This window comes from Brevibacillus borstelensis, assembly GCF_037834415.1.
GTDB classification, from domain to species: Bacteria; Bacillota; Bacilli; order Brevibacillales; family Brevibacillaceae; genus Brevibacillus; species Brevibacillus borstelensis_A.
Map to the genome: position 1 here is coordinate 1 of NZ_JAUMSJ010000039.1, position 48,392 is coordinate 48,392.

Annotated in this window: 50 protein-coding genes; 5 read left to right on the forward strand and 45 right to left on the reverse strand. The window is 52.4% G+C overall.

The window, feature by feature from the left end:
- The first annotated feature begins 284 nt into the window (after positions 1–284).
- Entirely contained in the window at positions 285–965 is a 681-nt protein-coding gene (locus Q3F21_RS22280; protein WP_340257986.1) for an endonuclease/exonuclease/phosphatase family protein, read from the forward strand.
- Here Q3F21_RS22280 and Q3F21_RS22285 read toward each other — a convergent pair.
- The 31 genes from Q3F21_RS22285 to Q3F21_RS22435 form a co-directional block, all read right to left on the reverse strand.
- Positions 925–2,403, reverse strand: a complete 1,479-nt coding sequence (locus Q3F21_RS22285; RefSeq protein ID WP_340257988.1) for an alkaline phosphatase family protein — start codon at positions 2,401–2,403, stop codon at positions 925–927. The two genes, Q3F21_RS22280 and Q3F21_RS22285, sit on opposite strands and share 41 nt — an antisense overlap.
- Before the next feature lie 126 nt (positions 2,404–2,529).
- Positions 2,530–4,035, reverse strand: a complete 1,506-nt coding sequence (locus tag Q3F21_RS22290; RefSeq protein ID WP_340257990.1) for a S41 family peptidase — start codon at positions 4,033–4,035, stop codon at positions 2,530–2,532.
- Complete coding sequence (locus Q3F21_RS22295) at positions 4,032–6,035, reverse strand: S-layer homology domain-containing protein (protein WP_340257992.1); 2,004 nt, start codon at positions 6,033–6,035, stop codon at positions 4,032–4,034. The genes Q3F21_RS22290 and Q3F21_RS22295 overlap by 4 nt, the downstream gene beginning before the upstream one ends.
- A gap of 126 nt (positions 6,036–6,161) precedes the next feature.
- The gene (locus tag Q3F21_RS22300; protein ID WP_340257994.1) at positions 6,162–7,277 is read right to left on the reverse strand and encodes a Nif3-like dinuclear metal center hexameric protein; all 1,116 of its coding nucleotides are present in this window, start codon (positions 7,275–7,277) and stop codon (positions 6,162–6,164) included.
- Positions 7,253–7,987: a tRNA (adenine(22)-N(1))-methyltransferase gene (locus Q3F21_RS22305; RefSeq protein ID WP_340257996.1), complete on the reverse strand. Its 735-nt coding sequence runs from the start codon at positions 7,985–7,987 to the stop codon at positions 7,253–7,255. Before Q3F21_RS22305 ends, Q3F21_RS22300 begins: the two co-directional genes overlap by 25 nt.
- 113 nt (positions 7,988–8,100) lie before the next feature.
- Positions 8,101–9,240, reverse strand: coding sequence for an acyl-CoA dehydrogenase (locus tag Q3F21_RS22310; protein WP_340257998.1), 1,140 nt, complete (start codon positions 9,238–9,240; stop codon positions 8,101–8,103).
- Positions 9,241–9,402: 162 nt separating this feature from the next.
- Positions 9,403–9,567, reverse strand: a complete 165-nt coding sequence (locus Q3F21_RS22315; protein ID WP_340258081.1) for a hypothetical protein — start codon at positions 9,565–9,567, stop codon at positions 9,403–9,405.
- Positions 9,568–9,656: 89 nt separating this feature from the next.
- A complete protein-coding gene (locus Q3F21_RS22320; RefSeq protein ID WP_340258000.1) occupies positions 9,657–10,586 on the reverse strand; it encodes a hypothetical protein in 930 nt (309 codons plus the stop codon).
- 93 nt (positions 10,587–10,679) lie between these two features.
- Positions 10,680–11,804 carry an RNA polymerase sigma factor RpoD gene (gene rpoD / locus Q3F21_RS22325; RefSeq protein ID WP_003390594.1) on the reverse strand — a complete coding sequence of 375 codons (1,125 nt, stop codon included), beginning with the start codon at positions 11,802–11,804 and terminating at the stop codon, positions 10,680–10,682.
- 34 nt (positions 11,805–11,838) lie between these two features.
- On the reverse strand, positions 11,839–13,695 hold the full coding sequence (gene dnaG, locus Q3F21_RS22330) for a DNA primase (protein WP_340258002.1): 1,857 nt from the start codon (positions 13,693–13,695) through the stop codon (positions 11,839–11,841).
- Between the two features lie 191 nt (positions 13,696–13,886).
- Positions 13,887–14,720 carry a pyruvate, phosphate dikinase/phosphoenolpyruvate synthase regulator gene (locus Q3F21_RS22335; protein WP_340258004.1) on the reverse strand — a complete coding sequence of 278 codons (834 nt, stop codon included), beginning with the start codon at positions 14,718–14,720 and terminating at the stop codon, positions 13,887–13,889.
- Between the two features lie 16 nt (positions 14,721–14,736).
- Positions 14,737–15,384, reverse strand: a complete 648-nt coding sequence (locus Q3F21_RS22340) for a helix-turn-helix transcriptional regulator (RefSeq protein ID WP_340258006.1) — start codon at positions 15,382–15,384, stop codon at positions 14,737–14,739.
- Positions 15,385–15,505: 121 nt separating this feature from the next.
- Positions 15,506–17,578, reverse strand: a complete 2,073-nt coding sequence (gene glyS / locus Q3F21_RS22345; RefSeq protein ID WP_340258008.1) for a glycine--tRNA ligase subunit beta — start codon at positions 17,576–17,578, stop codon at positions 15,506–15,508.
- Complete coding sequence (gene glyQ, locus Q3F21_RS22350; protein ID WP_340258010.1) at positions 17,571–18,482, reverse strand: glycine--tRNA ligase subunit alpha; 912 nt, start codon at positions 18,480–18,482, stop codon at positions 17,571–17,573. Before glyQ ends, glyS begins: the two co-directional genes overlap by 8 nt.
- A gap of 343 nt (positions 18,483–18,825) precedes the next feature.
- Positions 18,826–19,590: a DNA repair protein RecO gene (recO, locus tag Q3F21_RS22355; RefSeq protein WP_340258012.1), complete on the reverse strand. Its 765-nt coding sequence runs from the start codon at positions 19,588–19,590 to the stop codon at positions 18,826–18,828.
- Positions 19,581–19,736, reverse strand: coding sequence for a YqzL family protein (locus tag Q3F21_RS22360; RefSeq protein WP_340258014.1), 156 nt, complete (start codon positions 19,734–19,736; stop codon positions 19,581–19,583). The genes recO and Q3F21_RS22360 overlap by 10 nt, the downstream gene beginning before the upstream one ends.
- A 125-nt stretch (positions 19,737–19,861) precedes the next feature.
- Positions 19,862–20,779, reverse strand: a complete 918-nt coding sequence (gene era / locus Q3F21_RS22365; RefSeq protein WP_340258016.1) for a GTPase Era — start codon at positions 20,777–20,779, stop codon at positions 19,862–19,864.
- Positions 20,772–21,374: a cytidine deaminase gene (locus Q3F21_RS22370; protein WP_340258075.1), complete on the reverse strand. Its 603-nt coding sequence runs from the start codon at positions 21,372–21,374 to the stop codon at positions 20,772–20,774. Before Q3F21_RS22370 ends, era begins: the two co-directional genes overlap by 8 nt.
- The gene (locus Q3F21_RS22375) at positions 21,260–21,934 is read right to left on the reverse strand and encodes a DUF502 domain-containing protein (protein ID WP_340258018.1); all 675 of its coding nucleotides are present in this window, start codon (positions 21,932–21,934) and stop codon (positions 21,260–21,262) included. Before Q3F21_RS22375 ends, Q3F21_RS22370 begins: the two co-directional genes overlap by 115 nt.
- 27 nt (positions 21,935–21,961) lie before the next feature.
- Positions 21,962–22,333, reverse strand: a complete 372-nt coding sequence (locus Q3F21_RS22380; protein WP_340258020.1) for a diacylglycerol kinase family protein — start codon at positions 22,331–22,333, stop codon at positions 21,962–21,964.
- A 10-nt stretch (positions 22,334–22,343) separates the two neighbouring features.
- Entirely contained in the window at positions 22,344–22,823 is a 480-nt protein-coding gene (ybeY, locus tag Q3F21_RS22385) for an rRNA maturation RNase YbeY (RefSeq protein ID WP_340258022.1), read from the reverse strand.
- 15 nt (positions 22,824–22,838) lie between these two features.
- On the reverse strand, positions 22,839–23,813 hold the full coding sequence (locus tag Q3F21_RS22390; RefSeq protein ID WP_340258024.1) for a PhoH family protein: 975 nt from the start codon (positions 23,811–23,813) through the stop codon (positions 22,839–22,841).
- Between the two features lie 38 nt (positions 23,814–23,851).
- Positions 23,852–25,060, reverse strand: a complete 1,209-nt coding sequence (yqfD, locus tag Q3F21_RS22395) for a sporulation protein YqfD (protein ID WP_340258077.1) — start codon at positions 25,058–25,060, stop codon at positions 23,852–23,854.
- 97 nt (positions 25,061–25,157) lie between these two features.
- Positions 25,158–25,442 (reverse strand): sporulation protein YqfC, encoded by a 285-nt coding sequence (gene yqfC / locus Q3F21_RS22400; RefSeq protein WP_003390630.1) that lies wholly within the window; start codon positions 25,440–25,442, stop codon positions 25,158–25,160.
- 223 nt (positions 25,443–25,665) lie between these two features.
- On the reverse strand, positions 25,666–25,863 hold the full coding sequence (locus Q3F21_RS22405) for a sigma-70 family RNA polymerase sigma factor (RefSeq protein ID WP_340258027.1): 198 nt from the start codon (positions 25,861–25,863) through the stop codon (positions 25,666–25,668).
- Positions 25,864–26,075: 212 nt separating this feature from the next.
- Positions 26,076–26,570 carry a hypothetical protein gene (locus tag Q3F21_RS22410; RefSeq protein ID WP_340258029.1) on the reverse strand — a complete coding sequence of 165 codons (495 nt, stop codon included), beginning with the start codon at positions 26,568–26,570 and terminating at the stop codon, positions 26,076–26,078.
- Positions 26,571–26,581: 11 nt separating this feature from the next.
- Entirely contained in the window at positions 26,582–27,586 is a 1,005-nt protein-coding gene (gene floA, locus Q3F21_RS22415; RefSeq protein WP_340258031.1) for a flotillin-like protein FloA, read from the reverse strand.
- A 7-nt stretch (positions 27,587–27,593) separates the two neighbouring features.
- Positions 27,594–28,937, reverse strand: coding sequence for an NfeD family protein (locus Q3F21_RS22420; RefSeq protein ID WP_340258033.1), 1,344 nt, complete (start codon positions 28,935–28,937; stop codon positions 27,594–27,596).
- A 199-nt stretch (positions 28,938–29,136) separates the two neighbouring features.
- Positions 29,137–29,583 carry a GatB/YqeY domain-containing protein gene (locus Q3F21_RS22425; RefSeq protein WP_340258035.1) on the reverse strand — a complete coding sequence of 149 codons (447 nt, stop codon included), beginning with the start codon at positions 29,581–29,583 and terminating at the stop codon, positions 29,137–29,139.
- A gap of 17 nt (positions 29,584–29,600) precedes the next feature.
- On the reverse strand, positions 29,601–29,774 hold the full coding sequence (gene rpsU / locus Q3F21_RS22430) for a 30S ribosomal protein S21 (RefSeq protein WP_003390641.1): 174 nt from the start codon (positions 29,772–29,774) through the stop codon (positions 29,601–29,603).
- 105 nt (positions 29,775–29,879) lie between these two features.
- Positions 29,880–30,203, reverse strand: a complete 324-nt coding sequence (locus Q3F21_RS22435) for a histidine triad nucleotide-binding protein (protein ID WP_340258038.1) — start codon at positions 30,201–30,203, stop codon at positions 29,880–29,882.
- Positions 30,204–30,612: 409 nt separating this feature from the next.
- Between Q3F21_RS22435 and Q3F21_RS22440 the strand changes: the two genes are divergently transcribed.
- Positions 30,613–32,001 carry a UDP-N-acetylmuramoyl-tripeptide--D-alanyl-D-alanine ligase gene (locus Q3F21_RS22440; RefSeq protein ID WP_340258040.1) on the forward strand — a complete coding sequence of 463 codons (1,389 nt, stop codon included), beginning with the start codon at positions 30,613–30,615 and terminating at the stop codon, positions 31,999–32,001.
- Positions 32,002–32,268: 267 nt separating this feature from the next.
- Here Q3F21_RS22440 and Q3F21_RS22445 read toward each other — a convergent pair whose 3' ends face one another.
- A complete protein-coding gene (locus Q3F21_RS22445) occupies positions 32,269–33,390 on the reverse strand; it encodes a D-alanine--D-alanine ligase (protein ID WP_340258042.1) in 1,122 nt (373 codons plus the stop codon).
- A 227-nt stretch (positions 33,391–33,617) separates the two neighbouring features.
- Between Q3F21_RS22445 and Q3F21_RS22450 the strand changes: the two genes are divergently transcribed.
- Positions 33,618–34,112 carry a hypothetical protein gene (locus tag Q3F21_RS22450; RefSeq protein WP_340258044.1) on the forward strand — a complete coding sequence of 165 codons (495 nt, stop codon included), beginning with the start codon at positions 33,618–33,620 and terminating at the stop codon, positions 34,110–34,112.
- Positions 34,113–34,186: 74 nt separating this feature from the next.
- On the forward strand, positions 34,187–34,381 hold the full coding sequence (locus tag Q3F21_RS22455) for a DUF4177 domain-containing protein (protein ID WP_340258046.1): 195 nt from the start codon (positions 34,187–34,189) through the stop codon (positions 34,379–34,381).
- 71 nt (positions 34,382–34,452) lie between these two features.
- Here Q3F21_RS22455 and Q3F21_RS22460 read toward each other — a convergent pair whose 3' ends face one another.
- Positions 34,453–35,748 (reverse strand): class I SAM-dependent rRNA methyltransferase, encoded by a 1,296-nt coding sequence (locus Q3F21_RS22460; protein ID WP_340258048.1) that lies wholly within the window; start codon positions 35,746–35,748, stop codon positions 34,453–34,455.
- Between the two features lie 79 nt (positions 35,749–35,827).
- Between Q3F21_RS22460 and Q3F21_RS22465 the strand changes: the two genes are divergently transcribed.
- Positions 35,828–36,769: a Na/Pi symporter gene (locus Q3F21_RS22465; RefSeq protein ID WP_340258051.1), complete on the forward strand. Its 942-nt coding sequence runs from the start codon at positions 35,828–35,830 to the stop codon at positions 36,767–36,769.
- A 14-nt stretch (positions 36,770–36,783) separates the two neighbouring features.
- Here the strand turns inward: Q3F21_RS22465 and Q3F21_RS22470 are convergent, their stop codons facing one another.
- The 12 genes from Q3F21_RS22470 to hemW all read right to left on the reverse strand — a co-directional run bounded on the left by Q3F21_RS22470 (position 36,784) and on the right by hemW (position 48,369).
- Positions 36,784–37,449, reverse strand: coding sequence for an LrgB family protein (locus Q3F21_RS22470; RefSeq protein WP_340258053.1), 666 nt, complete (start codon positions 37,447–37,449; stop codon positions 36,784–36,786).
- Positions 37,442–37,834: a CidA/LrgA family protein gene (locus Q3F21_RS22475; RefSeq protein ID WP_340258079.1), complete on the reverse strand. Its 393-nt coding sequence runs from the start codon at positions 37,832–37,834 to the stop codon at positions 37,442–37,444. Before Q3F21_RS22475 ends, Q3F21_RS22470 begins: the two co-directional genes overlap by 8 nt.
- A 208-nt stretch (positions 37,835–38,042) precedes the next feature.
- Positions 38,043–38,708 (reverse strand): deoxyribose-phosphate aldolase, encoded by a 666-nt coding sequence (gene deoC / locus Q3F21_RS22480; RefSeq protein ID WP_340258055.1) that lies wholly within the window; start codon positions 38,706–38,708, stop codon positions 38,043–38,045.
- 3 nt (positions 38,709–38,711) lie between these two features.
- Positions 38,712–39,140 (reverse strand): NUDIX hydrolase, encoded by a 429-nt coding sequence (locus Q3F21_RS22485; RefSeq protein ID WP_340258057.1) that lies wholly within the window; start codon positions 39,138–39,140, stop codon positions 38,712–38,714.
- Positions 39,137–40,495 carry a tRNA (N(6)-L-threonylcarbamoyladenosine(37)-C(2))-methylthiotransferase MtaB gene (mtaB, locus tag Q3F21_RS22490; RefSeq protein ID WP_340258059.1) on the reverse strand — a complete coding sequence of 453 codons (1,359 nt, stop codon included), beginning with the start codon at positions 40,493–40,495 and terminating at the stop codon, positions 39,137–39,139. Before mtaB ends, Q3F21_RS22485 begins: the two co-directional genes overlap by 4 nt.
- 45 nt (positions 40,496–40,540) lie before the next feature.
- Positions 40,541–41,290 (reverse strand): 16S rRNA (uracil(1498)-N(3))-methyltransferase, encoded by a 750-nt coding sequence (locus Q3F21_RS22495; RefSeq protein WP_340258061.1) that lies wholly within the window; start codon positions 41,288–41,290, stop codon positions 40,541–40,543.
- Between the two features lie 18 nt (positions 41,291–41,308).
- Entirely contained in the window at positions 41,309–42,250 is a 942-nt protein-coding gene (gene prmA / locus Q3F21_RS22500; RefSeq protein ID WP_340258063.1) for a 50S ribosomal protein L11 methyltransferase, read from the reverse strand.
- 40 nt (positions 42,251–42,290) lie between these two features.
- Entirely contained in the window at positions 42,291–43,424 is a 1,134-nt protein-coding gene (dnaJ, locus tag Q3F21_RS22505; RefSeq protein ID WP_340258065.1) for a molecular chaperone DnaJ, read from the reverse strand.
- A 111-nt stretch (positions 43,425–43,535) separates the two neighbouring features.
- Positions 43,536–45,374 (reverse strand): molecular chaperone DnaK, encoded by a 1,839-nt coding sequence (gene dnaK / locus Q3F21_RS22510; RefSeq protein ID WP_340258067.1) that lies wholly within the window; start codon positions 45,372–45,374, stop codon positions 43,536–43,538.
- Positions 45,375–45,446: 72 nt separating this feature from the next.
- Positions 45,447–46,013: a nucleotide exchange factor GrpE gene (gene grpE, locus Q3F21_RS22515; RefSeq protein WP_340258069.1), complete on the reverse strand. Its 567-nt coding sequence runs from the start codon at positions 46,011–46,013 to the stop codon at positions 45,447–45,449.
- Positions 46,014–46,069: 56 nt separating this feature from the next.
- On the reverse strand, positions 46,070–47,098 hold the full coding sequence (gene hrcA / locus Q3F21_RS22520) for a heat-inducible transcriptional repressor HrcA (RefSeq protein ID WP_340258071.1): 1,029 nt from the start codon (positions 47,096–47,098) through the stop codon (positions 46,070–46,072).
- Positions 47,099–47,223: 125 nt separating this feature from the next.
- The gene (gene hemW, locus Q3F21_RS22525) at positions 47,224–48,369 is read right to left on the reverse strand and encodes a radical SAM family heme chaperone HemW (RefSeq protein WP_340258073.1); all 1,146 of its coding nucleotides are present in this window, start codon (positions 48,367–48,369) and stop codon (positions 47,224–47,226) included.
- Between the last annotated feature and the right edge of the window lie 23 nt (positions 48,370–48,392).

A 48,392-nucleotide genomic window follows, 5' to 3' on the forward strand; every position in this document is an offset into this window, starting at 1 on the left:
TTAAAACACAAGCTTTACAGATTGATTCTATCCGGTTTTCAAGGAACATTTTGTCGCCCGTTTTCTATCGAGGCGACGCTTTTTAATATAGCATAGTCTAAAAATGATTGCAACAGGAAATTCTAAGTAATTTACTTCAAAAGCAAAAAAAGATATCCGAGAACAATGCCCGGAAGAAATAATCTACCACAATAAACAGGTGTATGCAAGTGGGAAGAGTGACCATACTGCTTTTAATGAGTATAAAAACGAAATATACATAAAGCACAGAAAGGGAGACAGCAATGCTTCGCTTCATTACTTATAACATTCATAGCGGTAGAGACTTGTTTTGGCGCAAACGCCTGCGCGAAATGGGAAAAACACTTCAACTGCTTGAGGCAGATGTCATTGGCCTGCAAGAAGTTCACCAAAACAGTAAGTATGGCTTCCAAGCATCTTATTTAGCAGAAGAGCTTCAGTATGAACTCGCTTTTTCCCCATCCATTCCGTTTGGGGACGGGCATTATGGAAACGCAGTTTTGTCACGCGTTCCCATCACTCAATTCCAAACTATCGCCCTTCCATCCCGAAAAGAAATGCGGTCCCTCCTGCAATCAACGATCTCCTACAAAGAGCAAATCGTGAACATCTGGGTGACCCATTGCAGCCTAAACCAAGCCACCCGTCACAATCAGATGCTGCTGATCAAGAAGCTGGCGGAACAAAAAAAAGAAAGTCCTCTCGTCCTCATGGGAGATTTCAATACAGTGAGCGCTTCTTTTTCTCCTGTCCTGAATGATTCCGCTCTTGCATGCGGAGGCGGTCATCTCTCGACGATTATCACCTTTCAGAGAAGGATAGACTACATTTTCGCATCTCCCCACTGGCAAATCCATCGGTATGAAACGATTCCGGTAAAGTGGTCCGATCACCTGCCTGTCCTTACCGTGATGGAATTGCCACTCCCAGCTCCTGAAGGATAAAATCTTTGACATCAATCAATCGGGCGGGTGTCATAAAATAGCGCGACGCTCCTGTAATTAACAGCGGAACCAGAGAATCCCGTTTGTGAAGGGAACCGTGGCTTCCTCCTCCGAGATGGGTCGGGGCAGCTTCGGATACAAATTCATACCCTGGTGCCGCTGTCAGGACGATAAAAGGTATGCGCTGCGAAAAGAGCGAACCGTACAGCCGCGAAAAAGCGTCCGGGTATTCATCAAATTGAAGCTGCTCGCCGTCAAGCCTGACATCCAGTACTTGCAGGTCGCCTTCAAAAGACCAGCATTGTCCATATACATCCTGATACCTCCCGCCTTTCCAGAAAGACAAGCTTTTATCAGTTCCTCCACGTCGGACAACAACCTTGTGCCCCTCTTTCCAGGAAATCAGATCAATCCGCGAATCTGTGGCAACAGCCGCGACAATCTTCAACAACTCGTCCGCACGCAGCGGGTACAAATACGTCATTCGTTCATTATTGCAGAGTACGATCTCGTCTTTTGATGAAACGTTTGCACCCAGCCTGTGTATGGAAAAGGTGGACAGCAAACTCATCAAATCAATGTTGTGATCGTTTGAATCGCCAATCAATGTCTGTCCATGGTCACTGATAAAGATGCAGATGTTATCGTCCAGAACTTGCTCCCAGGAAGAATAGGAATCAAGAAAGCGCACCAGTTCGGCGTCCACTTCACTTAGATGCTGAATGGCCTCTTGAGGGGCCCGGTGAAGCTTGTGGTCATTTTCAGGCAGATAAATCAAAGTAAAATCAGGCTGCTTTCCGCTCAATATCACTTCGATCAGCACATCGATCGCATGTGTATCATTAATTCCGTATCCCCTTGCAGCTGACTGGGACCAATTCCACAAAATCGGGCGAAACAGATTTGGTCTAACCAGGGTGCCAAGGCTCATAATCGTCGGTCCGCTCACTTTTTCCCGTAGGGAAAAACCGGTTGCCGCGTCGAGAGCAGGGGGCAAATAAACCTTATGCTGTTTATGTCCACGATGCGCAATCACATTGATGGAACCTGAGACAAGGCCTGCCTCTTCCAATTCCTCATGTATGGTTTTTACGTCTCGGCTTAAATGCCTTTCATTCAGGTCGAAAAGCACGTTCGTTGCACAATGCTCCAATCCTATCTTGCTAACATGCACTGTTCCATTGATGTAGTTGATCATGGTTTTACTATCCGGGTCGTACCAAACCAGACCGGGAATCTTGTGTTGATCCGGGTAAACTCCCGTTATCAAAGAACAGTCAATCGAGGCCGTCATCGTCGGAAATACGGTTGCGCAGTCCGGGATGTATTGTCCCCGCTCCATGAAAAACTTCAGTCCCGGCGCTTTTCCTGCCGCGATGCATTGCTCCAACACGTCAGGCATCATGGAGTCAATCAAAAAAAGGAGAACTTTCTTCATCCGTATGCCTTCCTTTTTCCATAGTTGTAGTCGTACTTGTTATTGTTTGCCGTTCCCATCCAGCTATTCGTCCGAAGAAAAAAGCCTCCCCCTCTATGAAAAAGAGGAGAAGGCGTCCAAATCATGCTATCTTCCCAAGACCTGATAGGTTAAAACAGGGGACTCTTTGTCTGTCTGCATCTTCAACGTCGGATACTTCTGCAGATAAGAAGTGATGTCCACGTAATCCTGTGCGCCAAGCTGCTCTTCGCCGATCAGGCTTGCCAGAACCTTTGAACGGACAAGCCATTTCCCCTGTTCATTCTTTTTAAACAAATGGTCTACAGCAGCAAAGGCAATACCGTTCACAACAGTGTCTCCATCTTCCGCTTCCAGCTGAAAGCTTTTCACGCCGATTGAATGGAGGGCCCGCACGACTTGCGCGGCGTAGTCTGCTTCGCCGATATCCGGTTCAAGCCCGACATGGTTGACCTTTGTATGCTTAGGGGTAAAATACTCGTGCAGCGTTATTTTCAGCGCGTCCCCCTCCGACAGCGGAATGATTTGCTGTGCGCTACCTTTGCCGAAAGTCTTGGTGCCGACCAGCTTGGCAATCCCGTTGTCGCGCAGCGCACCGGCGAGAAGCTCTGAGGCGGAAGCGGTCCCTTCATTCACAAGAATGCGGACAGGATAGCTGATATCCCGCCCATTTCGCACCCATGTCTGCACTTCCACGCCATTGCGGTTCGTCGTATACATCAAAAGCCCTTCTTCCATAAACAGGCTGGCGATATCTCTAGCACTCGAGAGGTATCCGCCTCCATTGTCCCGCAGGTCCACAAGCAAGCCCTTTAATGAGGGCGATTGCTTCGTAAGCTGATCGAGTTTGTCACGGAATTGGACGGCTGCTTCTGAACCGAATGTCTCGAGACTGATATAGCCAATGTTCCCGCCTTGAAAGAGATTTCCTTCCACCTCCGGAACGGTGATCGCCGCCCGCTTGAGCTTCACCTCCAGCTGACGGTTTTCACTTGGCCGAAAGACAGTTAAAACCGCTTCTGTGCCTTCTTCCCCTCTTAGCATGAGGTACGCTTCTTCCGCATTTTTTCCTTGCAGCGAAACCCCGTCAACGGCCAGCAGCTGGTCCCCTTTTTTCAACCCGGATGCTGAAGCCGGCGAATTCGGAATGATTTCTCTGAGCAGCATAAGCCCGTTCTGGAAACGCATACGGAAGCCAAAGCCGACTAACTGATTCTCGACATTGGCTTCGAAAAGCTGCAGGTCCTCCTTTGTAAAAAACATGGTGTGAGGATCGTCCAGTGTCGCCAGCATGCCTTCGATTGCCAAGCGATTCAAAGTGGAAATATCCAGCTTGGCCTTATCCTTCCACTCCGACAGACGCCGTTCCATTTCGGCAAGCGTGTCATCTTCAGGCGAAAATTCCAGTGATACCTTTTTTTCTTTTTCCACGAGCTTTTTGACGCCCTCAAGAGCACCTTGGACAAGCTGTTTCTCGCTCGGCTTGCTCAAATGATTGTCCAACACTTGCTGGTACACTTCCACTGTCTCCGCAAACGGGTCATCGGCAGCATGGATTGGAGAGGCTCCGAGTACGAGAATGGCTGCCAGGACCCACGAAAATATCCGCTTCATCGCGCTGCCCCTTTCACTTCTTGTGGTATGGATACCCGTACATCGACCTGGGTTTTGTAGGATTCTTCTCCGGCGTAGGCGACGTATTCCTGTGTATCATACACTTCTTCATAGCGCCAGACCCGCTTCACCAACAGATCAGAGTCACTGTCAATGTAGTACTTGTTCATGAAGACTGGCACGCTCTTGATCTTCCCGTGATTGAGCGATACGTTTTTGGCGGCTTCCACGATTTTGTCGCCAGGAATCCACTCGGTGATAATGTGGTATTCTCCAAATGACTGCTTGTAGTATCTGGCGCCGAGGATACGCGCTCGATCCTTTACGCTCATGCCGTCCACATAATCTGACATGAACTCCTGCTGGTCAACACGTGACGGCTCCCAGCTTTCGGAGTCAAAATTGCGTTCGTACTTGGTGTTTTTTTCCGTATCGGTATAACTTTCCCATTTGTCCAGCACCAGCTTCTGGGGAGATTGATAAATGCCTGTCGCATGCTTCGCTTTGCTCAGCCAGTCTACCTCCTCCGTGTATTTCACCAAAAAGCCTTTCAGAACAGCTTCGCCTTCGACTTTGTATCCCTTGAGATTATCCATGCGGCCCATGGTAAAGCTCAGGTCCCGCACAATGGATGACTGCTCCTCGATAGTGGCCAATTCCTGTTTGAGCAGACGAGATAACTGCATCATCTCTACCTCTGACTTCTTCGGCTGCAGTCCGGCAAGAAACGACTGCGCTTCCGGCAACCGGTCCTTTTGCACCAGGTAGTAGACCACATTTTTCAAAGCTTCCTGATTACGAGAGGCATATGCACGATAGATGTCCAGCGCTTTATCAACATGGCCCATCTTCGCTTCTAATGCCGCTTTGTAGAGGGCCAACACTTCCGACTCTTGCGGATCTATTCCGATTTTCTGCTCATAGCCGTCCAGGCGATCGAGAACCGTTTCATACATTTTCGGGTCGGTCGCTCCCATTTGCAGAGCGATATCATACACATTGGCGGTTAACAGACGAAGCGTGTCGGGCAAGACGATCCGGTCGGCGAAGTAAGCATCAATCGCCTTGAACGCGTGCTCCAAATTTTCCGCTACCTCCGTGTCGGGATTCCAGCTCAGGTAGTAATGCACGCCTACCTGATTGTCAAAGGTCCCTTCGGACAGCTTTCGCAGGGCACGGAATGTCTCCTTGGAATCTTCGTGATATCTGATCGCTTCCGCAGCGTCGACGTAGATCCGATCGTCCCCGGTCACCTGCTCGGTATATGGAGCAAACAGCGGGAACATATCCTGAATCTCCGGAACCATCGGAAACTTTTGACCGTCGTAATCGAGCAGCGGCAGCATCACATCGCTCTGGAAGAACTGCACCAGACCATCAAAAAGAGCAGCCGCCTCACCCCGTTTTAACTTGGCTTTCGGTTTGCCTGCAAGCCATCCCCACTCATTGACGGTGTTCCACACTTTTGTTTCATCCGTTTCCATCGTATAGATAGCGAGCAGTTTGGCCGCTTCCTCACGCGTGATCGGCTGATTGGGCAAAAAGAGCGGGCCGGGAAAAATCTTCTGAATCGCATTTGGTCCATACAAGCGATCCAGCAGAACGGATACTCGCAAAGTCGGGCCGTACATCCATGTTAGCCGATTGACATCCTTGTAGGGGAGGTAAGGTTCGTCGAAACCTTCTGCCTTTCCATACCCCTCGTGTTCCGATAAAAAAGTGAGCGGGTACAAATGCGGTTTTCCCACTACGAAAATCCGGTCCATCAACGCGACAAACTCTGCGCGCGTCAGCTCCCGATTAGGATAAAAACGGGTAATAGAGCCCCCCGAGGCAAAAAGGCCGTAATAGGCTCCTCTTATAATCGACGATTTCGCCCAATGCTTGCTGATATCTGTATACGGCAACGGCATGTATGAGTCCGCTGCACTTGCAGCCGAGGGCGCAAGCAAGCTGCAAACGAGCAGCACGCAAGTTAAGGCTTTCAACTTTGTTCGCACGAAAATCCCCCTACACCAGTTTGGCTTGCATAGGCTTATATGAGCAACGTGCCGACCGCTGCGCCATCCAGCCAGGGAGCAAGTCAGGTCCCCTTATGGGATCGAACTATGCATCCGCTTTGCATTCTATAAAAATTGATACGGATCGGTATGAACGCGTGAAGCAATTACCTCCGTCCCGTACCCGTTTTCCTGGAGACGCTCGCGCAAAAAGGCCGCCAGCTTCTCCTTCATGATTTTTTCGATGTTGTGGCCGGCGTCAATAATGAACAAACCCTCTGCCTGCGCATCATGTGCCGTATGATAGCCGATGTCCCCAGTGACAAAGACGTCCGCTCCGCGAAAAACAGCCTTGGAGACATACGAGCTTCCGTCTCCTCCTACCACGGCTACCTTTCTGACTGGCGCATTTAGATCGCCAATCACGCGCAGCCCCTGAAGCGAGAAGCGCTGTTTAATTTGCAGCGCCAGCTCTTGCAGAGTTATCGTTTCCGGCAGCTTTCCGATCCGTCCGATCCCCAGAGACAGGCCCGTATTGTCCAGAGGAATCAGATCGTAAGCGACCTCCTCGTACGGATGGGCAGCCAGCATCGCTTTGACCGCGGCATTTTGCCTTGCGGAAGACACAACCGTTTCAATCCGTACCTCTTCTACCTTCTCCAGCTTGCCGTGGCTTCCGATGTGCGGGTCTGTCCCCTCTCTCGGCAGGAACGTCCCTGTTCCGTCAGCTTGGAACGTGCAGTGGCTGTAATTGCCGATCCAGCCTGCACCAGCCTCGGTGATCGCCTGGAATACGGCATCCCGATGAGATTGCGGAACGTATACGACCAGTTTTTTCAACGTCTCCCGGTAGCTCACATCGAGCATGTCCACCTCTTCGAGTCCAATCGCTTCTGCCAGCCAGTCATTCATCCCGCCGGCAGCGACGTCAAGATTGGTATGGGCGGTATAAACGGCAATATCGTGCTTGAGCAGCTTCTCATACAATTTGCCGGCTGCCATATCGGTCCTCAAATGCTTGAGCGGCCGGTAGATGACGGCGTGGTGAGCGACGATCAGGTCGACACCTTCGGCAATGGCCTCATCAACGACTGCATCCAATACATCCAGAGCCACCATTACCTTTTTCACCTGCTTTTGCAAGGTCCCCACGTGCAGTCCGATTTTGTCTCCCTCCAGAGCCATCGCTTTGGGAGCGAGCTTTTCCACATATTGAATTACGGTTTGTCCGTGTGCAAACATGCAATCACCTCATCGATCCATTCGAGTTCTTCCTTAATCTGCCCGGCTCGTACAGTCGCCTCCTCTTTATCCGAACGGCTCAGCTGCTCCAATACCTTTGTCCACTTCTCCCGTTCACTCATCCATTTTCTTGCCAAGACAGGAGATTTTTCCTCCCAGAGAAACGGCCCGATGCGCAGCAATTCGGCCGGGAGGCGATCCTTGTTTTGATACGGGGCCATTCCATCTCCCCTGTCTGCTGCCAGGACTTCATAAATGATCCCGTCTTCCTCCAGAATCGTCTCCGCAGAGAGCTGCCAATCGTTTTCCATCAACCAGCGGCGTACATGCTCCTCGCCGACATTCGGCTGCAATATCAATCGGCTTACACCTTGAAGCTTGTCTGCTCCGGCCGATAAAATGGACACGATCAGCTGTCCGCCCATTCCGGCAATGCAGACGACATCCACCTCGCCCTGGCTTACGACAGACAGGCCGTCGCCTTTGCGTACCGATACCTTGTCCTGAGCTTGAATCGTATGTATTTGCTTCAGCGCTGCCTGGTAAGGGCCTTCATTCAGCTCGCCCGCCACGACAAACGAAGCAATTCCTTCCCTAATCAAATAAGAAGCCAATAACGCGTGGTCCGATCCGATGTCGGCGACGCGGGCTCCCTTCGGGCAAAAACGGGCAATTGTTTGCAATCGCCTGGATATCATCCATGTTGTCATAAGCTCTTTCACCTTCCAATGCCTTTATTCTACCCTATTTGTTCCTATTTTCCCAATGCAAAAAAACGCGAAAAGCCCCGTCTTTCGTCAAGACGAGGCAAAAAATGCAAGAATTAACAGCCGATTTCGCGGGCAATGACATTGCGGAGAATTTCAGAAGTCCCTTCCCCGATCTCAAGCAAGCGGGCATCCCGGAAGAAGCGCTCCACCTGATACTCTTTCATATAGCCGTATCCGCCGTGAATCTGAATGGATTGATGCGTCGCGGCCATGGCCACTTCGGAAGCGTACAGCTTGGCCATGGCTGCTTCTTTGGTGAACTTCCGCTGATTGTCCTTCAGCCAGGCTGCCTTGTAAACCATGTTCCGCGCTAGCTCAATCTGCATGGCCATGTCTGCCAGCTTGTGCTGGATGGCCTGAAAACGGGAGATCGATTGACCGAAAGCGGAACGCTGTTTTGCGTATTGCAGAGCCTTTTCATAAGCTGCCTGGGCAATCCCTACTGCCATCGCTCCTATGCCGATGCGCCCGCCGTCCAATGTAATCAGGAACTGCTTAAACCCTTCTCCTTCGCGTCCGAGAACCTGGTCTTTCGGTATGCGCACATTTTCCAGAACGAGTTCGGTTGTGTTGGAGCTGTGAAGCCCCAGCTTTTCATAGTTGTTCAATATTGTGAAGCCTGGCGCATCCGTGGGAACGATAAACGCGGTGATCCCCTTGGTGCCTTTTGCTTTGTCCGTAACCGCAGTCAAGGCGAGGAATTTGGCGTAGGAAGCATTGGTAATAAAGCACTTGGCACCGTTTATGACCCATTCATCCCCCTCCAGAACAGCGGTCGTTTTTGTGCCGCCGGCATCAGAGCCTGCATTCGGCTCTGTCAACCCAAATGCCCCCAGGCTTTCACCGCTGCATATTCGGGTCAGGTACTCCCGCTTTTGCTGTTCGGTGCCAAACATGGCCAGCGGAGCCCCGCCCAAGGAAATATGCGCCGAGTACGTGATTCCGGTCGATGCGCAAACACGGCTCAGCTCTTCCACGACGATTGCAAAACTGATGCTGTCCGCCCCGGCGCCGCCGTATTCCTCGGAGAAGGGAAGGCCCATCAGGCTCAAATCCGCCATCTTCTTGAAAATATCCGCGGGAAAGGCTTTTGTCCGATCTCTTTCGTCTGCCCCCTGTGCAACCACTTCTTCCGCAAATGACCGAACCATATCCCTGAGCATAAGCTGTTCGGTATTCAAATCAAAATTCATCGTTGATCCGCCCCCTTGTAAGCGTTTTTATATTGATTTTGCAAAAGTACAAATTCCGACTGAGCGTTTGTTCAGTTTGCAATCCCATTATACACCATCCCCCCTTGCGATGTGTACGCCTTTTTCCAAAAAATAAGACAACTCAAACAAAAAAAGACACGCCTATTCATTGCGTGCCCCCATCAAAACCGCTCCGAAGAACGAAGCGGCTCCGAGTATGTAACCTACGTTGTATGTCTTCATGCTTACGACCATCGCGAAAGCTTCAAAGCCGAAGAAAACCGCTGCCAGAAGAATCCCTGACAATACCCACATTTTTTTGTTCAACACTCTCACCCCGATGAATTACTCCACTCCGCCTCTATTGTAACAAGAATAGGCAGAAAAGGACAAAGGCTTCGTAGTGGAGCCCTTCCTTATAAACGCAGCCATTGATACCAGTACCCTCTCGTGAAAAAGAAGAAAGCGGAGCTGAGAAACACTTTGATGAACAACAGCAGCTGAATCAGGTCTTGGCGAGCTGACGGAATATACAGAGATTGCAGCTCTGCGCCAAAAAAGGCAATCATTCCGCAAATCGCAAAGACACCGGCCCACTTCGGATAATTCTGATGTACAAGGAAGCCCAATCCAACCATCAGGCAAGCGACCGGTACCCAGTACAGCTCAGCTCTCCACCATGTATACCTGTCTCCCACACGATCTACCGTCGCAACCCCATACACAAGGGCAAAGGCCAAAACCCCGCAGTAGAGCAGATAAGGAAATCCGAATAGAAAAGCGCTGCCACACAATAATATGGAAATGATTGACAAATAAATAAGCATGACAGACAGTGGGCCGCCCAGCTGGTGAATCATATAAAATCCGCCTAACAGCAGTACTACAAAGGATAGTCCCAAAAGCAAATGCGTGACAAGTGGCGAAGATTTCCTGAAAGCAAATGCCAATATATAACAAATCAAAGAGAAACAGGCAAAGATGGCAATTTGCATTAGGGGGGTAAAACGGTTAAAATGAAAAGCAAGCAGAATGATCCCCGCGATCAAAAAAGCGCCGATCAGCCAGGAAAGGATCATTTTACCGGAAATCGGAGCAGCATTTCCCGACACATACGGGGCCGTTGCTTTCGTCCCTCTTGCTGGAGCTCCTTGCGAGGATGCTGCGACTTGTCCAAAACCCGAGGCAATACTGCCGCTGCCCTTCCTCGCCGTCTCTGACGATTGCGGCCTGTCTCCTTCGGTATACAAGTTTAACAGGAAAATGCAGTAATGTTCGGGCAGCAAGTGATTTCGCCGCCAATTTTCAATTTCAGAAATGATGACTCGCTTGCGCTGGTCGTCCAACGCGGGACCCTCCTTTGGCTTGACGGGTTGACCTGAGATTGGAAAAAGAAAGGCCTACGCCGGCTAACGTAGGCCACATACTTCCTATATCGGTTATTCGAGGAAATCTTTTAAGCGTTTGCTGCGGCTCGGATGACGAAGCTTCCGAAGCGCCTTTGCTTCAATTTGCCTGATGCGTTCACGCGTAACGCCGAATACTTTCCCAACCTCTTCCAGAGTGCGCGTGCGTCCGTCATCAAGGCCGAAGCGCAGGCGAAGCACGTTTTCTTCCCTGTCCGTCAGCGTATCCAGGACATCCTCCAGCTGCTCTTTCAACAACTCGTAAGCAGCTGCATCGGAAGGCTCCAGCGCGTCCTGGTCTTCGATAAAATCACCCAGATGGGAATCGTCTTCCTCGCCAATCGGTGTCTCCAAAGACACCGGCTCCTGTGCAATTTTCATGATTTCACGTACCTTTTCAGGCGTCAAATCCATTTTTTCCGCAATCTCTTCCGGCATCGGCTCGCGTCCCAACTCCTGCAGCAATTGGCGGGATACGCGAATGAGCTTGTTGATGGTTTCGACCATGTGCACCGGAATGCGAATCGTTCTGGCTTGGTCGGCGATGGCACGGGTAATCGCTTGACGAATCCACCACGTCGCGTACGTACTGAACTTGAAGCCTTTTCGGTAATCAAACTTTTCCACGGCTTTAATCAAGCCCATATTGCCTTCCTGGATCAAGTCCAGGAACAGCATGCCTCTTCCTACATAACGCTTGGCAATGGATACGACAAGTCGCAGGTTCGCTTCCGCCAGACGACGTTTTGCTTCTTCATCGCCCTGTTCGATCCGGTTTGCCAGCTTAATCTCCTCTTCAGCGGAGAGCAGAGGAACACGGCCAATTTCCTTCAAATACATTCGTACAGGGTCGTTGATCTTGATACCGGGCGGCACGGAGAGATCGTCGAATTCGAACTCTTCGTTTTCCTCATCCTTCATGATCATATCGTCCACTTCTTCGTCGTCCTCGCTGTCATTATTGACCTCGATTCCTTGATCGCCCAGATACTCAAAGAACTCATCCATTTGGTCGGAATCCTGCTCAAATCCTGAAATGCGGTCAATAATTTCCTTATACGACAGCGCGCCGCGTTTTTTGCCCAATTCGACCAGCTGTTCCTTCACTTGTTCAATGGACGCTGCTTCCATGTCTGAAGTGATGTTTTGTTTGTTCATCTACTATCCCTCCTTCCCCGGGAATGATCTGATGCTACCCTTCTTTTAAAGCATTTTCCAATTCAAGAATCTTCATCCCTATGACGGCAGCTTGAATTTCCAGTTCTCTGCGCGCTTCCTCGCTGTCCGCTGCAGCTGCTTGCATGTGAAGAGTCCGCTGTTCTTCACGCAGCCGCTCCAGTTCGGAGCGCTTCGGGTAGTGATTTACTTGCTTGATGTAGTCCCCGATCTCTTGATCAGATACGTCGTCTCTGCACTCCATCATGGCCAATCCCGAGGCTAATTGCTTTAACGCTTCGTCTTGCAGGTAGTGTATAAACTGTCCAGGATCCTCCTGATGTCCTTCTGCGAAGTATGCGAATAAATAGGCCGCTAATGCATCGTGTTCATCTACTTGGAACGAACCGGTACACTCGGCCTGAACCCGATCCGCGATATGCCGATTGCGCATCATGTAGGCCAGCAGCTTGAGCTCGGCCGTGTAGTAAGCGGGGGGCAGTGTTTTTGCGAGCGTAACTTTGCCATTATTTATACTATTATTCCATGCTGGCGTCACTTTATCCCTTTGTCTGTCACTTTTTTGCTGTTTGTAAAGCCTGCGTGACTCCCACTTGATCGCATCAAGGGTCAGGGAGTGTTCTTCCGCCAATTGCCGCAAATACAAGTCCCTTTCGACCGGACTGTCCAGCTCGTTTACGATTTCAATCGCCTTTTCGATGAATTGCTTCTGATCGGTCTCATCCTGTATTACGTGCTTGTCACGCAAATGTTTCAGGCGAAACGCTGTGACCGGCATTGCCTGAAGCAATACCTGCTGGGAAAATGCTTCCGCTCCGTGCTGGCGAATGTATTCGTCAGGGTCGGTACCGGGCGGCAAGGGAGCGATGCGGACAACGATCCCCGCTTCCTGAAGGATCGTGATCGCTTTAGCGGTCGCTTCTTGTCCAGCCGCGTCTCCGTCGAACAGGAGAACAACCGACTCGGCGTTTCGTCTGATCATCCTCGCCTGCTGCTCGGTCAAAGCGGTTCCCAATGTAGCAATCCCTTGAGGAAAGCCTGCTTGCCATACTGAAATCACATCCACATACCCTTCAAAGAGCAAGGCTTGTTTTCTCTTCCGGATAAATGGACGAGCGCGATGAAGGTTGAACAGTGTTGTACTCTTGCTGAATAGCGGACTTTCCGGACTGTTGAGATACTTGGCTGGCGCTGACGGGTCCAAGGTTCTCCCGCCGAAAGCAATTACCTTTCCTTGCGAATCGTGGATGGGAAACATCACGCGCCCGCGAAACCGATCAAATATCTTGCCGGCTTCGCTTTTTGCCAACAACCCTGCCTCCACCATCAACTCCAGCGAGAAACGCCGATTTTGCAAAAACGAAGTGACGAAGTTCCAGGAGTCCGGTGCAAAACCGATCTCGTATTCATCGATCGTCTGCCGTGATATTCCCCGCTTCTGCAGGTACTTCATCGCTTCGTGGCCATATGGCGTTTCCGTTAGGACGTAGTGGTAGAGCTTAGATACCAGCTGATGTGCCTCAAGCATGATCTGCTTGGCCTTTTTTTCCGGAGCCGCTTCTTCCTCCTCTTGCGCCTGGGGCACTGCGATCCCGGCTCGCTCAGCCAGCTTGTGGACGGCTTCGGGAAATGTCAATTGCTCCAGCTTCATTAAAAAGGAAAAGACATCTCCGCCTGCCCCACAACCAAAGCAATGAAAAAATTGTCGCTCCGCATTGACATTAAAGGAGGGTGTCTTTTCCGAGTGGAACGGACACAAGCCCAGAAAAGCGCGACCGCTTTTCCGTAGCTGTACATACTCTCCGACTACATCTACGATGTCGACAGCGGCACGGACTTGGTTCACAAAATCAGCTGAATTGGGACCAGCCATGTCTTTCCACCTTTTTTATAAATTACGCAATGAGGTTATTTAGTTCGTCAAAATTCGTCATTTTCCTTCTTGAAAATACTCTACTTTTCTTCTTTTCTACTTTTCCACATTTTCACAGGCGATAAACGCCGTAAAGGCTCTCCCAAAGGAGGCGATTCCCTTTTATTCTACAAAAAACGTCAAAACCCTTCTTAAGACCTATTTTCTTTTCGAAGATTATTCTTGCGGATGATCTCCAGAATGATATTGGCCGTTTCTTCCACGGCTTTGTTGGAGACATCGATGACAGGGCAGCCGACTCGTTTTATGATTTTCTGCGAATAGGCCAGTTCCTCGTTGATTCGGTCAAGATTCGCGTAATTGGCCTGTGCGGTGAGGCCGAGTGCCTTCAGCCTTTCCGTGCGGATGCTGTTCAGCTGTTCGGGATTGATCGTCAGCCCGATGCAGCGCTCCGGAGGGAGCTGAAAGAGCTCTTCAGGCGGCTCCACTTCCGGCACTAGCGGCACGTTTGCGACCTTTAGGCGCTTGTTCGCCAGATACATCGAAAGCGGTGTCTTTGACGTGCGGGAAACTCCGATCAGAACGACATCTGCCCGGAGCAGTCCGCGGGGGTCGCGGCCGTCATCGTATTTAACTGCAAACTCGATGGCGTCGACCTTGCGGAAATACTCTTCGTCCAGCCGCCTGACCAGACCCGGTTTTCCGGTAGGCGGTTCGTGCAGCATTTCCTGCAGGGTCGTCAGCAGCGGCCCCATCACGTCTATCGTGCGGATTCCGTGTTTATTGGCCTGCTCGACGATGTACGTCTTCAGCTCTGGCACGACAAGCGTAAACACGACCATTGCGTTCATTTCTTTGGCAGAGGCGATGATTTCGTCAATCGATTCCTTGTCCTCTATGTATGGATATTTGTGTACATCGATGGAAAAGCGGTCAAACTGGCTGGCCACTGCGCGTACGACCAGTTCCGCCGTTTCGCCGATAGAGTCTGAAACCACATAGATAAGCTGTCCTCGTTGGTCCATAGTATCGCTTCTCCTCCTACACTTTCGGCTCGCTGCCCAATTCGACAAATGCCTTGGCTATCGTCGTTTTCGTCACTCTCCCGAGCAGTTCCCACTGCTTGCTGTCTTCCCCCTGGCCGGGACGCACGACAGGCAGAGAGTCAATCTGGAAGTCGATCAGTTTTTTCGCCGCCGCGTATAGCGTCTCCTCAGGTCCGCAAGTGACAATATTGGGCATCCTGGTCATGATGATCCCGACGGGCACATCCTCGAGGGTTTTGTTCCCGAGCGAGGCCCGCAGAAGGTCTTTGCGGGAGAGTACACCAGCCAGAAAGCCTTTTTGGTTGACTACAAACAGGGTGCCTACATCCTCCAGAAAGAGCGTCACGATCGCGTCGTAGGCGGAAGCCGATTCAGATACGACGATGGGCATCGCCTTGTAGTCATTGACGAGAAGCTTGTGAAGCCGTTCACTAATGATCGAGCCAGCCGGTCGGCCCGCATAAAAATAACCGACGCGAGGTCTGGCTTCCAAATAACCTGACATCGTTAGGATGGATAGGTCCGGGCGAAGAGTAGCCCGGGTCAGATTCAGCCGCTCCGCGATCTGTTCACCGGTAATCGGCCCTTCATCCTTCACGATCTGTATGATGTGCTCTTGTCGTTTCGTAAGCTCGATGACCAATCCCCCCGGTTCTGTCTGGTTACTACCCCTAGTATTACTCTATTCGACGGGATTTTCCTTCTTTCCAAGGGAAAAAAGGTCGCCCCCGCGCTGCAGCGGAGGCGAATCTGTGTTGATAGGATCAGGCAAATACAAGCTTGGAGAAGTCGGCGTACCCGTAAATCAGGCGGGACAAATGCAGCAGCAGCGCCAAGCGGTTTTGGCGTACGGCCTGATCTTCGGCCATAACCATGACCTTGTCAAAAAACGCCTGGATCGGTTCACGCAGGGTAGCAAGCGTGTCCAGAACGCGCTTTTGGTCATCCAGCCCGTTTACTTCCTGTGCCACTGACACGTACGCCTGATACAATGCTTGTTCGACCTCCTCGGCAAAGAGGCTATCGGAAATCGCGTCTGCATCCGCCTTTTGGGCAAGATTGTTGACGCGGCTAAACTGTTCCACCGTAAATTTGAACTCGTTTGACTGAACGGCGCTCATCAGCGCTTTTGCTTTTTGCATAAGGACGGGCAGCACATTCAGATCAGCGGACAAAGCAGCATCGATCACGTCGTAGCGGACGCCTTCCTCCTGCAATACGTTTTTCAGCCGCAAAGCGAAGAAATCCTTCAGATCCTGTTTTACGTCGTCGCTTGACCGTTTGGATACGCCCTGCTCTCTGTACGAAGAAAGCGCGGCATCCCACAGCTTTTCAAGCGAAAGCGTCCAGCCGCGGTCGATCAGGATCGTCACGATACCGGCAGCCATCCGGCGCAATCCGTACGGGTCCTGAGAGCCGGTCGGGACAATGCCGATCGAGAAACAGCCGACGATCGTATCCAGCTTGTCGGCGATGCTGGCAATCGCTCCGGGAGCGGACGCGGGCAGCTGATCGCCGGAAAAACGCGGCAGATAGTGCTCAAACACGCCGCGCGCTACCGTATCGCTTTCCCCAGCCTTGCGCGCGTAGTCTTCGCCCATCACGCCTTGCAGCTCCGGGAATTCGCCCACCATGTTGGTGACAAGGTCAAACTTGGCGATTTCGGCAATGCGATCCACCTGTCCGGCTTGGTCCGCGGTTACGCCCAATGTTTGCGCGATCAGGGCAGCCGTTTTGCGGACGCGGCGCACTTTGTCGCCGATGGTCCCCAGTTCTTCGTGGAAGACAATCGTCTCCAAACGCTTCAGACAGCTTTCGATCGAAAGCTTCTGGTCCTCTTCGTAGAAAAAGCGGGCGTCAGACAAACGGGCGCGGAGGACCTTCTCATTCCCTTTTGCGACATTTTCCAGCGCATGGCTATCGCCGTTGCGAACAGTGACGAAGTGGTTCAGCAGCTGGCCGCTGGCGTCTTCCACCGGGAAGTAGCGCTGATGCTCCCGCATGGACGTAACCAATACTTCGCGCGGAATGGAGAGGAAATCCCGCTCAAAGGTACCGAACAAAGCAGTCGGATATTCAACGAGATGCACAACCTCATCGAGCAGACCTTCGTCCATCGGAATTCGCCAACCGTTTTCCTTTTCCAACCGGCGGATTTGCTCGACGATCAAAGTGCGGCGCTCATCGGCAGAGACGATTACATGTTCTTCCGCCAGTCTGCTCGCGTATTGGGCGGGGGCCTGCAGGCTCACCGCCTGGCTGCCGAGGAAACGATGGCCTCTGGTGACGTTCCCCGTTTTTACGACGGCGATCTCCATCTCTACCAGTTCATCACCAAACAGGGCAACCAGCCAGCGGATCGGACGGACAAACTTCAGGTCGTTTGCACCCCAGCGCATGTTTTTCGGGAAGTTCATCGATGTGATCACATCCGCCAAAGCCGGCAGCAGGCTGCGTGTTGCTTTTCCCGCCTCCCTTTTCCTCGCGTGCACATACTCGACGCCGTTTACTTCCTTGAAGTACAGCTGCTCTGTGTCTACTCCGTTGCTGCGGGCAAAGCCTTGGGCCGCTTTGGTCCAGTTGCCCGCTTCATCTACGGCGATCTTTTTTGCCGGTCCTTTGGCTTCCTCATCCTTGTCCGGCTGCTTTTCCGCAAGACCGTGGATGAGCAGGGCCAGACGGCGAGGCGTTTCGTAAGAGTCGATCCTGTCATACGGGATGCGCTGTCCCTCCAGCCAATTCTCGACTTTTTCGCGCAATTGCGCCGCTGCTCCGGCAATAAAGCGGGCAGGCATTTCTTCTGTGCCAATCTCCAGGAGAAAATCTCGTTTACTCATTTGCGCTCACTCCTTCCTTGCTGTCGGCCGCATGTTTCAGCATCGGGAAACCGAGGCGCTCGCGCTCAGCCAGGTAGGTTTGGGCTACTTCGCGGGACAGATTGCGGACTCTGGCAATGTAGCCGGTTCTCTCCGTCACGCTGATCGCGCCTCTGGCATCGAGCAGGTTAAAGGTGTGGGAGCATTTCAGCACGTAGTCATACGCAGGGAAAACCAGGTGTTCTTTCATCAACCGTTTGGCTTCCGCTTCGTACGTATTGTACAGGTTGAACAGCATGTCCACGTCGGACAGCTCGAACGTGTATTTGGAATGCTCGTACTCCGGCTGCAGGAACACGTCCCCGTAGGTTACTCCGTTTACCCATTCCAGGTCGAAGACATTCTCCTTCTCCTGAATGTAGGAGGCGAGGCGTTCGAGACCGTAGGTAAGCTCGACCGCCACCGGTTTGCACTCCAGTCCGCCCACTTGCTGGAAGTACGTGAACTGGGTAATCTCCATTCCGTCAAGCCACACCTCCCAGCCCAGCCCCCAGGCTCCGAGACCAGGGTGCTCCCAGTTGTCCTCGACAAAGCGGATGTCGTGCTCGAGCGGGTTGATTCCCAGCTGGCGGAGGCTCTCCAAATACAGCTCCTGAATGTTGTCCGGAGACGGCTTCATGATCACCTGAAATTGATGGTGCTGGTACAAGCGGTTCGGGTTTTCCCCGTAACGTCCGTCAGCCGGGCGACGGGATGGCTCTACATAGGCCACATTCCACGGCTCCGGGCCGATCGAGCGCAGGAATGTCATCGGGTTCAGCGTACCCGCCCCTTTTTCCACATCATAAGGTTGAACGACAAGACAGTTTTGCTTTGCCCAGTAGTTCTGCAGTGTCAAAATGATGTCTTGAAACGTCATGCTCATGGCATTTACCTCCTGTTTTTTTCGGGGCAACAGCGAGGGGCAAAATAAAAACCTCCCGCCGCCTACACTGTTACCCAACAGTGTAGGGACGAGAGGATTTCCCGCGGTTCCACCCTACTTGACGACACGCCGAACGAATCGTCCTCTTTCCGAAAAAAGCGTTGCTCCAGAATGCCCTTCGTCAGCTTGGTTACCGGGCTTGCACCCTCCCCGGTTCGCTTTTGTCAGCAGACCCGCAAATCGCTTTTGCAGATCAGTCTGAAAAACCAGCGGCCGACTACTCCTTTCTTTCACCGCAACGTGCTTTTATTATTTTTTATCATAGCGAAAAGCGGCCGGGATGTCAATCGCTCCCGGCCAGCGGCATCCGTTCCATCTGATCCAGAAAGGCCCTGCTCTTCAGCCGCAAATCAAGGTGCTCATCCATAAAGCTTCGGAGCACATGCTTAAGCTGGCTTCGGGTCGCCGGCTTTACCTCGATTTCGCCCAGGCGCTCCAGATCAAAAACCTGAAACAGCCTGAGAAGCTTCCAGACCGACGGCGTTACAGCAATCGTATAAGCGTCGCCAGCCGCACAAGCCGGGCACAGCAAGCCTCCCTGCGAGACGCTGACCACATACGGCTCTCGCTGCTCGCCGCAGTTTGCGCAAGCTGTCAGCTGGGGAGAGATTCCCGCTACCTGGAGCATTTTGGTCTCGAAGATCCGACAGAGAATTTCAGGGTCGCGCCCTTCGTCCATGTGGCGAAAGAGCTGGTGCAACAGCTGAAACAGAAAAGGGTTGCCTTCTCCGTCTTCTGTCAATCTATCCAACAATTCCGCTATGTAGGCGGCATAGGCCGTAGACATCAAATTCTGTCGCAGATCCCGAAACGAATCGACGATCTCTCCTTGTGAGAGATCGGCCATTCCGGTTCCGGGTCCCGTTTTACAGAGATAGTATCCGTGGGTAAAGAGTTGGGAGACGGCGCTCAACCGGCTTTTGGCCTTCTTGGCGCCTCGAGCCATGATCGCTACCTTGCCGCGCTCCCGGGTAAACAGGGTCACCACTTTGCTGGACTCTCCGTAGTCCACGCTGCGGATGACAATTCCTTCCCATTTTACAAGCATGCGTGTGTGTCACCCAATTCTTCCTGGGCGGGATCAAACGGAGCCTCTTCACTGGCTCCTAACGATTGAAGGTGTTCTCTGTAGAGGAGATAAGCATGGATATCACCGGTTGAAGCGAAATAACTCCAGGAAAACTCATTGATCATGGAGAAACATCCTTTCTGTTATCGGCTAAATCCACTTCCTTTTTAGATTCACCTGTGCCCGTTATTCTATGCCTTGGAAAAATTCCCTTCGCTCGCATAAATGCTGATTTGCTGGAAAAACCGTTTTACTCCTCGTTGTAGAATCCGAAGTTGCGGAGCATTCTCTCCTGATTGCGCCAATCCTTTTTGACCTTGATCCACAATTCCAAAAACACCTTATCGCCCATCAGCCGCTCAATATCCATCCGTGCGCGCTTGCCGATTTCCTTGAGCATCTTGCCCTTTTCGCCGATCAGAATGCCTTTCTGCGAATCCCGTTCCACATAGATCGCCGCATAGATGTACAGCGTCTTTCCGTTTTCTCCCCGCTTTACCTCTTCGATGGTGACGGCGATGGAATGCGGTATCTCCTCTCGCGTCAGGTGGAGCACTTTTTCCCGAATCAATTCAGCCATAACGAATCGCTCAGGGTGGTCCGTCACCTGATCAGCCGGGTAAAACATCGGCCCTTCTTCCATTTCGTCAAAAATCGCCTGAACGAGGGAGCTTGTATTATTCCCTTCCATCGCGGAGATCGGAATGATCGCTTTGAAATCGTACAGCTGCCGATACTCGTCGATAATCGGCAAAAGCGCTTCCGGATGAACCTTGTCGATTTTGTTAATGACCAAAAAGACTGGCGTCTTCACCTGCTTGAGACGATCGATGATGTACTCGTCGCCAGCCCCGCGTTTTTCAGCCGCGTCGATGACAAAGAGCACCAGGTCTACTTCATTCAAGGTGTTTTCGGCCACAGAGACCATGTAATCGCCAAGCTTTGATTTTGGCTTGTGGATGCCCGGCGTATCCAGAAAGATGATCTGGCCCTCTTCCGTCGTGTACACGGCGGTTATTTTATTGCGCGTCGTTTGCGGCTTGTTTGACATGATGGCAATTTTTTGGCCAACAATATGATTGAGCAGCGTCGATTTGCCGACATTGGGTCTGCCTACGATGGAGACAAACCCCGATTTGAACGATGATTTTGTCTTGCGGTTATCCACGTAAATCCTCCTTGGTGAACGCCCCTGGCAGCAGGGCGGATACGGTTGTCTCCAGGATATCTCCATTCAGGTTGGCGAGAATCACCGGCATGTCGGGCGGGCACAGTTCGGCCATGACCTGGCGGCAGGCACCGCACGGCGAGACGGCATCCGGCGTGCCGGCTACGACTGCGATCGCCCGGTAGCGTTTGTCTCCTTCGGAAAAAGCCTTGAACAAGGCTGTTCTTTCTGCGCAGTTGCAGAGCGGAAACGCCGCGTTTTCGATATTGCAGCCGAGGTATACCTTGCCGCTTTCCGCGAGGAGTGCCGCGCCTACAGGAAACTTGGAATAAGGTACATAGGCCAGCTGTCTTGCTTCTTTTGCTTTCGCCAAAAGCGCTTGTTTATCCATATTCATCACTCTCTGTTCTGTGAAAAACGCCGAGGCGTTTTTCTTAAGATTTCCACTGCATGTCTTTTTACTCCGGCATTTGAAACCGACTACGACTGCTTCGGTTGAATCAAGGCGGCTGGCTCTTTGAGCTGCTCCTTCGGCGGAACCACACCCCCGGAGATGACAAATTTTAACCCATCCTCGATGGACATGTCCAGAAATGTTACCTCATTTCGCGGAACCAGGGCAAGCCAGCCATTGGTCGGATTCGGCGACTTGGGCAGGAACACGTTTACGTATTCCTCGCCGGTAAACTGCAATGCCCCTCCTTGCGATTCCCCGGTCAAAAATCCGACCGTGTACACCCCTTTTCGCGGATATTCCACCAGCACCACCTGCTTGAAGCTGGAGCGTTCGTGAACGAGCGCTTGCGACACCTGCTGAACAGTAGAATACACGCCTCTGGCGACCGGAATAAACCCGAACAGCCGCTCCACCATCGCAAAGACGTACCTGCCTACCGGGGTCCGCGCAATCCCGCCAATCAACAGCAGGATCAAAAGCAAAAGCAACACCCCGATGACCGGGATATGGCCCTGAAACGGGACGCCAAGAAACCAGACGAGCTCTCCTTGTCTGGAGGCCAGTCCGGTTGTCAGCATCAATTCTGTCAGCCAGCCGCCGACAGTGCGATCCACCATGAAAAAAACCAATTGCAACAAGTAGACGGTTACGAACAACGGAAGCAATACCATGAAGCCTGCGAATACCCGTTGCCACATGTTGTCATGCTCCTTTCACGCTGGCAGTCATGCGGACAATTTTTGCCAAAGAGGAGGTCCAAAAACGAACAATCCGACGAGGACCGACAACACGGCTGCAACCAGTACAGCTCCGGCTGCCGCATCCTTGGCTGCCTTTGCCTTCGGGTGCCTGTCCGGCGAAGCGAGATCCACCGCCGCTTCGATCGCCGTGTTCACCAGTTCAAGCGAAAAGACGAGCGCGATAGTAAAAAAGACCAGCAAAACATCGTTGCGGGAAATATCCAACCACCACGCCATTAGCAGCGCCAAAACTGCTGCCGCGACATGAATGCGCATGTTTCGCTGAGTCTTCACGGTATGGGCAATTCCTGCAAAGGCGTACGAAAAGCTGCGTATAAAGCTTCCCCATGCACGCAAGGTATATCGCCTACCTCGTCAGGCCAATTTTTTGCAATACTTCCTCTTGGCGGGAAAACATCTCTTTCTCTTCCTGCTCATTCTGATGGTCGTACCCGAGCAGATGAAGAAAGCCATGAACAGCCAAAAAGCCCAGCTCTCGCTCCAGAGAATGACCGTAATCGCGGGCTTGCTCTTCCGCTTTCGGCAGCGAAATGACGATATCGCCGAGCATGTTCGGAAACTGGTCGAACTCTTCTTCCTCGATGTAGATGTCCATTTCTCCTTCTCCCGCCTCGTTCATGGCGAAAGACAGGACATCCGTCGGACGATCGACATTCCTGTACTCGCGGTTCAGCTCATGTATGCGCTCATTGTCGACCAGCGTGACCACGACTTCCCCGCTAACTTCCTCCCGTTCGGCTGCGGTTTGCAGACAGCGGACGATGAGAGCCTCAAGCTGTTCCCCGATCGGTTCGATTTCTTCGTGAAGAACTTCTACAGATAACACGAATGCTTGTCTCCTTTACCTGGTGCTATGTTCCGCTTCGTCTTTGGCATAAGCCTCGATAATTTTTTGAACCAGGCTATGCCGTACAACATCCGCTTCCTGGAAGCGGATAAAGGCTACATCCGGAATCGGTCCGAGAATCCGCTCCGCCTCGCGCAGCCCGGACTTTTTGCCCTTTGGCAGGTCGATTTGCGTCACGTCGCCCGTAATGACCATCTTGGAGCCAAAGCCAAGGCGGGTCAAGAACATTTTCATCTGCTCCGGAGTGGTGTTCTGCGCCTCGTCGAGAATGACAAAGCTGTCCTCCAGCGTGCGGCCGCGCATATACGCAAGAGGAGCCACCTCGATTAATCCCCGCTCCATCATTTTTGCCACTTGCTCCACGCCCAGCATATCGTACAGCGCATCGTACAGCGGCCGCAGATAGGGATCAACCTTTTCCTGCAAGTCGCCCGGCAAAAAACCAAGGCTCTCTCCTGCCTCTACAGCGGGCCGGGTCAGGACGATCCGTTTGACTCGTCCATTTTTCAGGGCGCTGACAGCCATAACGACGGCCAGGTACGTTTTTCCGGTACCCGCCGGACCGATGCCAAACACGATGTCATGCCGCTTGATCTCCGATAAATAATGGCGCTGTCCCAGTGTCTTGGCGCGAATTAGTTTTCCCTTTTGCGTACGGGCCACTTCCTCCTCGTAGACGTGGAGAAGCTGCTCAACCTCTCCGTTCTCGAGAAATTGCAGCGCATACGATACATCCCGCTCGGAAAGGGGGATGCCTCTGCGGATCAACTGAAGCAAAACGTCAAACAAGCGAGACAGCTTACCCACCTCTGCCTTGTCACCGGCGATGAGGACCTCACCACTTCGGGAAATGATTTTTGCGGCTGTTTTTGCTTCAATGAGTTTTAGATAGGCATCGTGAGGGCCAAACAACAACAATGCTTCAGATGCATCAGCAAACGGGATTTTTACCTCTTCTTGTACGTGCAACAGGCTTCCATCTCCTTGCAGCAGTAATCAACTATATGTTAGGGAGCCGGATCAGGCGAGGGCGGCGAGGCCACAATCGGCTGTTCCTCAGCAATATCTTCGATGACAGAAAAATGAATGCTCAAGTAAACTTTACCATTCTCTCTCTTGACGTGCAAAACTTTTTCGTCTTGAATGACCGCTTCCGTTCCCGCTTTCCGCAAAATATCCTCGCGGGCTGTCTGTTTGGCCAAAGCCACCGCCTCCTCCTGGCTCAGCTCCAATGCTTTCGGCTCCACCTCCGCATGCGTAACGGTCTTCCAGCCAAGCGGGAGCGCATATCCGGCTATCGATGGCGAGTATCTTTTCTCGGAGGACTCCGCTTGCGCAAAAGGCTCCACCTGCCACGGCCAGATTTGCAGCGCGTACGGTCCGACCAGCAAGTATTGATGCTGCTGCTTTTCTCCCGTGTAGCGGTATTGGGTCCGGGAGAGCGGAACGGAGACATTGCTGATATACCAGACTTCTCCTTTTACGGTTCCCTTGGCTGCCACTGCCTTTTGCCGCTGGTCGTTCCCGATGATCCCCGATATCAGGATTTGCCCTTTGTTGACGACCTGGTTGACTGACACTGTTTTTTTGCCGGCCTCGGGCAAAATGGTCTGAATGACAGCGCGTTTCTTTGCCACCAGATGGCGCGGACTGAGCGGAGGCGGTATCTCCTGCTCTTCCTTTTCGACCACCTGGATGATGGCCTTGGTTCCCTGGATGCTTACCCCAATCCACGAGGCTTGCGGAATCAGCTGCATCATCTCCCGCTGTATATCCTGCGGTTCTTTTAGTTTGACCTTCCAAACCCCTTCTTTAACCCCCACTTGTGCCGCTGCCTTGATAACCGTTTCCGGATGCAGCTTTTTGGTGCCCATTACCTCTATGTTCCAGACGAATGAGGAGAGCATGTACAATCCGAAGAAAAACAAAGCGACACCCGTTATAAATCCGGCCTTTTTCCGCAAGTGAAGCAGCCAAAACGGAAATCCTTCCCTCTTTTGTACATGCACGCGACAGCCCGTCTCCTTTAAAAGCGGCCGCAAGCGAAAGTAATCCTGAACCAGGATGTCGCAGCTGCTCACCTCTGATCCGACCCTGCGGATGTTCCACACTTGTATCCCCTGTCTTACCGCCATGTTGAGGAACCTTTCAAAACGTTTGCCACGGATCGTAATTGTGATATGCCCGTTCATCCATTCCCGCAGTCCATTGCGCATGATAGTCCCCGCTTTCCTCCCGTATTCACCCTCATCCTCGCCGGGAATGGCAGACCACATGCTTGGTGGTGGCCCCCATCCTTCCTGCGAGTCGTCCCTATGTCTTTTCGAGAAATTTCACCCCGCCAATTCTGCCTTCCAACAATACTTCTTCCGGTAAAATGGCGCGGATGACCAGTTGCTCGCCCGTCACAATCAATTGCCCGTTGGTTAACAGCAAACGGAGCTCCTTCTCACTGAAGTGGAGAACTCCGCGGTGGTTTTCGATATACATCTGCAGATGACCAATCATCGTGATGCGCGGGACTTCGAGAACCACATCTTGCGGTAAATCCAGCACACCTACTGCCAGATTTCGCAACCGGCGGCTCCATCGCCTCATGAGTAAGCCCTCCCTTTCGCTGACGCATCTATGGAGAAAGTAAATCTTCAACAAGAACAGAGCATCTTTCCCGCACTTCTTCTCTTATAACCGTATGCGGCATAGGGAGAGGAACATGCAGAAAACTTCATTTCGCAAACGAGTTAACACAGGCACGAAAACATGACAGCCGGAAAACAAAAAAAGCCCGTCACTCCGCGTCGGGAGCGAGCAGGCTCATCCATCAACCCTGATGAACGGGTTGCTCGGGGCACTTTTGGGAGCGCGAGACGGCTTTCCACTTTTTCAATACACGCTTTACTTTGTCAACCGTACAACCGCAGGCGATCGCTGTCTCATAGACGGACTTTTTTTCATAGACCACGAGCCGAATCACTTTTTGTCGAAATCGGCTCATCCCTTCCAATGCCTGTGGATTCATCACATTCTACCCCTTGTCTTTTCTAAATATTGTAATAGTTTCTCTTTTCTTTAAGAATAGGAGATGGCTTCAATCGACACAAGCAGAGTTATTCGATATGTTTCGACAGCAAAAAACGGAAGAAGCAACGCCTACCGGTGAAGGGAAAAAGAAAAAGCTATCCTGCAAGCAGCACTTTCTGCTTTCAGGATAGCCCTGTGGCTCAAATAAGGTTACAAGCCCCTTCGCACCGGAAGATGAGGGGTACGCGCCCGGGGAGGACCGTAAATCATCGCCCACTTCATCCCTTCTCGCGGGTCGAGCGTCTCTCTCTTCTCTTCCTCTCGCGTTACGGACGGAGCGCCAGCAGACTCTTTTGCCCTCAGCGGACGTTCTGCCTCGGCTGCCGTCTCCAGCTGCGACTTCAGTCGATCAGACTCGCTCCAGCCTTCCGTCTGCATGCTGCTCTCTATGACAGGAGCCGCTTCAGGTTGTGAATCGAGCCGCGTGACTGTCCGCCTTTCCTCCTGCTCCGGCTCCAATGGCCAGCCTCCACTTTCCACCGGTGTCAGCACAGGCCGAGGCGAAGGTTTTTGCTGTCGCTTTTTATCCCCTTTCAAGCCAAACAGCTTATAGCCCAGATAGCCGAGTATGACAAACCAAAACTTGCCGATCAGCGGAATTGCCCAACCCAGCAGATCAAATAACAGATCTATAAGATCGTCCATGATCCCGGCCTCTACTTCTTGTCATCCGGGGTGATCGGTTTCTGTCTGTCACCCGCATGACCGAACGATTGACGCATCTGGGTATCCGCTGAGATATTTTGCAGGTTGTAGTAATCCATTACGCCCATTTTGCCGCTTTTCAAAGCTTCGGACAAAGCGAGCGGCACCTGCGCTTCCGCTTCCACTACTTTTGCTTTCATCTCTTCTACGCGGGCTTTCATTTCTTGTTCGGTAGCGACAGCCATCGCGCGGCGCTCTTCGGCTTTTGCCTGGGCAATCCGTTTGTCCGCCTCTGCCTGATCGGTTTGAAGCTGCGCGCCGATGTTTTTCCCTACATCTACATCAGCAATGTCGATGGACAGGATTTCAAAGGCAGTGCCTGCGTCCAGACCCTTGTTCAAAACCGTTTGCGAGATTCTGTCCGGATTCTCAAGAACATCTTTATGCGCTTCGGAAGAACCAATCGTGGTAACAATCCCTTCGCCTACGCGGGCGATGATCGTTTCTTCGCCCGCCCCCCCGACGAGTCGGTCGATATTGGCGCGGACAGTGACCTTTGCTTTCGCTTTTACCTCAATACCGTTTTTTGCCATCGCCGCGACAATCGGCGTTTCGATTACTTTCGGATTGACGCTCATCTGTACCGCTTGAAGCACGTCCCGGCCAGCCAAATCAATCGCGGCAGCCCGTTCAAAGCCGAGCGGAATATCTGCCCGCTGCGCGGCTACCAGGGCGTCCACAACGCGGTCTACGTTGCCGCCAGCGAGATAGTGACTTTCCAACTGGTTCGTGTCCAGTTCAAGGCCTGCTTTTCTCGCTTTGATCAACGGGTTGACGATCCGCGATGGAATTACCCGGCGCAGACGCATAGCCACCAATGTGATGATCCCGATGCGCACGCCGGACGCCAGGGCAGACACCCACAGCATGACCGGGACGAACGAGAAGAAGATGGACAGGACAACAATTGCCACCGCCACCATAAAAATAAGGGGAATCAATCCGCTTTCCAACATGTACAATCTACTCCTTTTGATCGATTTCCTGAACGACTACCCGCGCTCCCTCTACTTGAACCACGATGATATTCGTACCAGCAGCGATAAATCCTCCTGCGCTTACGGCATCTATCCGTTTGCCGTCGATCTTTACGACACCGGACGGGCGAAGCGGAGTCAGCGCAAGGCCCGTTTGGTTCAGCAAGTCGCGCTGGTCCTTGGGGGCGACATATCCTGCTTCATTTCGCTGCACTTCTCCCAGAATAAACTTGCTAAACAAGCCTTTGATTCCGTACTTCTTGATGAGGATAAACATGACAATCGCAGTGACCAGAACGGCAATTCCCAATGACGCAAGCCCCTGCTGCGTATCGTAGGCCGCCATGATCAGACCGGTGACGATGCTGATAAAGCCAATGGCTCCAACGATGCCCCCCGGCAAAAAGATTTCCATGATCATCAGAAGAATGCCGAGGACGAACAGGCCGATATGCAGCCAGTTGGCGAAACCTGCTACATAATGCCCGAAGAAGTAAAGTCCAAAGGCGCATAACGAGACCGTCCCTGCCACGCCAAAGCCCGGCGCAAACAGTTCAACGACGATTCCGACCAGACCGATAATCAGCAGCAGACTCATGACGACCGGACTTGTAACGACACGGGCGACACGCTCTCCCACTGTCGGTTCGATCGTCTGCAAGCTGTCAGTCTGTACACCCAGGTACGCAAGCAGTTCCGCCTTGTTTGCCACCACCTGATCGGCATATCCGAGCTCTTTGGCCCGGTCTGCCCCTAGCGAGAGGACTGTCCCCTTGCCTTTCAGTCCGGGATACTCGGTATCGATCTCTACCATCGCACGGGCTACTTTCTCATCACGCCCATTCAGTGCTGCGGCCTGCGCCATTTTTTCAGACCAGCCGGAAATGAGCTTTATATCTGCCGCGTTTCCCGCCATATCAATAGGAGTGGCCGCTCCGATGCTGCTTCCGGGCGTCATCACAATCTCGTTTGCATTCAGGGCGATATAGGTTCCTGCGGAGAAAGCCTGATTGTCGATGTAGGCGACCACGTGAATCGGCGATTGCCTGATCAGCTGCCCGATCGAATCGGCAGCCCCGATCTCGCCGCCCGGCGTGTTGATGTGCAGGATAATCAGGTCGGCCTGCTGGCTCTCCGCTTCGGCGAACGCTCTTTTCAGGAAGTTTCCCAAGCCTTGTTCGATCTCATGTTCCACAGGGACCCAGTAAGCCTTGTGATAGGTTTTGGCCTCAGCAAAATGCCCGGCTGAAAAACCCAGTATTGCTACAGCAATGCAAATGACTGACAGTAACAGCCGCAGAGGGTTCACCGTATGCCTCATTGAACGCATCCATATACCTCCTTTCTTCCAGTGCCTGATATATCAGCTATTTAGGTATACGGAAAACATCTCTGATCGTTTCATTTTTCCTGCGCACTTTGACAAGATCGGCTTTTTTTCGCAAAACATCCTGCTTCTGGTAAAAGAAAAACCCAGTCAAACGAAAGACTGAGTTTTTCTGGCGTATCTATATGAGGTTGTTCCTTTTTTACGTTGGTAATTCCTCAGATACTATCTTTTGCACGAGCGTACCGTCAGCTTTCCCCTTTACTTTTGGCATGATGGCGCCCATTACCTTGCCCATTTCCTTTTTGGAAGAGGCACCGGTGGAAGCAATCGCTTCCCGGACGATCTCACGAACCTTGTTTTCACTCAGTTGTTCAGGCATATATGCTGAAAGCACTTCAATTTCTTCTCGTGTTTTGTCGGCCAAGTCCATGCGGCCGCCTTTTTCAAACTCATGGAGGGATTCACGGCGCTGTTTTAACTCACGGGTCAAGATGGTCAGCTCTTCGTCTTCAGACAACTGTCTACCTTTGTTAATCTCTTCGTTCTGGAACGCAGCTTTCACCATGCGAATAACAGAGAGTTTTAGCGCAGCTTTGTCCTTCATCGCTTGCTTCATATCTTGATTGAGTCGCTCCATTACACTCATGATGGGCCCTCCGTCAATTAATACTTGCGCTTACGAGCTGCTTCGGATTTTTTCTTGCGCTTAATGCTAGGCTTTTCAAAGTGGCGACGTTTACGCAGTTCCGCCATCACCCCAGATTTGGCGCTCTCACGCTTGAAGCGGCGAAGTGCGCTATCCAAAGACTCGTTTTTCTTGACTCGAATTTCTGCCATCTGTCTTCCCTCCCTCCGCTAAAACCGTGGGACACCTGTTACCAACAGACTGTCACACTTCATTATAGGACAGAAAACCAAGGCAGGTCAACCTTTCTTTCCAACTTATTCTTGAAAACCTGCCATGAAGTGATAGTGAATATGGAAAACCTCTTGCCCGCCTGATTTTCCGCAGTTGTTTACAAGACGGAATCCATCCAGGTTCAATTTTTCCGCGAGAAGCTGCGCAACCTTGTGAATATGGGCGATCAGCGGCAGATCCTCTTTCTTCACATCCATCAATGTAGGAATCGGCTTTCTAGGGATGATCAGAAGATGAACCTTCGCTTTGGGAGCGATATCGTGAATGACAATGACTTTGTCGTCCTCATATTCAAACTTGGCCGGAATCTCTTTATCCATAATACGCGAAAAAATACTTTTTTCCATAGGAAAATCTCCTCCATCTCGTTCATATTCTCATTTCGGAAGTTGTATGTATTTGTTAATAGCTAGCCAATCTAGAAGCTAGTATCATGATAGCTGAGTTCGCCGGGGCAATGCAATGCCCTGGTGACCCACGGGCGAGGTTTTGCAGACAAAAAAGCCTTGCGGTGTCAGGGCAGGAATGGTAGCATGGCTTCGTAGTTTTCCCCGGTATATTTTGCATTCATTTCTCCATATGCCATCCGTGGTCAACAGCGCTCTTACTTCACTCACTGTATTCCATGATTCTCTTGACGAGAGCAATTGTGAGTGATCGACGGTAGGCGGCAGCAGTTGATTTGGGGAAAAATGTCGAGGCGTTTCGGTCCCTGCTGAAGGGGACGTTATGCACAGAAAAAGGAGATTGTTTACTATGAAGCCAATAAAACTGGAACAAAGCGCCGTCATGGCAGAAGGTCTGGTTTTGTCAGGTGATCCCTCCCTCTCTTTGACCTCTGTTCATTTCGATACGCGACAACTGGACGCTGACGCACTGTTTGTAGCGATCCAGGGCGTGCGAGACGGACACGATTACCTCCTGCAAGCCGTTGAAAAAGGGGCCAAGGGCGCTATCATCTCCAACCAGCAGAAGATCCCGAGAGAGCTCCCGGAAAGCTTTGGACTGATCCTGGTCAACGACACGCTCCGCGCATATCAAAAGCTGGCCAAGAATTATCGCAAGCTCTTTCCCATACCGATGGTGGCTGTTACAGGCAGCATCGGAAAGACGACAACAAAGGATATTGTCTCGCACGTGCTGGAGAGCAAGCTCTCGATCTATAAAACGTATAAAAATCTGAACAACCATCTGGGTGTGCCGTATTCCCTGCTGCAACTGGAGGACAGCCATCAGGCAGCCGTACTCGAGCTGGGGATGAACCATGCGGGCGAGATCGATTCTCTCGCGTCGCTCGTAACCCCTCATATCAGCATCATCACATACATTGGTGAATCCCATCTGGAGTTCTTTGGCTCACACGAGAAAATTGCTCTGGCCAAGGCGGAACTGCTGCCTCATACCAATCCCAACGGCTTTGTTCTGTTGAACGGCGATAATGAGTACTTGCGTAAAATCGCCCATTTGTACCCTGGCAAAGTCCTTTACTACTCAGTCGAGGGTCCCGCCGATATTTGGGCGGAGAGAGTCACGGCAACAGAAACCGGCATGGCATTTGATGTCTGCTTTAAGGGTGGCGACCGTTTTTCCGCATTCCTTCCCCTGTTTGGCAGCCACAACGTCTTGAACGCGCTGCCTGCCGTTGCTATCGCTCGCCATTTCAACATGACCGATGAAGAAATTGTTCAGGCCTTGGCGTCTGTAAAGCTGTCTGCCATGCGCTTCGAACGAAGGGCCTCCGTTACTGGTGCCGTCTATATTAGCGATGCCTACAACGCCAGTCCGACCTCCATGGAAGCGGCCGTATCTACCTTTGCTGACATCCTGCCGGACCGGAAAAAAGTACTGGTTTTGGGAGAGATGTACGAGCTTGGCCCGGACAGCCCGGAGATGCATGCGCAGGTAGGCCGATTCGCCAGCGAGCTCCGCGAACGGTTTTCGCTGCTCGTAGCCATCGGAGAGCTCGCCCGTCCCCTTTACGAGGCATACGAAGGGGAGAAGCGCTTCTTTTCGACCAAGGACGAGGCTGCAGATTTACTGGCCTCCTTGTGTGACAGCTCCCATGCCTTTTTGTTCAAGGCTTCACGCGGACTGGAACTGTGGACACTGCTCGATGATGTGGAAAAGCGCCAAGGGATGAAGTAAGCCAAAAAGCCCCGGAATGGGGCTTTTTTGTTTGGAGACCATTTGGCGAAACCCGGGAGCTTCACCAGTTTTTTCGTCTGAAAATCGTACAGGTACGCAGTGGTCGGGTCCTGTTTGGAAAAGCCGATTTTTTCGCCGTAAACATAACGCCCTGAGGGGGAAATCGCCGCTCTGTGCATAGCTAGGGTATTTTTTTGATACTTGGAAAATAAAAAAGAGCGACTTCTCGCGCTCTTTTCAAACGTTGTACGGAATTGGTTTGAAACGCTACTCCAATTCTTCCGCATCCACGATATTTCGTTGTTTGTCCGCGTGCCGCTCCAATCCGAGCGTCACCAATCGGTCGATCAACTCGCTGTAACCGATCCCGGACTCCTGAAAAAGCATGGGATACATGCTGTAGGGCGTAAAACCAGGCATGGTGTTCACCTCGTTGATGTACAGACGGTCATTGGCTTCGTCCCAAAAAAAGTCAACCCGCGATAAACCCGAACCGTCCAAGGCACGGAATGCCGTTTTCGCCATTTCCGCCATCTGGTCAGCGACGTGCGCGGGGACCTCTGCCGGTATTTGCAGCTCTGTGCCCGCTCCCTTGTATTTTGCTTCGTAATCGTAAAATTCCTTGGCAGCAATCACTTCTCCGACAACAGAGGTAAGGAGCTCCTCATTGCCGAGCACCCCGATCTCCAGTTCGCGCGCTTTCACGGCCTGCTCCACAATCAGACGGCGGTCGAATTTCGCCGCCAGGCTCATCGCCGCGATCAGCTGCTCGCGGTCCTTCGCCTTGCTGACCCCTACGCTGGAGCCCATATTTGCCGGCTTGACAAAACAAGGATAACCCAGCTTCTGTTCGATCCATTCAATCGTCTCTTCCCGCTTTTGTTCCCACTCGGAACGCAGGACGCCTACATATTCCACCTGAGGCAATCCAGCCTGGGCAAAGACGTTTTTCATCATCCATTTGTCCATTCCTACCGCAGACGCCATGACTCCCGCACCCACATAAGGGATGTTTGCCAGCTCCAGCAAGCCTTGAATCGTTCCGTCCTCCCCATTTGGTCCATGCACAACGGGAAAGATGACGTCAATTTCCTGGCCGATGGAAAAGACCGATGCTGGCCGCGTGGCGGGCACCAGCTTCCCTTCCCCTGATCCTTCCCGGTTTTGCATCCCTCCGTCGGACAAGCGCAGCGCATCGACCGCTTCCGGCAATTGTCCCGACAGCTTCGCACCTTTTACCCAACTGCCGTCCAACTGCACATAGACCGGCATGATCTCGTATTTATCGGCATCGACCGCCTTCATGATCGACATGGCGGTACGCAGCGAAACTTCATGTTCCGAGGACTTTCCTCCGTAGATGATTCCAAGCCGTATTTTGTTCCCCATGAACCCTTGCTCCTTTCGCCTCTGCGCGGGCAGAGAGCCTACCCGTCTCTCATTCTCTCCCATGGTATGCAAATGCCCTGGCTCTTTCTACTTCTCTGGCCAATCCATCCTCCAGCATACACAATCCCCCACTCAATTACAAGTAAGGTCAAATGGCACCGGCTGGCATTGCCCCTCATATTCTGTAAACAAACAGACATGGAGTATCCTTTACGGGAGGTATGTCCATGAGGGATTATCTTCTCTTTTGCAACTACTGCCGCATGTACACGTTGCTCCACAGCTACAACCGGGATACCGGCTCGTTTTTGGGTGAGTACTCCCTGCTGCATAATGAATACACCCGAAACAGTATCGTCCTGAATCGCTTTTTGCTGGCCCATGTCGGACACGTGATGCGAGTGATCCCTTCCAAGACAGAAGAGTTTCAGAAAATCATTTGCACAGCCACCCGCTTTCTGCAGGACGATATCGACAAGTTTGTGGAGGAAAGCATGGCGCTTGAAAAATACAAGGAAAGAGACCGGCGCAGCGAACGGGAAATCGGGCTGGTGCAGCTATATATCCTGGAGCATCTGCTCGGACATGAAATAGAGAATATCAGCGGGATTCGCGCTTCCAGCCCGGCAGAAGGACAAGTTCTGCTCGGCCGGGAGCTCGGTTTGAAGCGAGCTTTGGAGCTGCTCAGGAGCGCATTGGCGGAAAGACAGACATCTGAGTAGGCCCCCATTGCAACTTTGCCGGCTAGAGTTACGTATAGACTGATAGAAGGTATAGCCGCAGGGAGGTCGTGTCCATGTTTGAATACAAGTTTGTCCGCGTCGAGTTGTCCCCATTCAGGCGCCGTCCCAAGCAGGATTACCAGGCAATTGTAGCTGAGCACGCCAGACAGGGCTCGAGATTGGTGCAAATTTTCGCTCCGGCTACAGGCGGGGATGGGGCTGCCATGTATTTTGAACTCATATTAGAAAAGCAAGCCTCTTCTTCATGAGCGCCTTGTTTCCATAGCAAAAAGAGCGGGCAATCTATATCCATCCCGCTCTTTTTTATGGCCTCGTACGATTATTTTCGATCCCGCACTTCAAAAATAGCGAACTTCAAGTAATGCGCTTCATCCGCACCGCTGATTTGCGGATGGTCTTTTCCCGCTCCCCGCCATTCAATCAGCCGCAAAATTTTCTTCGCATCGGCCGCCGCCTCTTGAATCGTTTCCAAAAAGAGCTCGGGGGACATGTGATAGGAGCACGAGGCTGTTACCAAAAAACCTCCGGGGCGTACAAGCTTCATGCCATGCAAATTGATGTCCTTGTACCCCCGGCACGCTCCCTTCACAGCTCCGCGGGACTTGGCAAAAGCAGGCGGGTCCAAAATCACTACGTCCCATGAACGCTTGGCTTCGACGCTCTCCCGCAAATAGTCGAAGGCATTGGCCACCACGAAATCGACGCGATGCAAAAACCCGTTTAACGCAACATTCCGTCTGGCCGTCTCGATCGCGTGCTCGGAAATATCCAGCGCCGTCACTTTTTTCGCACCGTGCTTGCAGGCGTTTAGCGTAAACGAACCGGTATGGGTAAAGCACTCCAGCACCTCTGCTCCATCCCAAAACGGATTCTTGACGATTTTCCCCCGGCGATCAACCGGTATGAGCATCGTTTGCTCATCTACCTCTACTTCCTGCATCGTAATCCCGTGAGCCCGTCCCCATCCCTTCATCAGGGGAGCGATGGCCGCCCGGTTTTCCCGCTGGTCGTAGAAAAATCCCGTTTTTTGTCCTTCGACAATATCGACCACATATTTTAAGCCATTTTCTTCAATGGTGACTTCACGCGGACATTCGCCATACATGACCTCTTTGCTTTGGGAGAGGCCCTCCAGTTCACGGACGGGCACATCATTTCGCAGGTAAATGCCAGTCGGCGAAAATACCTCAACCAGCGCATCGCGAATCCAATCCCGGCGCATTTCCATCCCGAGCGAGAGAATTTGGACAACCAGGATGTCCCCGTAGCGGTCCACAATCAAACCGGGCAAAAAATCCGCTTCTCCGTAAATTACCCGGCAAGCCCGCGGGTTATCCACAAATCGGGCGCGAAACTCGGCAGCCTCCCTGATTCGCCGCAGGAAAAACGAATAGTCGATGGTCTCCTGCGGATCGTAGCTGAGAATGCGGACGATCATTTGCGAGGAGGGATTGATATACCCTTTCGCCAAAAAGTGCCCCTTGTGGTTGGTCACCTCCACGATGCCACCCGGTGCTGCCTCTCCTGAAATCTCCAATACCTCCGACTGGAAAATCCACGGATGTCCCGCTTCCAGCCGTTTTTTCCTATGTTGATGAAGCTTTACTTGTGCCACTAAAGTGATCCTCCTTGTCATGCTTGTCTCGGTACAGGCATAGCGTAATATATAACCCGACAGGTAAGGAGGATCGCTTGTGATCGGTGCTGTCCTCGCTCCCTTTACGTTTGGACTGAGCTTTTTTCTCTTGGGTATGTACGCCATGCGAACCGGATTTCAGAATCTGGCGGGCAAGCGCATGGCTGACTGGCTTGCCCGTTTTACCCGTACGCCCGTGCACAGCTTTTGGGTGGGACTTCTCTCCACCTTTGTCCTGCAAAGCTCCAGCGCGGTGACCGTGTTGACTATCGGGCTCACGCACGCAGGCATGATTGGCTTTGCACAGACGGTGGGAATCATCCTCGGAACGAACGTGGGGACGACTGTAACGACTGAACTGATTGCCCTTCGCCTTGAGTCATTTGCCGTTCCGATGCTCTTGGTAGGCGTAGCCATGTGGCTTCTCCCGCACCGACTCCCCCGCTGTATCGGGCTTGTCATCGCGGGCTTCGGCCTGATTTTTCTCGGTATTGACACCATGCAGGTTATGGCCGGGCCGCTGCAGCAATCCGATACGTTTCGCGCCTTGTTTCTGGAAAGCAGTCATTCTGTCTGGCTCGGCTTGATAACCGGCACGATTTTTACAGCGTTGATCCACAGCAGCTCGGCTACTACGGCGATCACAATGGGGCTGATGTCCCACCACATGCTTTCGATGGAAACGGCCCTGGCCATTGTGCTCGGAGCCAACATCGGCACGTGCTTTACCGCCGTGATCGCCAGCTTCGGAACGAATGCGGCGTCCAGGCAGGTGGCGTGGTGCCACACGCTGTTCAACCTTGCCGGAGCCCTCCTGTTTTTGCCGTTTCTTTCTCAGCTTGCCCTGGCCAGCGCATTTTTAACGGACAGTCCTTCGATGCAAATCGCTCACTCGCAGACAATTTTCAACGTGATCTGCTCGCTTGCCGCCCTGCCCTTTACCCGTCAAATCGCCGCGTTCATCAGGTGGATCGTGCCTGACAAAAAAAGGACAACATGAGCTTTCCTTGCGGGTCACAGCGAGAAGGGGATTAAATAGATAGCCGTGACGACTCCTGCCATGATCATCGCTATGCTGGACGCAGCCGTTTGGACTTGCGATACACGGTTCAGGCTGGCCGTTCCAATCGCATGCGCACTCGTTCCGACGGCAATGCCGACCGCCCAGTCATCCTTTACCCCGACAAGCGCGAGGAGGGGTCGTGCAAAAGCAATGCCGGCAATCCCGGTCAGAGCCGTAAAAAATGCGGCCAATGCGGGAACTCCTCCGATGTTTTTGCTCAGTTCAACCGCGATCGGCGTCGTTACCGATTTGGTCAGCATGCTTTTTGTCAGCAAGTCATCTGTTCCAAACAAAAAGCCTAATCCAAACACCGTCAGGATGGCGACCGCGCAACCGGCTGCGACTCCAAGCAGCACACCGCGCCAAATGTGGGAAAACTCGCGTATTTGCTTGGCCAAAGGAACAGCCAGCGCCACGGTTGCAGGGCCTACCCAGAAGGAAATCCAGTCTCCGCCCAGCCTGTACGCTTCCCAGTCTCCATTGATGGCCCACCAGATGAGCCAGGCGCAAACCGATGCCACCAGTACAGGCTGCATATAACGAAAACGGGCAGCCGCAGACATCGCGACCTTATAAGCCGCAAGCGTTACGACAATGGCGAGCAAGGGGCTAAGCATCCAGAGACCTCCTCTCTGCTTCTGCCTGTGATGGAGTAGTTGTCTTTTCCCGTTTCCGATCCAAATACCATTGAATCACTTTGCCGGATGCCACCATGACCAAAGCGGGGCCCAGTACCATTGCCAAAATAAGCGGCAGCGGATTCTCCGCTATTGTCTGCAGGAAGGGCGTCACTCCTACCAGGATCGGCACAAAAAACAGCATCATATGGCGAAGCAGCAGCAGGCTTCCCTTTTCTACCCACTCCAGCTTGACAATCCCGGTGACCAGGGCAAGCGTCAGTGCAAGCATTCCCAGCAGGTTCCCCGGGAGCGGAATGTGAAGCCACTTGCTCGCCATTGTTCCGATTCCATAGAAGGCGAGCAGCAGAAGAATGCCTTTCATGGTCTTCACGAAAACTTGCTCTCCTCTCTCCTCATCTGTTCTCTCTATGGCAAACAACTGCGCCCGGCTCAAGCAAATGCCTTGCCGGGCAGAACCGTCGTTTGAAAATCGCAGAATCTACAGAAGATGATAGCAGACTTTTCTTACTTTATCCTTGGAAAAACGGGAAAAAGCCTGACCACCCAAATACGGTCAGGCTTTCCCATGTTTAGTAGCCGCTGCCCGCTGCTTCCTCACCGTTTACGATGGCGATGCCGGAGCTTGCACCGATTCGGGTGGCTCCCGCTTCGATCATGGCAAGTGCTGCAGCACGATCACGCACTCCGCCGGAAGCTTTGACACCGACCTTATTACCGACTGTTTTCCGCATGAGTGCGATGTCGGCCACGGTCGCGCCGCCTGGACCGAAACCGGTAGAAGTCTTCACGTAATCTGCTCCTGCTTCGACACACAGTTTGCATGCCGTTACTTTTTCTTCATCGGTCAACAGTCCCGTTTCCAGGATCACTTTCAGAGGGACAGCGCCCGCAGCTTCCTTTACGGCTGCCACATCCTGCTTGACGGTCTCCAGATCACCTGATTTGAGTGCGCCGATATTGAGGACCATGTCTACTTCCGTCGCGCCGCCTGCAATCGCATCGCTGGTCTCCGCCACCTTGGCCGCTGTCGTGCTTGCCCCGAGCGGGAAGCCGATCACCGTACATACCTTGACGTCGGTACCTGCGAGCAGCCCGGCAGCGCGTTTTACCCAGTAAGGGTTCACGCAAACCGAAGCAAAATCATGCTCCTTTGCCTCTGCACACAGCTTGTCAATCATCGCTGCGGTTGCATCAGGCTTCAGCAGGGTATGGTCGATAAACTTGTTCAATTTCATGTTCTACACCTCAATCCCGAAATGGTGCAAAGCTAGACGAAGCACGTTATCGTTGTTCCGGTACCCGCGTTTTTGCTGCAGAGCCCACGCTTCTTCCGGAGAGTGCCAGTGAACGGCGTTGATCTCTTCCTCCTGGACAACGATCTCGGTAGAATACGCTTCTACCAGGTAATAGTGAACCTCTTTATTGACCAGTTCTCCCGTGACAGGATGATGGTAATCGTAGTAGATGATGTCCAGCTTTTCTCCCAGACGCCCTCTGACCCCAGTCTCCTCCAATACCTCGCGGAGAGCTGTTTCTTCAATCGTTTCCCCTAATTCCTGCTTGCCTTTGGCGAGTGTTACTTTCCCATAGCGATCTTCGATCAGCATGATCAGCAGGCTGCTGTCCGTTGCCTGGTAGACGACGCCGCCAGCAGAGACTTCCTTCATCCTACCTGTTCCTTCAACTGCATCGGGATCGGTGTGTCGAGAACACGCACAAACGTGCCTTTGCAGTATTCAGAACCTGCTTCATCCAGCCGTACCTTGCAAATTTTGCCGATCATCGATTCGTCGCCGGGGAAAACGAGATTGAGATAGTTGTCTGAATACCCCATCAAGAGGCCGCTTTCGGGAGCTTCTTTATATGGACGTTCGGGAATGACCTCCAGGACGTCTCCGACAAATTGCTTGGCGTATTGAAGCGTCAGCTGCCGGTTCAGCTCCAGAAGCTGGGTCACTCGCTCATGCTTGATCTCTTCCGGAATTTGATCGGTCATCCGGGCAGCAGGAGTGCCTGTCCGCATCGAGTACGGGAACACATGCAGCTCGGCAAAGCCGATTTTTTTAATAAACTCGTATCCGTTACGGAACTGCTCGTCCGTCTCGCCGGGGAAGCCGACGATTACGTCCGTCGTCAAAGCGACGCCAGGCAGCGCCTCGCGAACCTTGACCATTTTTTCGTAAAACTCTGCCGTCGTGTATTTGCGGCGCATCCGCTTCAACACCTCATCATCGCCTGCTTGAAGCGGCACGTGGAGATGGCGCACGACACGGTCAGAATTGTTGATCACCTCGATGACTTCGTCAGTGATTTGACTAGCCTCGATGGAACTGATCCGGATGCGTTTCAAGCCTTCTACCTGATGCAGGTCGACAAGCAGCTTGGCCAGGTTGTAATCTTCCAGGTCTTCCCCGTACCCGCCTGTGTGGATACCTGTCAGCACGATCTCCAGATATCCGGCTGCCACCAGCTGTCTGGCCTGTTCGAGGACGCTTTCCGGTTTGCGGGAGCGCATCAGGCCACGGGCCCACGGAATAATGCAGAAGGTGCAAAAGTTGTTGCAGCCCTCCTGAATTTTCAGCGATGCGCGCGTGCGGTCCGTAAAGTTAGGTACGTCCAACTCCTCGAATTCACGCGCTTTCATGATGTTTGCCACCGCGTTGATCGGCTTGCGTTCTGCGCGAATCTGATCCACGTACTCGATCAGCTTCTCGCGTCCTTGCGTCCCGACAATGATGTCTACTCCCGGAATTTGGGCAATCTCGCTCGGGGATGTTTGCGCATAGCAACCGGTAACAGCGACGATCGCGTCAGGATTGCGGCGGATCGCCCGGCGAATCACCTGACGGCTCTTCTTGTCTCCAGTGTTGGTAACCGTACATGTATTGATCACGTAAACGTCTGCCTCATCCTGTTCAAAATCAACCCGTTCGTAACCGCTGTTTTTAAACAGCTGCCAGATCGCCTCCGTCTCATAGCTGTTCACTTTGCATCCCAATGTGTGGAAAGCAACCGTAGACATTGCACATCCTCCTTTCACTCTCTATCCGTAAACTTGTGAAATTTTTTAAGAATGGCCGCCGTTTTGCTCAAACTGGTAGGATGCGGCCGCCAGTGCGTATTGGCAAGCTGTCTCCGTCCGCAAAATACGGGGGCCGAGGGAAACAGGCCGGATTCCGGCAGCTTCGGCCGCTGCCACTTCCTCCGGCGAGAAGCCTCCCTCCGGCCCGATCAGAATCAGCAGCGAATCTCCCGGGCGCAAAGCTGGCAAAACTTGATGCAGCGTCGTGCCGCCTTCCTTTTCATAAGCAATCACTGCTCGCGTGTACCGGGATGATTCCTGTATGATCCGACGAAAAGAAACAGGCGCCAGAAGCTCCGGCAACACGCAGCGGTGCGACTGCTCCGCCGCTTCCTTTACAATCTTGCGCCAACGGTCCAGCTTATTCGCCTCTTTTTTGGCGTCCAGCTTGACGATGGTCCGCTCCGAGGAAAAAGGAAAAAAAGCGAACGCGCCCATTTCCGTTCCCTTTTGCAGGACCCACTCCATCTTTTCACCTTTTGGCAGCCCCTGTCCAATCGTGATCTGTACGGGAAGCTCCCGCTGTTCGCTGAGAAGCTCCACGACCGTTGCGACCACTTCCTTGCCGGACAAGGAATCGATGCGGGCAATGGCAGAGCGTCCCGCCCCGTCGCTGACGACGATTTTTTCGCCGCTTTTTGCCCGCATCACATGTACAATATGATGAACGTCATCGCCTGTTATCGTGACCTCTTGTTCAGAGAAGAGGTGCGGCTCGACAAAATATCTTTGCATCCCGCCAACCTCACTATTTTATCTTTTTTTTGCGGCAATGGCTACCCAATCATCGATGAAAATGGTTTCCACGATCTCCAGACCAGACGCCACCATCGCGTTTTTAACATCTTGCTCTTTGGCATCAATGATGCCTGAAGCGATAAACGTCCCCTCCGGCTTCAGCACGCGGTAGACGTCATCTGTAAAGCGGACGATGATCTCGGCCAAAATATTCGCTACCACGAGGTCTACCGGTCCATCGACACCTTCCAGAAGGTTGTTTTGTCTGACGGTGATTTTCTCGTGGACCCCGTTCAGCTCCGTATTGGCCTGGCCGGATCGGACGGCCACTTCGTCGAGATCCATCGCCAAAACATGCTCCGCTCCCAGCTTGACCGCTGCGATACTGAGAATAGCCGTACCGGTCCCAACGTCAAACACGCGGTCACCCGGCTGCAAATATTTTTCCAATGCCCGCAGGCAGAGAATGGTCGTCGGGTGTGTCCCTGTCCCGAAAGCCATTCCCGGGTCCATCTCAATGATGACCTCATCGGGACTCTTTTGCTGGTACTCTTCCCATACCGGCTTGATCGTCATCCGGTCGGAAACATGCACCGGCTTGTAATACTTTTTCCAGGCGTGGGCCCACTCGTCCTCGTGGACATCGTTAACGGCGATCGTGCCCTTCCCGATATCCAGGCCATAACCTGTCAACTCGTCGAGCTGCTGCTTCAATTCATTCAGCAGATCTTCGAGCGTACTGCTGTCTGCCGCCAGATACGCCTTGACGAATACGCCCTCGGCCGGAAAATCATCCGGGGATAGCTGGTAGATTTCACCAAATGGGGTATCCCAATCGCGATGCAGTACCTCTGGGTCTTCAATCACAACCCCATTGGCTCCTATCTCATAAAAAAGATTGGACACTGCTTCCACTGCCTCAGCTGTAGTATGGATACTGATTTCAGACCATTTCATGAACTACCAACTCCCCATTTACTCATTTCCTCAGGCAAGACTACTCTCCGCGAATTGCGCGTTTCATTCTCTCAAAGAAGCTTTCGTTGTCTTCTGCTGCCGGTTGGCCAAGCAACTCGCCCGACAGCTCCGCAAATTCCCGCAGGAGCTCTTTTTGTTTGTCGCTCAGCTTCTTCGGCGTGACCACACGGGCCTTTACATGCTGATCGCCACGGCCGTTTCCGCGCAAGAACGGCACGCCTTTCCCGCGCAGACGGAAAAAGGTTTCCGTTTGTGTACCAGGCGGGATTTTCAGCTTGACGCGCCCGTCCACCGTCGGCACCTCGATCTCATCTCCCAATGCCGCTTGGGCAAAAGTGATCGGCACCTCGCAGTAAATATCATTTCCTTCGCGTTCAAAAAACTCGTGCGCTTTCACCCGCAATACGACGTACAAATCTCCCGGAGGTCCCCCGTTGAACCCGGGCTCCCCTTCGCCGGAAACGCGAAGCTGGGCGCCGTCATCCACACCGGCAGGAATGTTGAGGTGAATCTTGCGGCGAACCTTAACCCGTCCGGCGCCTTTGCACGATACGCACTTCTCCTTGACGACCTTCCCTTTTCCTTCGCAGGTCGGACAAACGCGACGGTTGACAATCCGGCCAAACGGCGTATTGGCGGCCACTTCCTGTTGACCCGTGCCTTTGCAGGTATGGCAGGTTTCGACGCCGGAACCCGGTTTGGCTCCAGAGCCGTGGCATGTATCGCACTCGGCTTCTTTCGGAATTTCAATGTCTGTTTCCTTTCCGAAAACCGCCTCCGCAAACTCGATCGAGAGCCCAAACTGCAGGTCCGAGCCTTTGCGCGGCGCATTGGGATTGGCCCGTCTGCCGCCGCCAAAAAACATGTCGAAAATGTCGCCAAAGCCGCCCATGTTGCTCGCGTCGAAGCCGCCAAAACCCCCGCCAAAGCCCTGATTGGGGTCCTGATGGCCAAAGCGGTCGTACTGTGCGCGGGCTTGCGCATCGGACAGAACGTCGTACGCTTCCTTTACTTCCTTGAACTTCGCTTCGGCATCCGCCTCTTTATTCACATCGGGGTGGTACTTGCGAGCCAGTTTGCGATAGGCCTTCTTGATTTCCTCGGTATCCGCATCCTTGGAGACTCCGAGCACCTCGTAATAATCCCGCTTCATCTCCTGAATCACTCCCATGACAGTCAACTGTTATCATAGCATGTGACAGACTCGAAAAAAAGTCAAAGTCAGCGTTCCGTGACTTTGACTTCTTTTCTTGCTATCGCTTACTTACTTTTTGTCGTCGACTACCTCGTAATCAGCGTCCACGACATTCTCTTTTTTCGCTTCGCCGGATGCATCCTGCGCATTTGCTCCCTGTGCGGTTTGAGCTGCTTGTGCAGCCTGCTCATACAGTTTCACGGAGATTTGCTGAACGATCTGGGCCAGTTCGTCCTTGGCTGCCTTGATCTCATCCATGTTGCCGCCTTCCAGCGCCTTTTTCACCTTGTCCTTGGCTGCATTCGCTTTATCGATTTCAGCCTGATCGACCTTGCCCTCTACTTCCTTCAAGGTTTTCTCGGTAGTAAACACGAGCTGGTCGGCTTCATTGCGGACTTCTACCGCTTCTTTGCGCTGTTTGTCTGCTTCCGCGTTCAATTCGGCCTCTTTTACCATGCGATCGATTTCTTCGTCAGACAGGCCGGAGTTGGAGGTGATCGTAATGCGCTGCTCTTTGCCGGTACCCATATCCTTCGCGCGAACGTTTACGATCCCGTTGGCGTCGATATCGAAGGTCACCTCGATTTGCGGGATGCCGCGCGGAGCCGGCGGAATATCGGAGAGCGTAAAACGGCCGAGCGTTTTGTTGTCTGCCGCCATTTGGCGCTCCCCTTGCAGCACGTGGATTTCTACGGATGTCTGGTTGTCGGCGGCCGTAGAGAACACCTGCGATTTGCTGGTCGGAATTGTCGTGTTGCGGTCGATGAGCTTTGTAAATACGCCGCCCAGCGTTTCAATACCGAGAGACAGCGGAGTTACGTCAAGCAGGACAACGTCTGTCACGTCTCCGGTCAAAACGCCCGCTTGCACGGCGGCACCCAGTGCGACTACTTCGTCCGGATTCACGCCTTTATGCGGTTCTTTGCCGGTAAACTTCTTGATCGCTTCCTGTACGGCCGGAATCCGGGTAGAACCCCCTACGAGGATCACACGGTCAATTTCGTTTGCTGAGAGACCCGCGTCCTGCAGCGCCTGACGGGTTGGACCCATGGTGCGCTCCACGAGATGAGCGGAAAGCTCTTCGAATTTTGCACGGGTCAGATTCAGCTCCAGGTGCTTCGGTCCAGATGCGTCCGCTGTAATAAACGGCAGAGAAATCGTGGTCGTCAAAACGCCGGAGAGGTCCTTTTTCGCTTTTTCCGCGGCATCCTTCAGGCGTTGCAGAGCCATGCGGTCTTTGGACAGGTCAATACCGTGCTCCTGCTTGAACTCGCTGACGAGGAAATCGATAACCACCTGGTCAAAATCGTCACCGCCGAGCTTGTTGTCGCCAGAAGTCGCTTTTACCTCGAAAAAGCCCTCGGAAAGCTCGAGGATCGAAACGTCAAACGTACCGCCGCCCAGGTCGTATACGAGAACAGTCTGGTCCTCCGTTTTCTCCATGCCATATGCCAGCGCAGCCGCTGTCGGCTCGTTCACGATCCGAAGCACTTCCAGACCGGCGATTTTGCCCGCGTCCTTGGTCGCCTGGCGCTGGCTGTCGTTAAAGTAAGCGGGAACGGTAATGACTGCCTTGGTGACTGTTTCGCCGAGGTACGCTTCCGCGTCGGCTTTCAGTTTTTGCAAAATCATCGCCGATACTTCCTGCGGCGTATATTCTTTTCCTTCCAGCGTCACTTTGTGGTTTGTCCCCATGTGACGCTTGACAGACATCACGGTGTTGTCCGGGTTGGTGATGGCTTGGCGCTTCGCCGCTTCACCCACGATGCGCTCGCCATTTTTGAAAGCAACTACGGACGGTGTGGTACGGTTGCCTTCGGGATTGGGGATAACGACTGGCTCGCCACCCTCCATTACTGCTACGCAAGAGTTTGTTGTTCCCAAGTCAATACCGATTACACGACTCATACTGTAAAATCCTCCTCACGACTTCACTCACTGGTTTTCATGTTTGTAGTATGCCGGAAAAAAGAACATCGGCTAGGCGTTTACTTTCACCATTGCGGGACGAATGACGCGATCCTTGAATTGATAGCCTTTCTGAAGCTCCTCTACAACCACGCCGGATTCGAACTCAGGGTCCTCCGCCTGCATGACAGCCTGGTGAACATGGGGATCAAAAGGATGTCCCTTCGCCGGAATGGGCGAAAGCCCTTCCTTTTCAAATACTTGAACCATCTGGCGGTAAACCATGTTGACGCCAGTCAAAAGGGAATCGACAGTCATCGCCTCTTTGTCGGCGGACAGCGCCCGTTCAAAGTTATCCAGAACTGGCAGCAGCTCTTCCACCACTTTTTGCGAGGCGTAAGTCGCCAAATCCTCCTGCTCTTTTCTCATTCGGCGTCTCATGTTTTCCATGTCTGCCATCGCTCTCAGCAGGCGGTTGTTGTTTTCCTCAGCTTGCGCTCTCCAGCGCACCGCTTCCTGCTGCCAGTCGATCTGTTCCGCTTGCTCGGAAGCGGGATCGACAGTTTGGTCCGCGTTTTCAGTCGTCTCCTCTGCTGCATTGTCAGGTGAAACATCCTGGGTCATTTTTTCATCGTTCAAGATTCAAATACCTCCTGTGACCGCCGAGGCACCATGGCCGAGACGTTCCCGTATTCCTACTTCTCAAATTCTGATGTCAGCATTTGCGAGAGACCTGCCGCCAAGTAATTCAACACGGTGATTACTTTGCTGTATTCCATTCGGGTAGGCCCAAGTATTCCAACCATCCCCACTGGCTTTCCGCCCAAAGAATAGGATGTGGTAATAATGCTGCACTGTTTAATGGCATCCAGCTCGTTTTCCTGTCCAATCCGGACGGTCAATCCTTCCGCTGGCGCACCAAATAAATGAATCAACTGGTCATTGCGCTCCAGAAGCTCAAGGATATCTTTCACCTTGTTCACATCGCGAAACTCCGGCTGGTTCATGATCTTGGTCGCTCCGCGCAAATAGACGCGATCTGTCTCCTCCTGGGTCAAAGAGTCTTCCAGGATGTGCAGCATTTCTTCGTATTGCTCTACGTGACGTCTCATCTCGCCCGCTATTTCCTGATAAAGACGCTGCCGCAGCTGCCACAGCGGAACCTCGGACAGCTTGGTGTTCAGGATGTTGACCAGCTTTTCGATCTCCTGCGGACGGACGCCGCTGGGAAGATCGATCAGCTTGTTTTCCACACGGCCGGTGTTGGTTACCACGATCGCTACGGCCTGTTCTTCGTTCAAGGGAACGATTTGAATATGTTTCAGCCGATGCTCAAAGATCTCGGGACCAAGCACGATAGCCGTGTAGTTGGTCATATGAGAAAGAATTTGAGCGGTGTATTCAATCACCTGTTCAAAGTGATGGATACGTTCGGCGAACAGCTGTTTCAGCTTTCCCAATTCCAGATCGTTCAACAAATGCGGCTGGATCAGGTTGTCTACATAAAAACGATACCCTTTCGTAGAAGGCACTCGTCCCGCCGAGGTATGAGGCTGCTCCAAATACCCCAGCTCTTCCAAGTCGGCCATTTCGTTGCGAATCGTCGCCGAACTAAAGCCAATGCCATCTTTTTTGGAAATGGTTCGGGAGCCTACAGGTTCGGCCGAATGAATGTAATTATCGACAATCGCATTCAGAATCAATCGTTGGCGGTCCGATAACATGCTGCCCTCGCCTCCCTGTTGTTAGCACTCAAATGTAATGAGTGCTAAATCTACTTAATAAGTTATCAATACGGGAGGAATTTGTCAATGTTTTCCCAGAAACGACCTCCCTTTTTCCGTTCAGACTAGTCGCCCAGAAAGCGGGCGAACACCTCATTTCCCAGAGGCAATGCCGCTTTGGTCAGGCGAAGCCGCCCATCTTGCCATTCCAGCATTCCTTTGGCCACTTCTTCTTCTACGATACGGCCGTACTCTTCCATGATCGTTTTTCCGAACCGGCGGCGGAACCGCTCCACATCCACACCCTCGCGCAGCCTGAGCCCCATGATCATGTGGTCCTCCATCGCTTCCTTCGGTCCAACCGCAAACTGCTCGACACGCGGCAAGCCTTCCCGGCACATTTGCAGGTAAACAGCCAGCGGCCCCGCATTGACATGACGCTCATGATCGACGTATCCATGTGCACCCGCTCCGAGACCGTAATACTCTTCATTTAGCCAGTATGTCTTATTGTGCCTGCTTTCAAAGCCGGGCTTGGCGAAATTGCTGATCTCGTATTGAAGATAGCCATGGCGCTCCATTTCCTCGATCAACAGCAGGTACATCTTCAGCTCTGTCTCTTCGGAAGGAAGCGGCAGCTGATCCTTTTGGTACAAGGTATGGAAGAGCGTATTTTCCTCCACTTTCAGACTATATGCAGAGAAGTGGGTTGTGGGCAATTGAAATGCTTTTTGCAAGGTGTCTCTGAAAATCTCCTCTGTCTGATCGGGCAAGCCGAACATCAGATCAATTGTCAGATTGTCAAACCCGACAGCTACTGCATTCTCTATGCTTTGATACACTTGATCCACGTCGTGAATCCGCCCCAGGCGTTTCAGCAGGCTTTCATCAAATGACTGTACACCGAAGCTGAGCCGGTTCACTCCCAGCTCCCGCATCATTCGCAGCTTTTCCCTGTCCGTCGTACCCGGATTTGCCTCCATCGAAAATTCCAGGTCCGGCGCGGCGTATCTGCCCAGGTGCTCCTCAATCATTCCTAGAAATTTCCTCATCTGCGCATGGTCGAGAAACGTGGGCGTTCCCCCTCCGACAAAAATCGTTTTTACCTGGCTGACCGGCCATTTCGCAAAGGTCAGCTCCATCTCCTTTTCCAATGCGTCCAGGTAGTCCGAAATCAACTGCGGGTTATTGGTGACAAACGAGTTGAAGTCGCAGTAATAGCATTTATTGGTGCAAAAGGGAATGTGGATATAAACAGATTGGGGAGCCAAAATTCTTCCCCTCCTTTATTCGA

What these genes read in the sequence shown, in the direction of transcription:
- Q3F21_RS22280 (WP_340257986.1), top strand. Translation starts at nt 285, where the DNA reads ATGCTTCGCTTCATTACTTATAACATTCATAGCGGTAGAGACTTGTTT.
- Q3F21_RS22285 (WP_340257988.1), bottom strand. Translation starts at nt 2,403, where the DNA reads ATGAAGAAAGTTCTCCTTTTTTTGATTGACTCCATGATGCCTGACGTG.
- Q3F21_RS22290 (WP_340257990.1), bottom strand. Translation starts at nt 4,035, where the DNA reads ATGAAGCGGATATTTTCGTGGGTCCTGGCAGCCATTCTCGTACTCGGA.
- Q3F21_RS22300 (WP_340257994.1), bottom strand. Translation starts at nt 7,277, where the DNA reads ATGTTTGCACACGGACAAACCGTAATTCAATATGTGGAAAAGCTCGCT.
- Q3F21_RS22305 (WP_340257996.1), bottom strand. Translation starts at nt 7,987, where the DNA reads ATGACAACATGGATGATATCCAGGCGATTGCAAACAATTGCCCGTTTT.
- Q3F21_RS22310 (WP_340257998.1), bottom strand. Translation starts at nt 9,240, where the DNA reads ATGAATTTTGATTTGAATACCGAACAGCTTATGCTCAGGGATATGGTT.
- rpoD (WP_003390594.1), bottom strand. Translation starts at nt 11,804, where the DNA reads ATGAACAAACAAAACATCACTTCAGACATGGAAGCAGCGTCCATTGAA.
- dnaG (WP_340258002.1), bottom strand. Translation starts at nt 13,695, where the DNA reads ATGGCTGGTCCCAATTCAGCTGATTTTGTGAACCAAGTCCGTGCCGCT.
- Q3F21_RS22335 (WP_340258004.1), bottom strand. Translation starts at nt 14,720, where the DNA reads ATGGACCAACGAGGACAGCTTATCTATGTGGTTTCAGACTCTATCGGC.
- glyS (WP_340258008.1), bottom strand. Translation starts at nt 17,578, where the DNA reads ATGAGTAAACGAGATTTTCTCCTGGAGATTGGCACAGAAGAAATGCCT.
- glyQ (WP_340258010.1), bottom strand. Translation starts at nt 18,482, where the DNA reads ATGAGCATGACGTTTCAAGACATCATTTTGACACTGCAGAACTACTGG.
- recO (WP_340258012.1), bottom strand. Translation starts at nt 19,590, where the DNA reads ATGCTTGTAAAATGGGAAGGAATTGTCATCCGCAGCGTGGACTACGGA.
- Q3F21_RS22360 (WP_340258014.1), bottom strand. Translation starts at nt 19,736, where the DNA reads ATGATCAATGAGTTTTCCTGGAGTTATTTCGCTTCAACCGGTGATATC.
- Q3F21_RS22375 (WP_340258018.1), bottom strand. Translation starts at nt 21,934, where the DNA reads ATGTGGCAACGGGTATTCGCAGGCTTCATGGTATTGCTTCCGTTGTTC.
- yqfD (WP_340258077.1), bottom strand. Translation starts at nt 25,060, where the DNA reads ATGCGCAATGGACTGCGGGAATGGATGAACGGGCATATCACAATTACG.
- yqfC (WP_003390630.1), bottom strand. Translation starts at nt 25,442, where the DNA reads ATGAGGCGATGGAGCCGCCGGTTGCGAAATCTGGCAGTAGGTGTGCTG.
- Q3F21_RS22405 (WP_340258027.1), bottom strand. Translation starts at nt 25,863, where the DNA reads ATGAATCCACAGGCATTGGAAGGGATGAGCCGATTTCGACAAAAAGTG.
- Q3F21_RS22410 (WP_340258029.1), bottom strand. Translation starts at nt 26,570, where the DNA reads ATGGACGATCTTATAGATCTGTTATTTGATCTGCTGGGTTGGGCAATT.
- floA (WP_340258031.1), bottom strand. Translation starts at nt 27,586, where the DNA reads ATGTTGGAAAGCGGATTGATTCCCCTTATTTTTATGGTGGCGGTGGCA.
- Q3F21_RS22420 (WP_340258033.1), bottom strand. Translation starts at nt 28,937, where the DNA reads ATGCGTTCAATGAGGCATACGGTGAACCCTCTGCGGCTGTTACTGTCA.
- Q3F21_RS22425 (WP_340258035.1), bottom strand. Translation starts at nt 29,583, where the DNA reads ATGAGTGTAATGGAGCGACTCAATCAAGATATGAAGCAAGCGATGAAG.
- rpsU (WP_003390641.1), bottom strand. Translation starts at nt 29,774, where the DNA reads ATGGCAGAAATTCGAGTCAAGAAAAACGAGTCTTTGGATAGCGCACTT.
- Q3F21_RS22435 (WP_340258038.1), bottom strand. Translation starts at nt 30,203, where the DNA reads ATGGAAAAAAGTATTTTTTCGCGTATTATGGATAAAGAGATTCCGGCC.
- Q3F21_RS22440 (WP_340258040.1), top strand. Translation starts at nt 30,613, where the DNA reads ATGAAGCCAATAAAACTGGAACAAAGCGCCGTCATGGCAGAAGGTCTG.
- Q3F21_RS22445 (WP_340258042.1), bottom strand. Translation starts at nt 33,390, where the DNA reads ATGGGGAACAAAATACGGCTTGGAATCATCTACGGAGGAAAGTCCTCG.
- Q3F21_RS22450 (WP_340258044.1), top strand. Translation starts at nt 33,618, where the DNA reads ATGAGGGATTATCTTCTCTTTTGCAACTACTGCCGCATGTACACGTTG.
- Q3F21_RS22455 (WP_340258046.1), top strand. Translation starts at nt 34,187, where the DNA reads ATGTTTGAATACAAGTTTGTCCGCGTCGAGTTGTCCCCATTCAGGCGC.
- Q3F21_RS22470 (WP_340258053.1), bottom strand. Translation starts at nt 37,449, where the DNA reads ATGCTTAGCCCCTTGCTCGCCATTGTCGTAACGCTTGCGGCTTATAAG.
- Q3F21_RS22475 (WP_340258079.1), bottom strand. Translation starts at nt 37,834, where the DNA reads ATGAAAGGCATTCTTCTGCTGCTCGCCTTCTATGGAATCGGAACAATG.
- deoC (WP_340258055.1), bottom strand. Translation starts at nt 38,708, where the DNA reads ATGAAATTGAACAAGTTTATCGACCATACCCTGCTGAAGCCTGATGCA.
- Q3F21_RS22485 (WP_340258057.1), bottom strand. Translation starts at nt 39,140, where the DNA reads ATGAAGGAAGTCTCTGCTGGCGGCGTCGTCTACCAGGCAACGGACAGC.
- mtaB (WP_340258059.1), bottom strand. Translation starts at nt 40,495, where the DNA reads ATGTCTACGGTTGCTTTCCACACATTGGGATGCAAAGTGAACAGCTAT.
- Q3F21_RS22495 (WP_340258061.1), bottom strand. Translation starts at nt 41,290, where the DNA reads ATGCAAAGATATTTTGTCGAGCCGCACCTCTTCTCTGAACAAGAGGTC.
- prmA (WP_340258063.1), bottom strand. Translation starts at nt 42,250, where the DNA reads ATGAAATGGTCTGAAATCAGTATCCATACTACAGCTGAGGCAGTGGAA.
- dnaJ (WP_340258065.1), bottom strand. Translation starts at nt 43,424, where the DNA reads ATGAAGCGGGATTATTACGAGGTGCTCGGAGTCTCCAAGGATGCGGAT.
- dnaK (WP_340258067.1), bottom strand. Translation starts at nt 45,374, where the DNA reads ATGAGTCGTGTAATCGGTATTGACTTGGGAACAACAAACTCTTGCGTA.
- hrcA (WP_340258071.1), bottom strand. Translation starts at nt 47,098, where the DNA reads ATGTTATCGGACCGCCAACGATTGATTCTGAATGCGATTGTCGATAAT.